Annotated in this window: 58 protein-coding genes (1 of these 58 running past the window's edge); 36 read left to right on the top strand and 22 right to left on the bottom strand. The window is 35.3% G+C overall.

Annotated elements, in window-relative coordinates; genetic code table 11:
* Together U860_RS0111980 and U860_RS0111975 are read left to right on the top strand one after the other, a co-directional pair.
* Positions 1–561, top strand: the 3' portion of a protein-coding gene (locus U860_RS0111980) for a DMT family transporter (protein WP_002174710.1). 390 nt of this gene lie to the left of the window's left edge; the window shows 561 of its 951 coding nt (coding positions 391–951); the start codon falls outside the window, past its left edge; it ends in the stop codon at positions 559–561.
* 124 nt (positions 562–685) lie between these two features.
* Entirely contained in the window at positions 686–1,366 is a 681-nt protein-coding gene (locus U860_RS0111975) for a lysoplasmalogenase (protein ID WP_025148713.1), read from the top strand.
* 56 nt (positions 1,367–1,422) lie between these two features.
* Here U860_RS0111975 and U860_RS0111970 read toward each other — a convergent pair whose 3' ends face one another.
* Positions 1,423–1,707, bottom strand: a complete 285-nt coding sequence (locus tag U860_RS0111970) for a hypothetical protein (RefSeq protein WP_025148712.1) — start codon at positions 1,705–1,707, stop codon at positions 1,423–1,425.
* A 198-nt stretch (positions 1,708–1,905) separates the two neighbouring features.
* Between U860_RS0111970 and lepB the strand changes: the two genes are divergently transcribed.
* Positions 1,906–2,442: a signal peptidase I gene (gene lepB / locus U860_RS0111965; protein WP_025148711.1), complete on the top strand. Its 537-nt coding sequence runs from the start codon at positions 1,906–1,908 to the stop codon at positions 2,440–2,442.
* Between the two features lie 60 nt (positions 2,443–2,502).
* On the opposite strand, the gene U860_RS0111960 is transcribed toward lepB, so the two are convergent.
* Entirely contained in the window at positions 2,503–5,271 is a 2,769-nt protein-coding gene (locus U860_RS0111960) for a GTP-binding protein (RefSeq protein WP_025148710.1), read from the bottom strand.
* 487 nt (positions 5,272–5,758) lie between these two features.
* Between U860_RS0111960 and U860_RS0111955 the strand changes: the two genes are divergently transcribed.
* Positions 5,759–6,352 carry a DedA family protein gene (locus U860_RS0111955; protein WP_025148709.1) on the top strand — a complete coding sequence of 198 codons (594 nt, stop codon included), beginning with the start codon at positions 5,759–5,761 and terminating at the stop codon, positions 6,350–6,352.
* Positions 6,353–6,365: 13 nt separating this feature from the next.
* Here the strand turns inward: U860_RS0111955 and U860_RS0111950 are convergent, their stop codons facing one another.
* The 3 genes from U860_RS0111950 to U860_RS0111940 all read right to left on the bottom strand — a co-directional run bounded on the left by U860_RS0111950 (position 6,366) and on the right by U860_RS0111940 (position 7,710).
* A complete protein-coding gene (locus U860_RS0111950; RefSeq protein ID WP_002115869.1) occupies positions 6,366–6,794 on the bottom strand; it encodes an EamA family transporter in 429 nt (142 codons plus the stop codon).
* Between the two features lie 108 nt (positions 6,795–6,902).
* On the bottom strand, positions 6,903–7,049 hold the full coding sequence (locus tag U860_RS0111945) for a BH0509 family protein (protein ID WP_000817786.1): 147 nt from the start codon (positions 7,047–7,049) through the stop codon (positions 6,903–6,905).
* 244 nt (positions 7,050–7,293) lie between these two features.
* A complete protein-coding gene (locus tag U860_RS0111940; RefSeq protein ID WP_002174716.1) occupies positions 7,294–7,710 on the bottom strand; it encodes a pyridoxamine 5'-phosphate oxidase family protein in 417 nt (138 codons plus the stop codon).
* 178 nt (positions 7,711–7,888) lie between these two features.
* Here U860_RS0111940 and cax point away from each other — a divergent pair, with 178 nt between their 5' ends.
* Both cax and U860_RS0111930 read left to right on the top strand, forming a co-directional pair.
* A complete protein-coding gene (gene cax, locus U860_RS0111935; protein ID WP_025148708.1) occupies positions 7,889–8,944 on the top strand; it encodes a calcium/proton exchanger in 1,056 nt (351 codons plus the stop codon).
* A gap of 81 nt (positions 8,945–9,025) precedes the next feature.
* On the top strand, positions 9,026–9,823 hold the full coding sequence (locus U860_RS0111930; protein WP_025148707.1) for a YfkD famly protein: 798 nt from the start codon (positions 9,026–9,028) through the stop codon (positions 9,821–9,823).
* Positions 9,824–9,860: 37 nt separating this feature from the next.
* Here the strand turns inward: U860_RS0111930 and yfkAB are convergent, their stop codons facing one another.
* Positions 9,861–10,988, bottom strand: coding sequence for a radical SAM/CxCxxxxC motif protein YfkAB (gene yfkAB / locus U860_RS0111925; RefSeq protein ID WP_002174719.1), 1,128 nt, complete (start codon positions 10,986–10,988; stop codon positions 9,861–9,863).
* Between the two features lie 213 nt (positions 10,989–11,201).
* Between yfkAB and U860_RS0111920 the strand changes: the two genes are divergently transcribed.
* From U860_RS0111920 to truA, 6 genes are all read left to right on the top strand, one after another.
* A complete protein-coding gene (locus U860_RS0111920) occupies positions 11,202–11,384 on the top strand; it encodes an SE1561 family protein (protein WP_002174720.1) in 183 nt (60 codons plus the stop codon).
* A gap of 219 nt (positions 11,385–11,603) precedes the next feature.
* On the top strand, positions 11,604–13,127 hold the full coding sequence (gene fumA / locus U860_RS0111915; RefSeq protein WP_081806695.1) for a class I fumarate hydratase: 1,524 nt from the start codon (positions 11,604–11,606) through the stop codon (positions 13,125–13,127).
* A gap of 125 nt (positions 13,128–13,252) precedes the next feature.
* Complete coding sequence (gene pdaA / locus U860_RS0111910) at positions 13,253–14,035, top strand: delta-lactam-biosynthetic de-N-acetylase (RefSeq protein ID WP_002174722.1); 783 nt, start codon at positions 13,253–13,255, stop codon at positions 14,033–14,035.
* A 59-nt stretch (positions 14,036–14,094) separates the two neighbouring features.
* Complete coding sequence (locus tag U860_RS0111905) at positions 14,095–14,958, top strand: DNA-3-methyladenine glycosylase (RefSeq protein WP_025148705.1); 864 nt, start codon at positions 14,095–14,097, stop codon at positions 14,956–14,958.
* A gap of 10 nt (positions 14,959–14,968) precedes the next feature.
* Positions 14,969–16,348 carry a 23S rRNA (uracil(1939)-C(5))-methyltransferase RlmD gene (rlmD, locus tag U860_RS0111900; protein ID WP_025148704.1) on the top strand — a complete coding sequence of 460 codons (1,380 nt, stop codon included), beginning with the start codon at positions 14,969–14,971 and terminating at the stop codon, positions 16,346–16,348.
* A 106-nt stretch (positions 16,349–16,454) separates the two neighbouring features.
* Positions 16,455–17,192 carry a tRNA pseudouridine(38-40) synthase TruA gene (gene truA / locus U860_RS0111895; protein WP_025148703.1) on the top strand — a complete coding sequence of 246 codons (738 nt, stop codon included), beginning with the start codon at positions 16,455–16,457 and terminating at the stop codon, positions 17,190–17,192.
* Between the two features lie 52 nt (positions 17,193–17,244).
* Here truA and U860_RS0111890 read toward each other — a convergent pair whose 3' ends face one another.
* Both U860_RS0111890 and U860_RS0111885 read right to left on the bottom strand, forming a co-directional pair.
* Positions 17,245–17,448, bottom strand: coding sequence for a hypothetical protein (locus U860_RS0111890; protein ID WP_025148702.1), 204 nt, complete (start codon positions 17,446–17,448; stop codon positions 17,245–17,247).
* Positions 17,449–17,532: 84 nt separating this feature from the next.
* Complete coding sequence (locus tag U860_RS0111885; RefSeq protein ID WP_025148701.1) at positions 17,533–18,936, bottom strand: sigma 54-interacting transcriptional regulator; 1,404 nt, start codon at positions 18,934–18,936, stop codon at positions 17,533–17,535.
* A 292-nt stretch (positions 18,937–19,228) separates the two neighbouring features.
* Here U860_RS0111885 and U860_RS0111880 point away from each other — a divergent pair, with 292 nt between their 5' ends.
* From U860_RS0111880 to U860_RS0111870, 3 genes are all read left to right on the top strand, one after another.
* On the top strand, positions 19,229–19,483 hold the full coding sequence (locus tag U860_RS0111880; protein WP_000859494.1) for a biotin/lipoyl-containing protein: 255 nt from the start codon (positions 19,229–19,231) through the stop codon (positions 19,481–19,483).
* Between the two features lie 105 nt (positions 19,484–19,588).
* On the top strand, positions 19,589–21,010 hold the full coding sequence (locus U860_RS0111875; protein WP_025148700.1) for an amino acid permease: 1,422 nt from the start codon (positions 19,589–19,591) through the stop codon (positions 21,008–21,010).
* Positions 21,011–21,105: 95 nt separating this feature from the next.
* Positions 21,106–22,380, top strand: a complete 1,275-nt coding sequence (locus tag U860_RS0111870) for an acetylornithine deacetylase (RefSeq protein ID WP_025148699.1) — start codon at positions 21,106–21,108, stop codon at positions 22,378–22,380.
* Between the two features lie 113 nt (positions 22,381–22,493).
* Here the strand turns inward: U860_RS0111870 and U860_RS0111865 are convergent, their stop codons facing one another.
* Positions 22,494–23,147 carry a helix-turn-helix domain-containing protein gene (locus U860_RS0111865; protein WP_025148698.1) on the bottom strand — a complete coding sequence of 218 codons (654 nt, stop codon included), beginning with the start codon at positions 23,145–23,147 and terminating at the stop codon, positions 22,494–22,496.
* Between the two features lie 137 nt (positions 23,148–23,284).
* On the opposite strand from U860_RS0111865, the gene ytaF reads away from it, so the two are divergent.
* The gene (gene ytaF, locus U860_RS0111860) at positions 23,285–23,896 is read left to right on the top strand and encodes a sporulation membrane protein YtaF (RefSeq protein WP_025148697.1); all 612 of its coding nucleotides are present in this window, start codon (positions 23,285–23,287) and stop codon (positions 23,894–23,896) included.
* Between the two features lie 115 nt (positions 23,897–24,011).
* The gene (locus U860_RS35855) at positions 24,012–24,167 is read left to right on the top strand and encodes a hypothetical protein (protein WP_081806694.1); all 156 of its coding nucleotides are present in this window, start codon (positions 24,012–24,014) and stop codon (positions 24,165–24,167) included.
* Between the two features lie 21 nt (positions 24,168–24,188).
* On the opposite strand, the gene U860_RS0111850 is transcribed toward U860_RS35855, so the two are convergent.
* Positions 24,189–24,530 carry a DUF3969 family protein gene (locus U860_RS0111850; RefSeq protein ID WP_002174732.1) on the bottom strand — a complete coding sequence of 114 codons (342 nt, stop codon included), beginning with the start codon at positions 24,528–24,530 and terminating at the stop codon, positions 24,189–24,191.
* A gap of 176 nt (positions 24,531–24,706) precedes the next feature.
* Positions 24,707–25,636 carry a glutaminase A gene (gene glsA, locus U860_RS0111845; RefSeq protein ID WP_025148696.1) on the bottom strand — a complete coding sequence of 310 codons (930 nt, stop codon included), beginning with the start codon at positions 25,634–25,636 and terminating at the stop codon, positions 24,707–24,709.
* Between the two features lie 323 nt (positions 25,637–25,959).
* Here glsA and nagE point away from each other — a divergent pair, with 323 nt between their 5' ends.
* The 5 genes from nagE to U860_RS0111820 all read left to right on the top strand — a co-directional run bounded on the left by nagE (position 25,960) and on the right by U860_RS0111820 (position 34,071).
* Positions 25,960–27,453: an N-acetylglucosamine-specific PTS transporter subunit IIBC gene (nagE, locus tag U860_RS0111840; protein ID WP_025148695.1), complete on the top strand. Its 1,494-nt coding sequence runs from the start codon at positions 25,960–25,962 to the stop codon at positions 27,451–27,453.
* A gap of 263 nt (positions 27,454–27,716) precedes the next feature.
* Complete coding sequence (locus U860_RS0111835) at positions 27,717–28,967, top strand: serine hydrolase domain-containing protein (protein ID WP_025148694.1); 1,251 nt, start codon at positions 27,717–27,719, stop codon at positions 28,965–28,967.
* A 475-nt stretch (positions 28,968–29,442) separates the two neighbouring features.
* On the top strand, positions 29,443–31,692 hold the full coding sequence (pflB, locus tag U860_RS0111830; protein WP_025148693.1) for a formate C-acetyltransferase: 2,250 nt from the start codon (positions 29,443–29,445) through the stop codon (positions 31,690–31,692).
* 69 nt (positions 31,693–31,761) lie between these two features.
* On the top strand, positions 31,762–32,493 hold the full coding sequence (pflA, locus tag U860_RS0111825; protein WP_002174737.1) for a pyruvate formate-lyase-activating protein: 732 nt from the start codon (positions 31,762–31,764) through the stop codon (positions 32,491–32,493).
* A 411-nt stretch (positions 32,494–32,904) separates the two neighbouring features.
* Positions 32,905–34,071 (top strand): diglucosyl diacylglycerol synthase, encoded by a 1,167-nt coding sequence (locus U860_RS0111820; RefSeq protein WP_025148692.1) that lies wholly within the window; start codon positions 32,905–32,907, stop codon positions 34,069–34,071.
* A gap of 379 nt (positions 34,072–34,450) precedes the next feature.
* On the opposite strand, the gene U860_RS31435 is transcribed toward U860_RS0111820, so the two are convergent.
* The 4 genes from U860_RS31435 to U860_RS0111800 all read right to left on the bottom strand — a co-directional run bounded on the left by U860_RS31435 (position 34,451) and on the right by U860_RS0111800 (position 37,801).
* Positions 34,451–34,570: a YfhE family protein gene (locus U860_RS31435; RefSeq protein ID WP_002174739.1), complete on the bottom strand. Its 120-nt coding sequence runs from the start codon at positions 34,568–34,570 to the stop codon at positions 34,451–34,453.
* Positions 34,571–34,680: 110 nt separating this feature from the next.
* On the bottom strand, positions 34,681–35,238 hold the full coding sequence (locus U860_RS0111810) for a GNAT family N-acetyltransferase (protein ID WP_025148691.1): 558 nt from the start codon (positions 35,236–35,238) through the stop codon (positions 34,681–34,683).
* A 241-nt stretch (positions 35,239–35,479) separates the two neighbouring features.
* Positions 35,480–36,610: an amidohydrolase gene (locus tag U860_RS0111805; protein ID WP_002174740.1), complete on the bottom strand. Its 1,131-nt coding sequence runs from the start codon at positions 36,608–36,610 to the stop codon at positions 35,480–35,482.
* Positions 36,611–36,895: 285 nt separating this feature from the next.
* Positions 36,896–37,801, bottom strand: a complete 906-nt coding sequence (locus U860_RS0111800; protein WP_025148690.1) for a TIGR01777 family oxidoreductase — start codon at positions 37,799–37,801, stop codon at positions 36,896–36,898.
* An 81-nt stretch (positions 37,802–37,882) separates the two neighbouring features.
* Between U860_RS0111800 and recX the strand changes: the two genes are divergently transcribed.
* Together recX and U860_RS0111790 are read left to right on the top strand one after the other, a co-directional pair.
* Complete coding sequence (gene recX / locus U860_RS0111795; RefSeq protein WP_025148689.1) at positions 37,883–38,695, top strand: recombination regulator RecX; 813 nt, start codon at positions 37,883–37,885, stop codon at positions 38,693–38,695.
* A gap of 9 nt (positions 38,696–38,704) precedes the next feature.
* Entirely contained in the window at positions 38,705–39,022 is a 318-nt protein-coding gene (locus U860_RS0111790; RefSeq protein WP_002174743.1) for a YfhH family protein, read from the top strand.
* 64 nt (positions 39,023–39,086) lie between these two features.
* Here U860_RS0111790 and U860_RS31430 read toward each other — a convergent pair whose 3' ends face one another.
* Complete coding sequence (locus U860_RS31430) at positions 39,087–39,239, bottom strand: YpzG family protein (RefSeq protein WP_033795415.1); 153 nt, start codon at positions 39,237–39,239, stop codon at positions 39,087–39,089.
* Positions 39,240–39,281: 42 nt separating this feature from the next.
* On the bottom strand, positions 39,282–39,440 hold the full coding sequence (locus tag U860_RS0111780) for a small, acid-soluble spore protein K (RefSeq protein WP_002113845.1): 159 nt from the start codon (positions 39,438–39,440) through the stop codon (positions 39,282–39,284).
* Positions 39,441–39,562: 122 nt separating this feature from the next.
* On the opposite strand from U860_RS0111780, the gene U860_RS0111775 reads away from it, so the two are divergent.
* The gene (locus U860_RS0111775) at positions 39,563–39,829 is read left to right on the top strand and encodes a YfhJ family protein (protein ID WP_002174745.1); all 267 of its coding nucleotides are present in this window, start codon (positions 39,563–39,565) and stop codon (positions 39,827–39,829) included.
* A 24-nt stretch (positions 39,830–39,853) separates the two neighbouring features.
* On the opposite strand, the gene U860_RS0111770 is transcribed toward U860_RS0111775, so the two are convergent.
* Positions 39,854–40,834, bottom strand: a complete 981-nt coding sequence (locus tag U860_RS0111770) for a metal-dependent hydrolase (protein ID WP_002174746.1) — start codon at positions 40,832–40,834, stop codon at positions 39,854–39,856.
* 150 nt (positions 40,835–40,984) lie between these two features.
* On the opposite strand from U860_RS0111770, the gene mutY reads away from it, so the two are divergent.
* Positions 40,985–42,082, top strand: a complete 1,098-nt coding sequence (mutY, locus tag U860_RS0111765) for an A/G-specific adenine glycosylase (protein WP_025148688.1) — start codon at positions 40,985–40,987, stop codon at positions 42,080–42,082.
* A gap of 83 nt (positions 42,083–42,165) precedes the next feature.
* Here the strand turns inward: mutY and U860_RS35850 are convergent, their stop codons facing one another.
* Complete coding sequence (locus U860_RS35850; protein WP_002174748.1) at positions 42,166–42,342, bottom strand: hypothetical protein; 177 nt, start codon at positions 42,340–42,342, stop codon at positions 42,166–42,168.
* Between the two features lie 124 nt (positions 42,343–42,466).
* On the opposite strand from U860_RS35850, the gene U860_RS0111755 reads away from it, so the two are divergent.
* The 4 genes from U860_RS0111755 to U860_RS0111740 all read left to right on the top strand — a co-directional run bounded on the left by U860_RS0111755 (position 42,467) and on the right by U860_RS0111740 (position 45,856).
* Positions 42,467–42,748, top strand: a complete 282-nt coding sequence (locus U860_RS0111755; protein WP_025148687.1) for a gamma-type small acid-soluble spore protein — start codon at positions 42,467–42,469, stop codon at positions 42,746–42,748.
* Positions 42,749–42,935: 187 nt separating this feature from the next.
* The gene (locus U860_RS0111750) at positions 42,936–43,190 is read left to right on the top strand and encodes a YgaB family protein (RefSeq protein ID WP_002174752.1); all 255 of its coding nucleotides are present in this window, start codon (positions 42,936–42,938) and stop codon (positions 43,188–43,190) included.
* Between the two features lie 320 nt (positions 43,191–43,510).
* The gene (locus U860_RS0111745) at positions 43,511–44,041 is read left to right on the top strand and encodes a DUF402 domain-containing protein (RefSeq protein ID WP_000506627.1); all 531 of its coding nucleotides are present in this window, start codon (positions 43,511–43,513) and stop codon (positions 44,039–44,041) included.
* A 54-nt stretch (positions 44,042–44,095) separates the two neighbouring features.
* Positions 44,096–45,856 (top strand): ABC transporter ATP-binding protein, encoded by a 1,761-nt coding sequence (locus tag U860_RS0111740; protein WP_025148686.1) that lies wholly within the window; start codon positions 44,096–44,098, stop codon positions 45,854–45,856.
* 13 nt (positions 45,857–45,869) lie between these two features.
* Here U860_RS0111740 and U860_RS0111735 read toward each other — a convergent pair whose 3' ends face one another.
* The 3 genes from U860_RS0111735 to hemL form a co-directional block, all read right to left on the bottom strand.
* Positions 45,870–46,958: an aromatic acid exporter family protein gene (locus U860_RS0111735; RefSeq protein ID WP_002174754.1), complete on the bottom strand. Its 1,089-nt coding sequence runs from the start codon at positions 46,956–46,958 to the stop codon at positions 45,870–45,872.
* Positions 46,959–47,295: 337 nt separating this feature from the next.
* Complete coding sequence (locus tag U860_RS0111730) at positions 47,296–51,732, bottom strand: glutamate synthase-related protein (RefSeq protein ID WP_025148685.1); 4,437 nt, start codon at positions 51,730–51,732, stop codon at positions 47,296–47,298.
* A gap of 201 nt (positions 51,733–51,933) precedes the next feature.
* Positions 51,934–53,232: a glutamate-1-semialdehyde-2,1-aminomutase gene (gene hemL, locus U860_RS0111725; protein ID WP_025148684.1), complete on the bottom strand. Its 1,299-nt coding sequence runs from the start codon at positions 53,230–53,232 to the stop codon at positions 51,934–51,936.
* Between the two features lie 127 nt (positions 53,233–53,359).
* Between hemL and U860_RS0111720 the strand changes: the two genes are divergently transcribed.
* From U860_RS0111720 to perR, 6 genes are all read left to right on the top strand, one after another.
* A complete protein-coding gene (locus U860_RS0111720) occupies positions 53,360–54,373 on the top strand; it encodes an ATP-binding cassette domain-containing protein (RefSeq protein ID WP_025148683.1) in 1,014 nt (337 codons plus the stop codon).
* Complete coding sequence (locus U860_RS0111715) at positions 54,366–55,157, top strand: ABC-2 family transporter protein (RefSeq protein ID WP_002174758.1); 792 nt, start codon at positions 54,366–54,368, stop codon at positions 55,155–55,157. Before U860_RS0111720 ends, U860_RS0111715 begins: the two co-directional genes overlap by 8 nt.
* A 4-nt stretch (positions 55,158–55,161) precedes the next feature.
* Positions 55,162–55,947 (top strand): ABC-2 family transporter protein, encoded by a 786-nt coding sequence (locus tag U860_RS0111710; protein ID WP_002174759.1) that lies wholly within the window; start codon positions 55,162–55,164, stop codon positions 55,945–55,947.
* 72 nt (positions 55,948–56,019) lie between these two features.
* Positions 56,020–56,424 carry a potassium channel family protein gene (locus U860_RS0111705; protein ID WP_002174760.1) on the top strand — a complete coding sequence of 135 codons (405 nt, stop codon included), beginning with the start codon at positions 56,020–56,022 and terminating at the stop codon, positions 56,422–56,424.
* A 44-nt stretch (positions 56,425–56,468) separates the two neighbouring features.
* Entirely contained in the window at positions 56,469–56,924 is a 456-nt protein-coding gene (gene bcp / locus U860_RS0111700; protein WP_002174762.1) for a thioredoxin-dependent thiol peroxidase, read from the top strand.
* A gap of 298 nt (positions 56,925–57,222) precedes the next feature.
* Positions 57,223–57,651: a peroxide-responsive transcriptional repressor PerR gene (gene perR / locus U860_RS0111695; protein ID WP_000237829.1), complete on the top strand. Its 429-nt coding sequence runs from the start codon at positions 57,223–57,225 to the stop codon at positions 57,649–57,651.
* Positions 57,652–57,671: the final 20 nt, after the last annotated feature.

Below are 57,671 nucleotides of genomic sequence, written 5' to 3'. Positions count from 1 at the left end.
AAAGATGATGCTCTAAATATGAGAAAAGTAATTGGAGTATCTATCGGTTTTTGTGGTGTGATTTTAGTGAATGTACCGAGTGATGGAAGTTTGTCATTCCATTTTGGAATCGGTAGTTTATTACTTCTTGGCGCAGCAATGATGTATTCATATGGAAATATATTAGCGAAAGAAGGTAGTAAAACGTTAGATATTGGGTATATGACAGCATACCAAATGATTTTTGGATCAATTGGGTTACTATGTATAGGTGCATTTCAAGTTGGAGTGATGCCATTTACATTTAACCTACATGCAATACTTATGCTTATATATTTATCTTTCTTATCGGCAGCGGGTTTCTGTATATGGAATACAATTATGAAGTATAACAAAGTAGGCAAAGTATCGATGTATATGTTCTTCATACCAGTGTTCGGCGTATTATTATCAAGTATGATTTTAGGAGAAGCCATTCATTCATTTGTACTATTTGGTTTAGCATGTGTCGCAGCGGGAATTATTGTGGTAAATCGTACTCCGGCTAAACAGAAAATTGAGCAAGAAAAACAGGTAGCATAGAGAACAGAAAATCTATTAAAATGGAAGAACAGTACTGTTCTTCTTTTTTTACGTAGAAAAAGGAGAACTGACTATATATAACGAAAAAAGATACAAATAAAGCATTTATTGAGGAGAAAATGTTATGAATGTACTTTACATTGTGTTAATCGGGCAAATAATTATTTTTTTAACAGGAGCAATTTATGCAATAGGACAGACAAAAAGAACAAGAGAAAATATGCCGTTACCTTTAGCAGTGCGTCTAATTCTTAGTTTTTCTTTAACAGGTAGTGCAATTTGGATATGGTTACAAGATCCATCGGTAGAGTACAGTACGTGGGTTGCACTCGGTATGACTTTATCCACTGTTGGGGATTTATTTATGGCAGGATTGATTCCGATTGGCCATCGATTAATTGGAGGAATGGTTACTTTCGCTCTTGCACATTGTTTCTATGTGAAAGCATTTTTGCAAACAGGTATTTCATGGAGTGGTTTTTGGATTGGCCTACTTGTATACGGACTCTTTCTAATTATAGGATGGTTTTTCTTTATTAGAAATGAAAAGCAAGACAAACTCTTTACAATAGGGGCTCTAATTTATGGTTTGTGGGTTGGAGGAATGGCATGTTTTGCATTCGCCTTATATTACGAGAATACAGGAATATGGTGGGTACCAGCATTTGGTGGTTTATTGTTTGTGATTTCTGATTTTATAATCGGTGTTACAGATATCGGAGGGCGCAAATTGAAGTATGAACCACTTTGGATTTGGTTTACATATGTCGCTGCGCAGATGTGTATTGTATATGTAGGATTATAAAAAAGATACTCTCAAAAATAGTTGATGGACTATTTTGAGAGTATCTTTTTTCATTTCTATGCTACGATATTTTTTTGTTGCAGAGCAGAAAGGCTATATTCATCAGCTGCTTTATAACCTTGAGCTAATAAATCATTGATGTAGAGCTTGTTGTAAATAAAGCAGAATACTAGGTTAGAGAACCCGAATGTAAACATGCTAGCGAGTAAGATAATTAAAAACCATTTCCAATCTCCGCGGAATATAGCAGGGAAAAAACCAAAGAAAAATACAGTCCAACTAAAACCGATTTTTGCTTGTTTAATTTGACCTGTATTATCATTTTTTAACATGACTTTCATAAAAAAGAAATCCTCCTAATGAATATGAATATTTGTATAAATAAAGACAAATATAGTATATCAAAATAATGTATATACGGATATTATTTTTTGTGCATATGTAATATTTTTTATTTTTTGTTTCTATATTCGGAATTTTATAGAAAAACCATCTGGGAAGTATTTATAATAAATGTAAAAAGAAAATGAGATGGTGGGATAATGCAAAAGAAAAGCCGGTTGCGTGAGTTCTTTGAAGTATTTGCGATTACATGTTTAATAGTTTTTTTTGCGAAAATTTTCGTATTTTTTCCTACAACTGTAAAAGGGGCATCCATGAGGCCGACGTTACAAGATGGAGATAAAGTAATCATTAATAAACTTGCAAAAAGATTTGAAAGTTATGAGAGATCGGACATTATTGTCGTGAAGACGGATAACTTCTATGTGAAGAGAATTATTGGATTACCAGGAGATGTAATTGAGATGAAAAATGATCAATTATATGTTAATCATCAAGTGAAAAATGAAGAGTATTTAAATAATAATAAAAAACAGGCAGAAAAATTACTTATCAATTTAACTGAAGACTTTGGACCGATTACAATTCCTAAAAATAAAATTTTTGTGATGGGAGATAATCGTTTAGTAAGCAGGGATAGTAGGAATGGATTAGGCCTTATTGACAGAACAGAAGTATTAGGAAAACTAACGGCAGTGTATTATCCATTTGAACATGTGAAAATTGTAAATTAGAGATAAGAAAAACCAAGCAAATTAAGTTGCTTGGTTTTTCTTGTTTAAACAGTTGGTGTTTTACTTTATTACTTCTTGTGAAGCAATGTTTTCATTGTTGCGGTCAATATTTAACATGAACTTTCGTTGCAACAATTGCAATTTAAACAGTGTTAAAGGATCATGATAAGTTTCTGGATTTGTTCTTAGCTTTGTTAATGTTTGCTCGTCTTCTTGTATTTCAAGTTGGGACGCTTCTACATTTTGCTTTAATATGCTAAGAGGGTCTTTAAAGAACATCATGATATCACGTTCTAGCGCACCTTCAAATACTTCAAATTGAAGGAAGAATTGCTTCGAAATTGCATGAGCAACTTCTGTATAATCTTCTGTTTCAATATATTGTTTATATTTATTTGATAGCATAGATTGATTCTTTTGCATATTACCGAATAATTTCCCTGCACTTTTCAAGAAAAATTGTGTTGGTGTAAAGCGTAATAAAATATTGATGTTAGCCACTGTAATTCTATTTGTCATTCTTACAACATCTCTATTCCAGTCATCTAGTAATTTGAAATCACAAGGAAGTTTAATACGCTCTTCTTCATAGAGTTTATTAAAGGCATCGCCCATTTCATCTAAATAAGCTTGCGCTTGAATGAATTCATTATGTGCAGTTTCAATCCATTCTTGAATGGATTGAGTAAACTTAGGAAGAAGCACTTGCTGTACATGTTTTTGAATTCTTTCATTCATTGCTACATTTAGTTCTTCATGGACTAATTTGAAATCACTATCCTCTTGAACGAGATCTGAGCAACTCTGTAACAATTCAGGAATTTGAGAATGTATATCCTGTGTAATTTCTTCTTTCGTTAAGAGATAAGACTCTGTAATAGAACGAACTTTATCTTTTTGAATGGCTGTAAGATTATTAATAAAACCATCAAGTTTAACTAAAATATGTTTGTTCCAACGGACTGATTTTACTAATGTATTTTCTAACTCCACACGTTCATTTAAAAGGTAGGCAATCGTCTTTTGGATAAACCATAACAATTTTTCAATACGTTCTTTTTCCATGTTGCGCTGAGCAAGGTTAGAGATAATAGAGTCTGTTACGTTGCCTAGTTGCTCACTACTCTCTTGTGAAGGAGAGTAAGGGGAAAAGTGTGCATTTGGGAAATGTACAAGTATTTTCTTTTTAATATTGTTCGTGATGTTTTCACTAGTATTTGTATCAATTGTTTGTAAGACGAATTGAATTTGTAAATTTGGTACTTGCTCACGAATATATAATAATGTATCAAGCTCTTCATCATGTAATGGCGAAGCTGAATTTAGTACATAGATAAGACTATCTGCTGCCTGTAAGTATTCGAAATGAGAGCAGTTTTTGTTAAGTTGTCCATACACAGTAGGTGTGACAAGGAATGAAAACTTATTTTTTCTTAAAAATCTACTCGGTAATTTAATTTCAATACATTTTTTCTCTAGTTCTGACTGAGAAGGTACAGCTAGTATGTTATGAAGTTCAGCAAAGTTTGGTATATTTCGTATATCTAACTCTGTAAACTCAGTTATTTCCGTTTGACTATTATCTTTAAATGTAATAGAAGTTGTTAGAGTTTCAGTTAATATATTTTCTCCTAATATAGAGTTGATAAAGGCTGATTTATCATAATCACTAGTTCCTGCTACTAGAAGTTGTGTAACAGTTAAATCGTATAGCTCACGGACGAGTAGTGTGAATTGATGACCTAAATCTACATCATTCTTCTCAGCCCATACAGCAATCGTTTCAAATAATGCTGATACATCTGCCATATCAACATTTGCATAAGCTGATGAATTTGAAAGTAAGGCACCTGCGCTTTTTACGAGTAATGATTCTAGAGTTGTAGGTGAAACCTCGTTCCATGCTAATACTGCTGCAGAGACAAGTAAAGAATCTTCCGCTTTCGTTAAACTAAACCAATTCGTTAATAAATCTGGAACAAGTCCTTGTAATTCATGCATGAAATGTTGCCCAGTAATTAATTCAAAATACGTCTCTTGATAGCGGGCAGAAATTTCATTCCAATCGTCATTAGCGTCTACTTCAATATGTAAGAATAAGTGATTTATTGTTTGAATCCAAGGTAGATGTAATGATTCATTTTCATAGCTGTTCCAAAGTGAAATAACAAGCTCTTTAAATTGAACTTGATCAATTGTATATAAGGCTTTTAAAGATTCATAGAAATACTCAGGTTTAATTTTATTAGTAAAGCCTCTGTTCACATAATTTATTAACGTATCGAACCAATGTAATGATTTTGTTCGAATTCCTTCTTGAACCGCTAGTTCAATAGCATTATTCCAATCTTCTTGTTTTTCATAAAAGGATCGAGCGATTGCAGTAATATTCGGATAGTCTGGTTGGAATGAAACAGCTTCACTAATTGTTTTAAAAGCAAGACCTAAGCGGTTTTGATCGATGTAAAGAGAAAGAAGTTGTAGGGAAACTTCCATAGTAAGAGTCGCATCTTCTGATTGAATAGATTTATAAATTTCCTCTGCTTTTGGCAAGAAACCTAATTCGAAGTAAGCATCTGCAATATTCTTCATGGCCCAGAGAGCAAGTTCATTATTTACTTTCTCCCATTTAAATATAGCTGCTTCAAAGTCTTTGTTTTGAAAGTAAACTTCACCTTGTGCGAAGCGAATATTAGATATATTGGAGAATTCATTTTTTGATTCATTTATATATGCTTCACCGAGTACTTCCGTTACCGGAATGGAAGTATCTTCTGTTAAAAATGTTTTATAGTAAACCTTTTGGATAAATTGTTTTTCAATGGTCATGTTCGTTCCCCCTGTATAATTTAGAAAAATGATGTTGTATGTAAAAGGGTACCTGTTACTCTAATAGGTAGAAGTTGCATTATATAGACCAAACTATGTTTTTGCTAGATATATCATTTTTCCTGAGAGTTAAACCGTTGCGAAAAGTAACTTTCCTTTATTGTAACAAAAAAACAAGCCTATGAATTTTTATTTTTTAATCCCGCTATTTGCGGGCAGTAAGACTCCCACCTCAAAATTCGGCGAATGCAAGCAAGTTAGGTGGGAGTCGGGCTGTCCGTAAAAGCCCGATTGGTGTGGGCTAATAATCAGTGGGGATGGACAAAACCCCCACTGATTAAAGTTTCACTTTATCTCTGTTAAAGGGATGAATAGAAGTAGAGTTCAATATAAAAACAATGTATATTGAATATGTATACCATGTTTGTCTTAAAGATAGAACGGGCACAATATGGAATAACGATCGTGCATAGGATGTGTCTTCCGAATGGAACAACATATTGGCGAGCTAATCTCACATTATGGGTATTTTGGAATTATTATAGCTTTAGCTGGTGGGATAGTCGGATTACCGATACCAGATGAGTTTTTATTGACTTTTATTGGTTATAATATTTCAAAAGGAGTTATGTCAGGAGCAGCTGCTTTTTTAAGTGGAATGGCAGGTGCGATGATTGGCATTACGTTAAGTTATATATTAGGTTTAAAACTTGGACTCCCTGTTTTAAAAAAATATGGTCCGAAAATTAGAATTAAAGAACATCATATTGAAAAAACACATATTTTATTTGAAAAATACGGCCCGTTTCTTTTAATGATTGGCTACTTTATACCAGGAGTACGTCACTTAACAGCATATTTTGCTGGGGTTTCGAATTTAACATGGTGGCGTTTTTGTCTGTATGCTTACGGTGGTGCGCTAATTTGGATAAGTGTTTTTATTGGCCTAGGTTGGAAACTAGGAGAGAAGTGGCGCTTTGTTGAGTATAGTTTACATCATTATGGAATATGGATTTTATTTATTTCGGCAATTGTAACATTGATTGTGTGGATTTACATAAGGAAAAGAAAAAACCGCTAATAATAGCGGTTTTTTAGCTGAAAGCAATAAATAATACACCAGCTGTAATAAAGACTACACCAATACCAGTCATAAAGTTTAACTTTTCACCCAATATAATCATCGCGAGAATAATGGAAAATACTACACTTAATTTATCGATAGGTGCTACTTGTGAGACCTTTCCTGTTTTTAGTGCAAGAAAATAAAATAGCCATGACGAAGCACCAGCGATTCCACTTAATGTGATAAATAGCAGTGCTTTTTTATTTAGGAGGACATCACCGATATTTTGAAATTTACCTTGAATAATAATAACTCCTACCATAAATAATGCCATAATAATAGAGCGAATAGTTGTTGCAACGTTGGCATCGATTCCATCTAAGCCAATCTTTCCAAAAATAGATACGAGGGCGGCAGCAATTGCTGATAATAGTGCGAATAATAACCATGAACTCATAGTGAAATTCCTCCAATCTTACATTATTATACATGAAAATCATTCTCATGTATAAATAACGAAATAAACCCCCACCTTATATTTTTAATAAGGTGGGGGTTTATTATGCTACTCTGCGATTTCTTCATATAAAAAGTACGTTACATTATAAATATGTTCTACTTCATCGTCTGTCATAAATAATAATTCGTCACGTTCAATCCCTTTTTTCTTTTCAATAAACTCAATCATGTTTTTTCGTTCTTCTCTTTTCATCAATTTTATTTCTCCCCTCATCTGTTTTAATACAGTTTACTTAAGTTACTGCTATTATATAACAGAATCTTTAGAAAGTTCCACCTATTTTATTGTTTTTTTCAAAAGAACTTTTCGACAAAACAAGCCCACTTAAAAGGCTTGTTTTCACTTTGTTCCGCTATTTATGGGAGTCGGAGTGCTCGTAAAAGCCCGATTGATGTGGACTAATAATTAGTAGGAGAACACTGATTAAAGTTTCACTTTAAAGTCGTAAAAACTCGGGATTGGTCGTACCGGCACTATCGATGTAATAAATTGTGTCGGGATTGATTTTAATTAGTACATAATTAGGATCTTCCGCACCAAGTAACCAGCGTTTTAAGCTATTAGTCCAAAATTTATTTTTTAGCGTTTGATCTTCTTCGATGGAAGCTATACCTTCAACTTCAATGTAAGCTTCATCTAATTTCTTTCCTTCTCGCCCAAGTAGTACATGTACATTTGGATTCTTTTCGATATCTGTTATCTTTTTTGAATTTCGATCTGTTGCAACATATAGTACAAAATCTTCGTGGAAAAACATCATAAAGGCGCCATGTGGCTTATCGTTACGTACAGTAGATAATACACCTGTTCGTTGACCTTGAATAATAGTTGCGATTTTTTCTTTTAAGTGCATGCTTTTAACCTCTTTTCAAATTTTTAATTCTTTCTGTCTAAACAAGACAATTTAAATATCTTTCATACTGTTTTCCTCAATCCGATTTTTTAAACGTAATTGTGATGAAATCGGACAAGTTAGGAGAAGAATAATAATAATATTGAGGAGAAATACATACGATGGAAGGGTGGAAAGCATGTTTAATAAAATATTTCTTATAGTAGCGCTTATAGGTGTACCACTTTCTGTACTCGGAAAAACACTTCATTGGCCTCAAACAATTATGTTTGCTGTATATTGCATTACTATTATCGCATTAGCGGGTTTTATGGGGAGAGCAACAGAAAGTTTAGCAATCGTTTCTGGGCCCCGGATAGGTGGCTTATTGAATGCAACTTTTGGTAATGCTGTTGAACTTATCATTTCAATTTTCGCACTTCAGGCAGGGTTAATTGAAGTAGTGTTAGCATCTTTAACTGGTTCTGTACTTGGAAACTTACTATTAGTAGGAGGGCTATCCTTCTTTATAGGAGGCCTTAAATATAAAAGACAAAGCTTTAATGTTTACGATGCAAGGCATAATTCAGCCTTATTAATATTTGCTGTTGTCGTAGCCTTTGTTATTCCAGAGATTTTTTCAATGAGTATGGATGCTGGAAAGACGTATCAATTAAGTATTGGTGTTTCTATTATCATGATCATTATGTACCTTGCTGCATTGCTATTTAAGTTAGTTACGCACCGCGGTGTATATCAACATAAAAGTGATGAAGTGGCGCACGAGGAAGAGCCTGAGTGGTCAAAAGGTAAAGCGCTACTCATTTTAGCGATAGCAACAATTGCGGTAGCTTATGTTTCAGAGGCACTCGTACATACTTTTGAAACGGTCGCAAAGTCATTTGGCTGGTCAGAGCTATTTATAGGGGTTATCATCGTTGCGATTGTTGGTAATGCAGCAGAACATGCATCTGCAATTATTATGGCGTATAAAAATAAAGTGAATATCGCAGTTGAAATTGCAGTAGGTTCTACATTACAAATTGCGATGTTTGTTGCTCCTGTATTAGTACTTCTTTCAGTATTTTTTGCTCAAAAGATGCCGTTAGTATTTACGATACCAGAACTTGTTTCCATGATTACAGCTGTTTTCTTAACTATTGCTATTTCAAATGATGGGGATACAAACTGGTTTGAAGGAGGCACTTTACTAGCGGCATACGTCATTATGGGAATTGGTTTTTATTTATTATGAAAAATAGGGATAACAATGAGTTTGAGGGAAAACAATAAATACAGTAATTTATATACCTTTACGTAGGAAGGAGCCAGACAGGTGAAACGAGTGTACAGCATATGTCTTTCAACTATGGTCTCGTTTATTTTATTATTTCCTAACAGTAGTTTTGCAAAGACGACAGTAGAAGTAAAAATGCCTTCATCTGTTTTAAATATTTCAAAAGACAATACATTTCCAAATGATGCACAAGATTTACCACGTTTACAACCGAGTAAGTTTGCTCAAGAATTATTGAAAACAGCAAATATCAGAATTGAAAACCCAGATTTAATTCGTATGTTTAATGAAACGACGATTTCGAATGCACCACTTGCAGTAGGGTACCGTGCGAAAATTTATTTGGGGCAATGGGCATTAAATTATGAATCAATAGATACATCAATTAATTGGGAATATAAGCAAGTAAATCGAAATATATACGATAATCGCGGAGGGGATCGATTATATCCACTTCGCTACAAGCAAGAAACTCAAAAGACAATCGAAGGCGATTTAACCGCAGATATGAAAGATGCCTCAGATGTGAAAAAAATGATGCTTTTAAAAGCGCTTGAAAAAGTGCAATTGCCACTTTCATTTAAAACAACTATTGGTTATGGTACTGGGCATGAGCGCGTGTATAATATTAGTCCAAGTCAACTTGGATATTTATATGCGTATACACCGGCGGTAAATGAAAAAGGAAAAGTGACATTTGGAGAAGTATACCTCGTGTTAAAAGGAAATCAAAAAAGGCTTGTTGTGAAAAATATTACATCTCAAGGGATTGGAGCAGCTATTCCAATTCATGATCATTTATTTTTTAAATTTGTTTCTTCATCGCATTCACAATGAAATAAAAAACGTCAGCGCACAGGCTGACGTTTTTTATTTATAACATAATGTTTGATGTTTTTGATAAGAAATCTTCTTTCGGATAGTAGCTATTTTTTACAAGAACATTTGGTCCAAGACATTTCACAGCAGGACAATGACAACTTAATGATTTTGCTGTTTTTGAGTCACACCATTTGTCGTAAGCTTCTTGTAGTGTATTTGTTTGTACATTACCTAGAAGAGGAACGTCACCGAAATCGGTCACGATAATATTTCCATCGAAAATATTTACGTTTAAACGGGAACGACCGTCTGGATCGTTACGGACAGTTACATTTTTACTCTCATGTAATTTCTTTAGTGTAACTAAATCGCGTTCATCATCACTGCATGCATAGAAAGGTAATGTACCGAATAACATCCAGACATTTTCATCACGAATTTCCAGTAAATGTTCAATCGCATTTCGAATTTCGTCTTTTGTTAAAATTTCAAGTGTGCTAGCGAAGTCACTCGGATACATTGGATGCACTTCATGACGTTTACAGCCCATTTCTTCAACGATTTGACGATGAATATGTTCAATGTGTGGTAGGGTTCGTTTGTTCAGCATAGTTTCGGCTGATACGAGTACACCTGCATCTGATAGAGCTTTACTATTTGTAATCATTCTTTCGAATAATTTAGCGCGTTGTTCATAAGTAGGTTTACGCTCCATCATTGCAAATCCGCCTTCAACGAAGTCATCAATTGTTCCCCAGTTATGTGAAATATGCAATACATCTAAGTAGGGAATAATTTGTTCGTAACGTGCTAAATCTATAGTTAAGTTTGAGTTGATTTGAGTGCGAACGCCGCGTTCATGGGCATATTTTAAGAGTGGTGTTACATAGTTGTCGACGGATTTTTTTGAAAGCATAGGTTCTCCGCCTGTAATACTTAAAGAACGCAAATAAGGAATCTCATCTAATCGTTTTAATAAAAGCTCCATCGGAAGCGGATTTGGATCTTTCGGCTGTAATGTGTAACCAACAGCGCAATGCTCGCAACGCATATTGCATAACGTCGTCGTTGTAAACTCAACGTTTGTTAATAGTAGTTTGCCGTACTCTTCAAGGTCCATATACGCTTCCCATGGATCGTAAGAAGGAGTAATCGGCTTCATTATTTGTGATATCGTCATATGAAATACTCCTTTGACTATTGAAATAACAATTTGTCCATTCTCTATAATAGAAGAATATGTGCTTTTTATAAAGTGAAACTTTTTTGTAAAAAAAGAGAGAAGGCTTACATTATAATAAATTACTGTGACAAGATTGATGAAATTTCATGCCCATAGCAATCATTTTTGCGGTATAATAAAAGCAACTCGAATTAAAAGGAGAGTGCCTTCATGGGAAAAGCAATTCAAGATAAAGATTCACAATTAGTATATTTGAAAGAACGTTTAAATATGTTCATTGAAGTAATTGATACGATTGAACCCGAAGAGGTAGAATTAGAAGATGTAGATCGTCTTCTTGCAATGTTAGATGAACTAGAATTGAAATGTGAGCAATTTAAAAAAGACGAATAATATATTGAAACGGTTGCCAATGTAGAGTTGGCAGCCGTTTTTTTGTAAGGAACTTGTTTGATTAAATAGAAGGAATATAGAAAAAAAGGTATAATCAAGTTGTGAAAAATTTCATTAAACCTTTAATGGCGTGAAATAAATAAAAAGCTGAAGAGTATAACAATGGAATTTTCATTTCATAACGTTTTGGTAGCGTTCACAATTGAGGGGGAAGTAACAATGGAAAAGCTTCAAGAAAGCATGTATCAACTAATTGTTGAAACGTCAACGAACTTACCGAAAGATGTTCGTCGCGCAATTCAACAGGCGAAAGAACGAGAAAATGCAGGAACTCGCTCTGCAATGGCACTTGGCACAATTACAAATAACATCAAAATGGCAGATGATAATATCTCGCCAATTTGCCAAGATACAGGGATGCCAACGTTTAAAATTTATACACCGGTTGGTGTGAATCAATTAAAGCTGAAGGAAGCTATCTATAGTGCGCTTGAGCAGGCAACAAAAGATGGTAAACTTCGTCCGAACTCTGTTGATTCTCTTTTTGGAGACAATAGTGGAAACAATTTAGGACCAGGTACACCTGTTATTAAGTTTGAGCAATGGGAAAAAGATTACATTGATGCGCGCTTAATTTTAAAAGGTGGCGGCTGTGAGAATAAAAATATTCAATATAGCTTGCCTTGCGAAATAGAAGGACTTGGACGAGCTGGACGTGATTTAGAAGGAATTCGTAAATGCCTTCTTCATGCGGTATATCAAGCGCAAGGCCAAGGGTGTAGCGCAGGGGTAATCGGCGTCGGTATCGGGGGAGACCGCACATCAGGTTACGAATTAGCAAAAAATCAACTATTCCGTACATTAGATGATGTAAATCCAGTTCCAGAATTACAAAAGCTTGAAGAGTACGTATTGGAGAATGCGAATAAGCTTGGTATTGGTACAATGGGATTTGGCGGAGAAACAACTTTACTAGGTTGTAAAATCGGAGTATATAATCGCTTGCCAGCTAGCTTCTACGTATCTGTTGCGTATAATTGTTGGGCATATCGTCGTCTTGGCGTAACAATTCATCCTGAGACAGGTGAAATTATGGATTGGTTATACCAAGAAGGTGAAGATACACTTCAGCAAGACGCTGCGCAAGAACAAACAGAGCAACGTGAAATCGTATTACAAGCTCCAATTACAGAAGAGCAAATTCGTGAACTTCGTGTTGGGGATGTTGTTACAATTAACGGTATGATGTATACAGGACGTGACGCAATTCATAAACACTTGATGGATAATGATTGCCCAGTAGATTTAAATGGACAAATTATTTACCACTGTGGTCCAGTTGTAGTGAAAGATGAAAACGACAATTGGAAAATTAAAGCGGCAGGTCCAACGACAAGTATTCGTGAAGAGCCATATCAAGGTGATATTATGAAAAAGTTCGGTATCCGTGCTGTAATTGGTAAAGGCGGTATGGGTGCGAAAACATTAGCGGCATTAGAAGAACACGGTGGTGTGTACTTAAATGCAATTGGTGGTGCGGCACAATATTATGCTGAATGTATTAAAGAAGTGAAAGATGTTGATTTCTTACAATTCGGTATCCCAGAGGCAATGTGGCATTTACGTATCGATGGTTTTAAAGCAGTTGTAACGATGGATTCTCACGGTAACAGTCTACATGCTGATGTTGATAAAACATCACTTGAAAAATTAGCGAGCTTTAAAGAACCTGTATTCAAGTAAGTAGAAATGCATCTCGAATTATTCGAGGTGCATTTTTTGGTATATATAGAAAAACATGTTCAGCATGAAAGAAAGAGCAATAACAGAAACTACAGGTACGATTATATATGGAAAGGAGACTATTTATGAAATATAAATGGTTATATATAGGTCTCATTTTTTCAATTATGATGGCACTTGTTCCAGTTTCAGCATTTGCTTATACGAATACACCACATAACTGGGGAATCCCACGCCCTAAAAATGAAACGGTGCCAGATGCAGGGAAATTATATACAGAATTACTACAAAAAAATGGCGGTTTTTACTTAGGAGATACGAAGAAAAAAGACATATATTTAACGTTTGATAATGGGTATGAAAATGGATATACAGGAAAGATTTTAGATGTACTGAAAGAGAAAAAAGTACCAGCAACTTTCTTTGTGACGGGACATTATATAAAAACACAAAAAGATTTACTATTAAGAATGAAAAATGAAGGACATATTATTGGTAATCATTCTTGGAGTCATCCTGATTTTACAGCTGTAAATGATGCAAAACTTCGTGAAGAATTGACTAGTGTAACGGAAGAAATAAAAAAAGTAACAGGACAAAAAGAAGTGAAATATGTACGTCCTCCGCGAGGCGTGTTTAGTGAAAGAACGCTAGCTCTTACGAAAGAAATGGGATATTATAACGTGTTTTGGTCGCTTGCATTTCTTGATTGGAAAGTAGATCAGCAAAGAGGATGGCAATATGCTCATAATAATGTAATGACTATGATTCATCCAGGGTCTGTTTTGTTACTTCATGCGATATCGAAAGATAATGCAGAGGCACTAGCGAAAATCATTGATGATTTGCGCGAGAAAGGGTATCATTTTAAAAGCCTAGATGATTTAGTAAAAAGCAATCAACCGTAAGCATGTATGCTTGCGGTTTTCTCATGCTATAATGATGTGTAAAAAGGATGGGGAAACGTATGTGGAGCGAACATGTTACGTTAGAATATCCGTACCACTTTGAAGAAGTGCTAAAGCGTTTATCTTTCGACCCGTTAAACGTCATTCAGTTAGACGAGAAAGTAATTTATATTCCGCTTTCTATGGACGAAGAACAGATTGTTGTTCGGTTGCAAGGGATTGGTACTGTTCAAAATCCACAGTTTTGGATCTCTAGTCAGACAGGAGATCAAAAGAAAGTAATGAAACGAATGAGGTCCATTTTTCACTGGAATGACCCGTTTCAAAATATACAAAATCATTTTTTAAACACATCATTACGTCCACTATTTGAAACATATGCTTATACTCCAATTATTTTAGAATTTGATTATTTCGCTTGTCTTCTTCGTTGTATTATTCATCAACAAATAAATTTGAAATTTGCTACTGTGCTAACAGAGCAATTTGTAAAACGATATGGGACAGAAAAAAACGGCGTTTTATTTTTCCCAACACCAGAAAGAGTAGCGAATATTCCAATAGAGGAATTGAGAGAGCAGAAGTTTAGTCAGCGAAAAGCTGAATATATGGTAGGATTAGCAAAGCATATTGTCGACGGTAAATTAGATTTAGCAAGGATAGAAAACGAAACAGAAGAAGAAGTATCGGCACAATTGTTACCAATAAGGGGTATTGGAGCATGGACAGTACAAAACTTTTTAATGTTTGGGCTTGGACGGAAAAATATGTTTCCGAAAGCAGACATAGGGATTCAGCGTGCACTTCAAGGTGTATTCCAATTAGAGAATAAGCCTGATGATGCATTTTTAGAAAAAGTGAAACAAGAGTGTGAACCATATTGCAGTTATGCAGCGTTATATTTATGGGAAAGTATAGAGTAGAGGTGTAATAATGATACAAAAGCAACAAGAGAGTAAGTTGGAAGTTGGTCAAACGTTTCCTGTGACAATTAAACGTCTTGGGATTAACGGAGAAGGCGTTGGTTATTTTAAGAGACAAGTTGTTTTCATTCCAGGGGCATTACCAGGAGAAGAAGTTGTTGCTGAAGCAACGAAAATTCAGCGTGGCTTCGCTGAAGCGAAAGTGAAAAAAGTTCGTAAATCATCACCACATCGTGTGAAAGCACCATGTTCAGTATATGAGGAGTGTGGTGGCTGTCAGCTACAACATTTAGATTATAAAGAACAATTAAATCAAAAGCGTGATATCGTTGTACAAGCATTCGAGAAGTACATGAAGAATAGTATGGAAGAGAAAATTCGTCCGACACTTGGTATGGAAAATCCATGGCATTATCGTAATAAGAGTCAATTACAAGTGGGACGTAAAGATGAAAAGGTTATTACAGGATTATATAAACAAAACTCACATCAGTTAATTGATATTTCTCATTGTATGATTCAACATAAAGCAACGAATGAAGCGACAAAAGTTGTAAGACGCATATTAGAAAAATTAAATGTCTCTATTTACAATGAGAAGAAGCAAAAAGGTTTAGTACGTACAATTGTGACACGTACTGCAGTTCAAACAGGGGAAGTACAAGTCACACTTATTACAACAAAAGAAGAATTACCGAATAAAGAGCAATTTATCGCAGAAGTACAAAAACAGATGCCAACTGTTAAATCAATTATGCAAAACGTAAACTGGCGTAAAACATCTGTTATTTTCGGTGATAAAACATTTAAATTAGCAGGAAAAGAAGTAATTCAAGAAACACTTGGCGATTTATCATTTGAACTATCAGCTCGTGCTTTCTTCCAACTAAATCCAGAACAAACAGTTGTTTTATACGATGAAGCGAAAAAAGCAGCCGCTTTAACTGGAAGCGAGAAGATTGTGGATGCATATTGTGGTGTTGGTACAATCGGCCTTTGGCTTGCAAATGATGCAGCGGAAGTGCGCGGTATGGATGTAATTCCAGAAGCGATTGAAGATGCAAAGAAAAATGCAAAACGCCATGGATTCACAAATACAAAGTATGAAGCTGGTAAAGCGGAACAATGGTTACCGAAATGGGTGAAAGAAGGCTGGCGCCCAGATGTAATTGTTGTTGATCCACCGCGTACAGGTTGCGATGATAAATTACTTGAAACGATTTTAAAAGTAAGACCGAAACAAGTTGTTTACGTATCTTGTAACCCGTCATCGTTAGCACGTGATGTGAATACATTAATGAAGAGCTATGAAGTGGAATATGTACAACCTGTTGATATGTTCCCGCATACAGCTCATGTGGAGAATGTGGTTAGATTAACGTTGAAATAGAAGAATTAAAAATGTTGATGAAGTAACAATATGTTATAGTTCCCTCATATGGCAAAGCTATATGAGGGATTATATTTTTGGGCCTATTAAAGGCAAGGAGAATACGATGAACAATTATAAATTAACGATTCAGTATGACGGTGCGCGGTATAAAGGGTGGCAACGTCTTGGTAATAACGATAATACGATTCAAGGGAAAATCGAAAGTGTAATATCTGAAATGGTCGGAAAAGAAATTGAGATTATCGGCTGTAGTAGAACGGATGCTGGTGTACATGCTTTAAATCAAGTAGCTAACTTTAAGAGTGATGAGAAGTTAGTGGAACATAAAGTGAAAAAGTATTTAAATCAATATTTACCAAACGATATTAGTATTACGAATGTAGAAGAAGTGTCAGATCGTTTCCATGCTCGTTACAATTCTAAAGCAAAAACATATCTTTATAAAATTTGGAATGAAGAGCATACGAACCCATTTATGCGTAAATACAGCATGCACGTTAATAAAAAATTAAATGTGAAAAGCATGAAAGAAGCTGCCAAACATTTAGTTGGTTCATATGACTTTACTGCCTTTTCAAATGCGAAATCAAAGAAAAAGTCTATGGTTCGAGAAGTATATACGCTTGAGGTTTCCGAAGAGGCAGGATTTGTACAAATTAGAATAAGTGGTAACGGATTCCTTCATAACATGGTACGAAAAATTGTTGGGGCATTAATTGAAGTTGGATTAGGACAATTAGATGCAGAAGCAATTCCACACATTCTAGAGGCGAAACAGCGTAATCAAATTAATTGTCTTGCTGAGGCGAGTGGTTTGTATTTGGAGAATGTTGAATTTTAATAATAAGTAAAAAATCGAGCTGATAAGGCTCGATTTTTTTTGTACTTTGGAATTAAGAAGATTTCTCTCTCTTCATACGCAACTTCAAATTCCAAAAAGCAGCAAGCATAATAGCTGCAAACGAGCCGCTAATTGTTCCTAATAGCTTTGCATAAGGAAAGCTGCTCATATCATTATTAATGAATAACATCATACATAGAACGGCAGGGAGAAGGTATAAGTAGTGTAATAACTTTAACTTTTTATCATTACTCATATATATCGCCTCTTTCTAGCATGTTATATGTTTATTATAACATATTTTACCAAATGTTAGCTTGCACTTGGAGAAAGGTTCATTTCATATGTGTAAATGCAGTTTTTTAATTCGATATTGTAAATTTTGTCTACTCAATCCTAAAAATTTTGCGGCTTGTGAGATATTACCATTATTCTCTTTAAGAATTTGATTGATGTAGTTCTTTTCCATTTCTTCTATTGTGTGCTTTAAAGTTTTAGGTGCATCAGTATTGTGACTAGTTAGGGAAGGTTGCATATTGAATTCTTTTTTTATTAGTTCGCGAAAGCGAGTTGGTATATGAAAAGCTGTAATGATATGTTCATCTTCTATTAAGTTCATTGAACCTTCAATTATATGTTCCAATTCTCGTACGTTTCCGGGCCAATCGTATGCATAAAAAAATTCTTTTACAGTTACATCTACATCCGTTACGCCGAGCCCAAATTGAATGTTATACTTTTCGATAAAGTGCTGAACAAGAGCTAAAATATCTTCTTTTCGTTCCCGTAAAGGTGGAAGGCATAAAGTAACGACGCTTAAGCGGTAATATAAGTCTTCCCTTAATCGATTGTGTGTAATAGCTTCAAGAGGGTCTTCATTAATAGTTGCTATAATACGAACGTCGATTTCTTTTTCTTGTGTGCCTCCGATTCTTCGTATTGTTTTCTCTTGTATAGCACGCAATAATTTAGCTTGAAGTGCTGGGCTTAATGAGTTGATTTCATCTAATAACAAAGTTCCTCCATTTGCTTCTTCAAATAAACCAGCTTTATCTATAGCTCCTGTAAATGCACCCCGGTTCGTACCGAATAATAAGCTTTCCATTAAGGTATCAGGTATAGCTGCACAGTTTTGTGAAATAAACGGTTTGGTTGAACGTTGACTTTCATTATGGATGCTTTGTGCAAATAGCTCTTTGCCAGTCCCTGTTTCTCCTACGAGAAGTATGGATGAGGGAGTACGAATTACTCTCTTTGCTTCTGCAATGACCGATTGAATAGCTCTAGAATCACCGATTATGTGATTAAAGGTAAACTTAGTATTTTTTTTTCGAGAAAGGTTTGTTTTCATTGTTTGTTTTAAGTGACTAATCTCTTTTGAGATTTCAATAGCGCCTTTAATTTTTCCGTTTTCTATTATAGGGAAAGTATTGTTAATCGTCGTAATTTCTTGTCCTTTATTATTAAAGTATGTTTGTTTTATATTTTTGTTTGTTTTTCCGAATTTTAATGCCTCTATAAGAGTACTATTTTTATTTTCTTCAAATGCAAATACTTCTAAAGGATTTTTATATAGCACATCTGAGCGGTCCATTGATTCAATTTCCATCATTTTGCGGTTATAAATAATCGTTTTACTTTCCTCATTAATAATATGAATCCCGATATCGAGTTCATTGAGTAAAGTTTCATATAGCATATTCATTTCAATAATTTGTTTAAAATTAATTTCTTCTGTATGCATGTATCATCTTCTCCTCGTTTCACCCTATGAAGACTGACTTTTTATAATTTTATTAAAATTCTCATAAAATCGCAAAAATTTTTTGCTATTTTTCTCTTAAAACTTTTCAAACGATAGAAAAATTTTGCGGTTAGGCAGATTTTTTTGAGCCAAACTCTCATTTTATATACGAATTGGAGGTTGGTACGTATTTTGCATAAATAATAGTCGAAATCTCTAGAGGAGGGAATATGAATCTTTATAGGATATGCAACGTTCCAGTGCCAATTAATAAGAAGGAGGAGTTTATAAAGTGAAGACGGTTATAGAAGGCGTGTATAGTCCTTGTTACGGGAAAGTAGAGAAGTTATTTGTTACTGAAAGTTCTTACGTATACGAGTGGGAGAAATTAGCGTTAATTGAAACAATAGATAAACAGAAAGTAGAAATTAAGGTAGGAATCAGTGGTTATATCGAATCATTAGAAGTAGTAGAAGGACAAGCTATCGCTGATCAAAAATTATTAATAACAGTCAGGGATGACCTTTTAATAACAGGTAGTGATTAATATAAGTGATATGTGTTTTTGCTCTTTTAAATATTTTTTTTCCTATTAAGGATTTTAAAAGCGCTTACATTAAATGGGTTTGCAAAGTGAAAAGGGGGGATTTATATGATGGATCAAAACCAAGGATTAAAAAAAGAATTAAAAAGTCGGCACATATTTATGATTGCACTCGGAGGAGTTATTGGTACCGGACTATTTTTAGGATCCGGTTATACAATTCATGAAGCTGGGCCTGGAGGAGCAATTGTAGCGTATCTTGTTGGTGGATTTGTTATGTATTTAACGATGCTTTGTCTTGGGGAGTTAGCAGTTGCGATGCCCGATGCAGGATCTTATCAAACGTATGCTACAAAACACATTTCTCCCGCAGCGGGTTTTGTAGTGGGATGGATGTCTTGGTTAAACTGGTCTGCTACGATAGCCATTGAATTAATTGCAGTTAGTATTTTAATGAAACGTTGGTTTCCAGATGTACCTTCGTGGATTTGGTGCGTAGTGTTTGCAGTGCTGCTCTTTGCTATTAATGCGCTATCTTCAAGAAGTTTTGCGGAAGTGGAATTTTGGTTTGCAAGCATTAAAGTAATTACAATTATAGCATTTATTATTTTGGGCGGGGCAGCGATGTTTGGGTTTTTAGATATGAAAGGAAATGAACCAGCACCGATGCTTTCTAGTTTTACTGATTATGGTGGATTGTTTCCAAATGGATTAACAGCTATTTTAGTTACGATGATTGCGGTTAACTTCTCCTTCCAAGGAACAGAGCTAGTTGGTATTGCAGCGGGAGAGAGTGAAAATCCAGAGAAAACTATCCCGAAGGCAATTAATAATACAGTTTGGCGCATACTTGTTTTCTTTGTACTATCTATTTTTATCCTTGCGGGATTATTTCCGTGGCAGCAAGCGGGAGTGATAGAAAGTCCATTCGTAGTTGTATTTGATAAAATTGGTATTCCTTATGCGGCAGATATTATAAATTTTGTTATTATTACAGCGGTGCTATCAGTTGCGAATTCAGGGCTATATGCAACTTCCCGTATGCTATGGTCTATGTCTAATCAAGGAATGATTAGCCCGATTTTTAGTAAGTTATCTAAAAATGGTGTTCCTATTTATGCATTGATTGTAAGTACAATTGTAAGTTGTCTCTCATTACTATCAGGTATTTATGCGGAAGATACAGTTTATTTATGGCTTCTTTCTATTGCTGGGTTTGGAGCGATATTAGTTTGGGCATCTATTGCTCTATCTAACTTATTAGCTAGAAGGTCATACATTAAGCAAGGTGGAGATGTTAAGGACTTGAAATTTAAAACACCATTGTATCCATTTGTACCACTTCTTGCATTAACATTAAATTTAACAGTAATAGTTGCTATGGCTTTTATCCCAGAACAAAGAATGGCATTATATTGTGGCATTCCATTTATGATAGTTTGTTTACTGTTTTACCGTGCTACAAGAAGTAAGAAAGTTAAAATAGAACGTATTGAAAAGACGAATACAACAGAATTAGAAAGTTTGTAGTGATGAATTATGTAGAGACTGTAAAATTGTAAACAGTCTCTTTTTTTGTGAAAATAAAGCTGGAAACATACTACGTATGCAAAGGGGAATTAGCGATGAATCAAGAAGTTTCACAGCTGCTAAAACAGATAGATTTAAGAAAAGAAGAGTTAATAGAACTTACAAAAACATTAATACGTTTTGAGACACCAGCACCACCAGCAAGAAATACAAATGAGGCGCAAGAATTTGTTGCGGAGTTTCTAAGAAAACGAAATTTTAGTATTGATAAATGGGATGTATATCCGAATGATCCGAATGTTGTTGGAGTCAAAAAAGGAGTAGAAAGTGAGTCGAACAAAAGTTTAATTATTAATGGGCATATGGATGTAGCTGAAATATCGACAGATGAGGTGTGGGAAACAAATCCTTTTGATCCATTTATTAAAGACGGTTGGTTAGTTGGACGGGGTGCGGCAGATATGAAAGGTGGACTAGCTGGAGCTTTATTTGCTATTCAGCTTTTACAAGAAGCTGGCATTGAACTACCAGGAGATTTGATCTTTCAATCAGTAATTGGAGAAGAGGTTGGAGAAGCAGGGACACTTCAATGTTGCAAAAGAGGTTACGATGCTGATTTTGCAGTCGTAGTGGATACGAGCGATTTACATATGCAAGGACAGGGCGGCGTAATTACTGGATGGATTACTGTGAAAAGTCCGCAAACGTTTCATGATGCAACACGTAGACAAATGATCCATGCTGGAGGACGTCTATTTGGAGCGAGTGCGATTGAAAAAATGATGAAAATTGTGCAAAGTTTACAGGAGCTAGAACGTCATTGGGCGGTAATGAAAACATATGAAGGGTATCCATCAGGAACGACGACAATTAACCCAGCGGTTATTGAAGGTGGGCGTCATGCAGCATTTATTGCGGATGAGTGTCGATTATGGATTACAGTTCACTTTTATCCAAATGAAACGCATGAACAAATAATTGAAGAAATAGAAGAGTATATAGGAAAAGTGGCAGCAGCAGATCCATGGTTGAGTGAGAACCCACCACAATTTAAGTGGGGCGGAGAATCCATGATTGTTGATCGAGGTGAGATTTTTCCTTCTTTAGAAGTAGATAGTAATCATCCAGCCATTCAGAAGCTAAGTTCTGCGCATGAAGCTATATTGAATAAAGGCGCAACTTTAGATATGTCTGCCACAGTAACTGATGGGGGATGGTTTAGTGAGTTTAACATTCCAGCTGTTATTTATGGACCAGGTACATTAGAAGAAGCTCATTCTATAAATGAGAAAGTTGAAGTTGAGCAGTTAGTTGAATTTACGAAAGTAATCACTGCCTTCATATATGAATGGTGTCATACGAAAAAATAAGAGAATAATACATTTTTTTGAAATCGTGCGAGTAATTACTTTCGTACGATTTTTTGATTGAACTATTCCAGAGGTAGAGGTACACAACATCTGAAATAGTTCTTTACGCTTTCCTATGTTTTTCGTTGGACTTTAGCCAATTTTTCTTTAGCTAATTCAACAGCAATCGCATCATCTAAGTAGCCAATTGGAAAAAGATAATCGGGGATAATGTCTGTTGATAAAATGAAATATAGTAAGGCGCCGCCAAGAATTGCCCGTTCTTCTTCTGAGATGTTTTCCTTGCAAAACTGTTGATACATATCTGTTAATTGTTCAATGAAAGGACCAGCGCTATCAATTTGTTCTAGTTTACTTGCGAAACTTTCATGAATACGTTTTTCACCTTCGGTTGTTTTTGCGTAGCGTTCGTAATTTTCAAGTTCTTGCTTTACGCGAGTCGTTGTGTAATCGAAGTCAAATAAGTTAGAGGACTGTAATGTTTGTTGAATTGTATCAAGAGATGTGTACATATCTGTTTTTTCTTTGTTTATGTGCGGAGAATCAGGATACATTTCATCAAATAACAATTGGGATGGAACTTGCAGGCATTCTGCAAATTTCTGTAGGTGTTTCTGTTTCGGTTGTTGTTTTCCATTAATAATTCTTGAAATTGTCGCAGGGTCAATATTTGTAAGTGTTCCTAATTGTCTCATTGATAAGGCGCGTTCTTTTAATAATTTTTTTATTAATGTACCAAGTCGATCGTTTGGATTTTCATTAGACATAGTATAGGCACTCCTTTTTCGAATTTTATTGTTGAAAAAATGTTGAGTGTTTATTACAAGTATATGAAACGGACAGGCACAGTTGCTCAACATTTTCATAATATGCATGGAAAAGTGAGAAAAGGGGTGACTGTGCCATGAGTACAGCAGGTTTATTATCAATTTTATTAATCGGAATTGCTTCTAATTTAGATAATGCAGGTGTAGGGATTGCTTACGGTATTCGTAAAATCCGGATTTCATGGTTTAATAACTTTGTCATTGCATTTTTGGGATTTTTATTTACTTTATTAGCTGGATTTTTTGGGAATTGGATTTCATTATTTATTTCAGATTTTACGGCAAATCTGATCGGGGCAGCTGTGCTAGGAATAATTGGTGTGTTTATTTTATGTCAGCCATTTTTCAGTAAAAAAGAAACAGTAGAAAATAAAGATGATGGTGTACTTATGGGAATTTTACGTAATCCAGAAAAAGCGGATTTTGATGGTTCTAAAACAATTAGTTTTTCAGAGGCACTTGTATTAGGAGTTGCATTGTCAATTAATAATATTGCAGGTGGATTTGATGCAGGGGTAACAAATTTAAATCTTTGGCTTACAGCAATTATTTCTGGGATATTTAGTTTCATTTGCATTAGTGGGTTTGCGTATGTTGGGAAAAGATTTTTAGCGGAATATTTAGGGAAATGGGCAACAGTTATTGCAGGGGTGTTATTAATTCTTATTGGAATAGATCAACTATTATAAGAAAAGTAAAAAGCAATATTCGAGTATTTCCTTGGAAATACATCAAAGGGCTGCATATATCGACAGTAGTTTTTGCATACTAATTATTGAACGCTTTAATGAAAGGGGAATCTATATGGGACGTGGAAAAGCATTTGATCATAAGAAAAAAGGTGATCATAAGCCTCCTAAAGGTGCTTTCATTCATAAAGATGTAAATGAACATACTTTAGAAGAAGAAGAGCTACCTGTTAATATTGAAACGTATAAAAATAGTTTGAAAAAGCATTAAAAGCACCTACATAGGTGCTTTTTAGCGTATATCTTCAATTAGTTGTTCAGATTCTTCGTGCATGCTGTATTCACTTAAAACTTGAATACAAAGCCATTTTAGCTCTTCAATACTATGCTCAAGTTCTTCAGGAAGCACATGGTGAATGTCTTCAAGTCCCATTCCGAAATGAATAAGTTCTAATACTTGATCATCGATGTTCCGATCCATTAATAGTTCAAGCACTTCTAAATTGAATATGTATCGGTGTGCTTCATCGAGTGAAACAACTTTTAGCTTCAAACTTTCTACAATACTCAATATAAAAAGAAGAATTGTTTTTTCAAGAACAGGTTGTTTCGCCATTTGAAATATAAGTTTCATCTTTTACACCTCCACATATAGCGCTAGGTTGTACTATATTATTCAGGAGAGGGGAGCAAATATGCATAATAAAGAGAAACTTTCCTTAATGTTTTTGGGCAGCATATTAATACCTAGTGGAACTAAAATTTTCATGAAATAAAAAATCCTGCTAGTATAGCAGGATAACTTACGAATTAAAATATGCTCCAACTTTCTTGAGCAGAAAGGAGTTCAAGAATTTTAAAACCAGCGATACTATTTCCGTTTGCATCTAAAGCTGGTCCGAAGATTCCGATTCCCATTTCACCTTTTACGCAACCGAAAATACCACCGGCTACACCACTTTTCGCAGGGATTCCAACACGTATTGCAAATTCACCAGATTCGTTATACATTCCGCAAGTAACCATAAATGTTTTACAAATCTTTGTAATATGTTCTGGAATAATTTGTTTCTTCTTATATGGATCATATCCGTCCATTGCAAAAATTAAACCAATACGTGCTAAATCGATACAGTTAACCTCAATTGCACATTGACGTGTATATAAATCCATAAGTTCTTCAATATCGCTATCAATAATACCATTTTGTTTCATATAGTAACAAAGTGAACGGTTTAAGTAAGCTGTCTCTAATTCAGAAGTGGCAACTTTAGAAGAATAATTAATAGTAGGATTATCTGTTATATCACGTACAAATCGAAGAATACGTTCCATCTTTTCTTCGTTATTATTACCAGCAAGCATACTTGTAATAGCTAATGCACCTGCATTAATCATTGGATTAAGAGGTTTGGAAGGGCTTGTTGTTTCGAGTTTAATAATAGAATTAAATGGATCACCAGTTGGTTCCATTCCGACTTTAGAAAATACATATTCTTCACCACAATCTAAAAGGGCAAGGGCAAGTGTAATTACTTTGGAAATACTTTGAAGGGTAAATAATGTTTGTGAGTTACCAGCATGAATATATTCTGTCTCTTTATGGAAAATGGCAATACCTAAATCATCTGGATTTGCATTTCCTAGTTCGGGGATATAAGTAGCAAGTTTTCCTTTTTTCGTATATGGTTTTACTTGTTCTAACAACTGTTGTAAGTTGTTTGTTTCAATGCACTGCATAGTACCAACGCTCCTATTTCGAATTAACTAAGTTTACTATTCCCGATATGCTCGGAAATAAATAATAACATGAAAAAGTGGAATGATAAAACGAAAGTTACCTGTGCTATAATAAGTTTTTTTGCCTGTACATTTTGTAGTTAATAAGGAGAATTTTCCTTTTGTATAACAGTTTGGAAATAGAAAACTTATCCATAAAAAGTTCGGAAATAAAAACTACACATCTATACAACTATATGTTATTATGGTTATGTAATAGAAAGCGTTTTCTAAAGCGTCATTATAATGATAACGATTTCATAAATTTGATAGGGGGAATTAAAATGTTGCAGTTTTTACAACGTATTGGTAAAGCGTTAATGCTTCCAATCGCCGTACTACCAGCAGCAGGATTATTGCTTCGTTTAGGACAAGAAGATGTATTTAATATTCCTGTTATGGCACAGGCCGGTGCAGCAATTTTTGATAATTTAGCACTTATTTTTGCAATTGGTGTTGCAATCGGTTTGTCTGTTGATGGTAGTGGAGCAGCTGGACTTGCTGGGGCAATCGGATATCTTGTTTTACAAAATACAACGAATGCTCTAAGTAAGGCATATTCAGCAGCAGAGCTGAATGATAAATTAAAAAGTGTTCAGGATTTAGTTGGTTCAGTAGATCCAACTAAATTAGCAGATACAATGACAAAGGTTTCAAAAGCAGCGGCGTTAACGCCGAAAATAAATATGGCCATACTTGGTGGTATTATTGCGGGGGTTGTTGCTGGATTACTATACAACAAATTCTATAAGATTAAATTACCAGAATGGTTAGGATTCTTTGCTGGAAAACGTTTCGTACCAATTATTACTTCGATTGTAATGCTTCTTTTAGGATTAGTATTCGGTCAAGTTTGGCCAACAATTCAAAGTGGTATTGATGCAGTAGCACACGGTATCGTGAACTTAGGTTCAGTTGGTGCTGGTTTATTCGGATTATTAAACCGTTTATTAATTCCAATCGGTTTACACCATGTAATGAATACATACTTCTGGTTTGTACTTGGTGACTTTACAAATGCAGCTGGAGATATCGTTCATGGTGATATTGCACGCTTCTTTGCAAAAGATCCATCAGCAGGTATGTTTATGACTGGTTTCTTCCCAATCATGATGTTTGGTTTACCAGCAGCATGTTTCGCAATGATTGCAGCTGCTAAACCAGAAAAGCGTAAAATGGTTACAGGTATGTTAGCTGGTCTAGCATTAACTTCATTCTTAACTGGTATTACAGAACCAATCGAATTCTCATTCATGTTCTTATCACCAGTATTATATGGTATTCATGCAGTATTAACAGGTCTTTCTTTATTCATTACAACAACACTTGGCATTCACGATGGTTTCTCATTTAGTGCCGGGGCAATCGATTACGTTTTAAACTTCGGTATTGCAACAAAACCAGTGTTACTAGCGGGAATCGGTTTAATTTACGCAGCAATTTACTTCGTAGTATTCTACTTCTTAATTAAGAAGTTCGACTTAAAAACTCCTGGTCGTGAAGATGACGATGAGTTAGTTGAAGATGGTGATGCGCCAGTTGCTGGTTCAATTGGTGAAACTTATGTAGCTGCTTTAGGTGGAAAAGACAATTTAACAGTTATTGATAACTGTGCAACGCGTCTACGCCTACAAGTGAAAGATGCAGGTTTAGTAAATGAACCAGCATTAAAACGCGCAGGTGCAAAAGGTGTTATGAAATTAAGTAACACAAGTGTACAAGTTATCGTAGGTACAAACGTTGAGTCTGTTGCTGATGATATGAAAAAGCACGTATAAATAATTAGATAAGAGGATATCCCGAAAGATTGATAATAACGGTCTTTTAGAGGATATCCTCTTTTTTATGTTAAAAAAATAACGTGAATCTTACTTTTGTAAATTTTCTTTTTCTTTTTTGTACATATAGGTTGGTAATATGTTCGGTGCGTGATAAAGTAGGGATGACATAGAATGGAGTGTCTTTAATCTACAGAAATGATGTGGAAAAAGTCTTGTGTAGATGAATTAAATTATCGGTAAATAAGGGGAAAAAGGTAATCATGGATCAGGAAAAAAATACTGTTAATGGGAAAGCAAATCGGTCGATTGTATACATAAAAAGAACAATTATTCTAGCCCTACTATTTTCACTTGTATATTTCATGTATACAAAAATTGTTGCGCATAATAAAAAAGAGGAAACTTTAAAAGCAGCAGCAGAAATGAAGAAACAAGAAGAGATAAAAAAGAAAGAAGAAATGAAGAAGCAAGAGGCTCAAAAACAAAAAGAACTGAAAGAACAGGAAGAATTAGCAAAGCAAGCACAAGTAATTGAGAAGCAGGCAGAAGGACCACCTCAAGAAATTAATGAAAACGCTCAATTGGATCAATATTTGCAGGGCACAGGTTTTAGTGGGACAGCCGTTATTGTGAAGAATGGGAAAGTCCTTTTGAATAAAGGATACGGTATGGCGAACAAAGAGAAGCAAGTACCGAATAATTCAGAAACAACTTTTTATATTGGCTCTATTTCGAAGGCGTTTGTAGCGACTGCTATTATGCAATTGAAAGATCAAAATAAATTACAAGTAGAGGATACAGTTGCAAAGTATATTCCGGATTTTCCTCAAGGTAATGGTATTCAGCTAAAACATTTATTAACACATACATCAGGAATTCCTGAATATGAGCAGGGAAAAGATGATATTTCTCATGAGGAATTGATAAGGCGAATAGGAAACCAAAAGCGTATTGGGGCTCCAGGAGAGAAATGGAAGTATTCAGATTCGAATTACTCCATACTTGCCTACATTGTTGAAAAAGTAAGTGGGCAACCATTAGAAGAATATATTAAACAGCACATCTTTGCTACTGCTGGTATGAAGCATTCTGGTTTTGGTAGAGCGTTAGAACAAACAAGATTCCCATCAACTGGTTATAAAATAGTAAATAATAATATGACAACACCTAATATTCCGAGTATGTCACAACTATATGGTTGCGGTGATATATATACAAGCGCGCATGATTTATATTTATTTAATGAAGCGCTATTCTCTGGAAAATTAATTTCAAAAGAGAGTTACAATCAAATGTTTACGGCTGTGAAAAAGGATTATGGATTTGGATGGTATGTAGATCCAGGAAGTTATTCGAATCACGGTGTAATGCCAGGATGGAATTGTTTAAATGGATTTAGTAAAAACGGAAGTGTGTATGTTGTTTTATTATCTAACATTCAAAATAACATTAAATCCTTTGGTAAAGTGAATAATGACATTTATACGATGTTACGAAATATAGAAGTGTAAAAGACTGTCCTTTTTGGATAGTCTTTTTTTTTCAAAGAAGCGCTTGGAAATAGAAATAGAGGAGTTATATAGCGGTTCTGGAGGAGTGCTGGACTTAAAAGCCCACACTGATCAAAGCTTCACTTTATCTTATTGTGAAAAGAAGTGTACCTAATAGGTACACTTCTTTTCAGTCTGCTATAAAAAAACTATAACAGATTAGGAGATAAGAGTATTACAGTTCTACAATGGGTATCGTTCTTATATTACAAAATAGGACTCGTATATAAGGGTACAAAAAAATACCTTTAAAGAAAGGGTTAATTACAAAGGATTTAAAATGAAGTTTACACTATGCATATAGTAGTTTGCTCAATATTTCACAAACATGTCACAACTATTTCGTCCACTTCCGAAAAAAAGTAGTATTCTAAGTGTGTAAGCTGTTATATAAAAAATCTTAGTCCTGTACTAATCAAAAATGGAGGAGATTAGGATGACTCAAGTATTAGAAAATGTAAAAAACGCGTGGGAAAACTTTAAAGGTAAAAAATGGAAAGCAGAGATTGATGTTCGCGATTTCATTTTAAATAATGTAAACGTTTACGAAGGAGAAGACTCTTTCTTAGCGGGAGCAACTGAGGCAACGAAAAAACTTTGGGATCAAGTAATGGATTTAACAACAAAGGAACGTGAAAACGGTGGCGTTCTTGATATGGATACAAAAATTGTTTCTTCTATTACATCACATGAACCAGGATATTTAAATAAAGATATTGAAAAGGTAGTCGGTTTCCAAACTGATAAACCATTTAAACGTTCTTTACAACCATATGGTGGTATTCGTATGGCAGAACAAGCTTGTGAAGCTTATGGATATGAAATGGACAAAGAACTTAGTAGTATTTTCAGAGACTGGCGCAAAACTCATAACCAAGGTGTATTTGATGCATATACACCAGAAATGAAAGCAGCTCGTAAATCAGGTGTTATTACTGGTCTTCCAGATGCATATGGACGTGGACGTATTATCGGTGATTATCGCCGCGTAGCGTTATATGGTATAGACCATTTAATTGAAGCGAAAAAAGCTGATTTTAATTTAACTGGTGGTGTAATGAGCGAAGAGACAATGCGTTTACGCGAAGAATTATCTGAGCAAATGCGTGCACTTCAAGAATTAAAACAAATGGCTGCTTCTCATGGCTTCGATATTTCTAAGCCAGCAACAAATGCACAAGAAGCATTCCAATGGTTATACTTCGCTTATCTTGCAGCAATTAAAGAACAAAACGGGGCAGCAATGAGCCTTGGACGTACTTCTACATTCTTAGATATTTATATTGAAAGAGATTTAGCAAATGGTACTTTAACAGAAGAAGCAGCACAAGAAATTGTTGACCATTTCATTATGAAATTACGTCTTGTGAAATTTGCAAGAACATCTGATTATAATGAACTATTCTCTGGAGATCCAACTTGGGTAACTGAATCTATCGGTGGTATTGCACTAGACGGTCGTCCATTAGTAACAAAGAACTCATTCCGTTTCTTGCATACATTAGATAATTTAGGGCCAGCACCAGAACCAAACTTAACAGTTCTTTGGTCTAAACAATTACCACAAAACTTTAAAAACTACTGTGCGAAAATGTCTATTAAAACATCAGCAATTCAATACGAAAATGATGACATTATGCGTCCAGAATATGGTGATGACTACGGTATTGCTTGTTGTGTATCTGCAATGAGAATTGGTAAACAAATGCAGTTCTTCGGAGCACGTGCAAACTTAGCAAAAGCATTATTATATGCGATTAACGGCGGTAAAGATGAAAAATCAAAAGCTCAAGTTGGTCCTGAGTACGCACCAATTACTTCTGAAGTATTAGATTATGAAGAAGTTATGCATAAGTTTGATATGACAATGGAATGGTTAGCGGGTCTATATTTAAACACATTAAATGTTATCCACTACATGCACGATAAATATAGCTATGAACGTATTGAAATGGCACTTCATGATACAAACGTTCTTCGTACGATGGCAACAGGTATCGCGGGTCTATCTGTAGTAGCAGACTCTTTAAGTGCAATTAAATATGCAAAAGTAAAACCAATTCGTGATGAAAATGGTATTGCAGTTGATTTCGAAATCGAGGGAGATTTCCCTAAATACGGTAACAATGATGATCGTGTAGATCAAATCGCAGTAAATCTTGTGAAAACATTTATGAATAAGCTTCGCAAACATAAAACATATCGCAATTCTGTTCATACAATGTCAATCTTAACAATCACATCTAACGTTGTATACGGTAAGAAAACTGGTAACACTCCAGATGGACGTCGTACTGGAGAACCATTTGCACCAGGTGCAAACCCAATGCATGGCCGTGATACAAAAGGTGCATTAGCGTCATTATTATCTGTAGCTAAATTACCATATGAAGATGCACAAGATGGTATTTCTAATACATTCTCTATTATTCCAAAAGCGCTTGGTAAAGAAGATGATGTACAAGTACGTAACTTAGTATCTATGCTTGATGGATACGCAATAAAAGAAGGACATCACTTAAATATTAACGTATTTAATCGTGAAACATTAATGGATGCAATGGAGCATCCTGAAAAATATCCACAATTAACAATTCGTGTATCTGGTTACGCTGTTAACTTTATTAAATTAACTCGTGAACAGCAAATTGATGTAATTAACCGTACAATGCATGAAAGCATGTAAGTGAAAAAAGTGCCCCTCTGCTTTTAATATATGGTGGAGGGGGGCTGTTTCAATAAAGGAGGAAGTAACATGGTAAAAGGAAGAATACATTCTGTAGAGTCTTGTGGTACTGTTGATGGCCCAGGGATTCGTTATGTCATATTTACACAAGGGTGTTTATTACGTTGTCAATATTGTCATAATGCTGATACGTGGGAGATTGGTAAGGGAAAAGAAATAACAGTTGAAGAAGTGATGCAGGATGTGACATGTTACCTTCCATTTATTGAAGCTTCTGGAGGCGGTATAACGGTTAGCGGTGGAGAGCCACTACTACAGTTAGACTTCTTAATTGAGTTGTTTAAAAAGTGCAAAGAAGCTGGTATCCATACAACAATCGATTCTTCTGGCGGTTGTTATTCTGAAGAACCAGAATTCCAAAGCAAGCTAAATATTTTAATGGATTATACAGATTTAGTTTTATTGGATTTGAAGCATATTGATTCAAAGAAACATCGTAAATTAACAGGGAAACCCAATGAACATATTTTACAATTTGCTCGTTATTTATCAGACAGAAAGAAACCAATTTGGGTAAGACATGTATTGGTTCCTGGTGTTACTGATGGTGAAGAAGATCTGCAAAAATTATCAAGCTTTATTCAAAGCTTATCTAATGTTAAGAAAGTGGAAGTGTTGCCATATCATAAGCTCGGTGTCTATAAATGGGAGGCACTTGGACATAAGTATCCACTTGCGGATGTGAATCCACCGACAGAAGAAAATGTTGAACATGCGAAACATATTTTAAAAGCAGTCTAATCCATATATTGGATTAGGCTTTTTGTTTCTTCATAAGAAAATATAGAGTATATATTTAGAAAGGAGTATACTGAAAATAGAATATCCATATTTTTGTAAAGAATAAGCGGAGAAATTTACATAATTGTAAAGGGAAATCAAAATAGTAAAAAGAATTAAGAAGTAAAAGAATGAGTATCATGGAATATAGAACGTTTGTAAGTTATTGCGAAAGCTCTTATAGGAAAGTATAATGTAAAGATATGAGCACAGATAGGATTAAGGGGTCAATCTTATATGCTTTGCATATCCACGACAGGTACATAGCTAACAGGAGAGTATTGGAATCCGAGTATGTAATTTTTAAGGAAAATGTTTTTCCTATTGTCGTATATGCAATATGGAGAAACAAAAAGCTAGGAGTGGATTTGTTTGATAAAAAACCCCAAGGTTTTAATATTAACTGCACATTACGGTAACGGTCATGTGCAAGTAGCAAAAACATTAGAACAAACATTTCGCCAAAAAGGAATCAAAGATGTAATCGTGTGCGACTTGTTTGGAGAATCACATCCAGTTATAACCGATATTACAAAATATTTGTATTTAAAAAGTTATACGATAGGAAAAGAATTATATCGTTTGTTTTATTACGGTGTAGAAAAAATTTATGATAAGAAAATAGCATCTTGGTATGCGAATTTTGGGAGAAAACGTTTGAAGTCGCTCTTACAGGCGGAGAAACCGGATATTGTTATCAATACCTTTCCAATCATCGCTGTACCAGAATTGAAAAAACAAATAGGTATTTCTATTCCTGTTTATAACGTATTAACGGATTTTTGCGTGCATAAAATATGGATTCATCGAGAAGTAGATCGTTATTTTGTAGCAACTGATCATGTGAAAAAAGTGATGGTTGATATTGGTGTGCCTTCAGAGCAAATTGTTGAAACAGGGATTCCGATTCGTAGTAGTTTTGAGCTAAAGATAAATCCAGAAATTATATATAATAAATATCAGTTATGTAAGGATAAAAAGATTTTACTAATTGTAGCAGGTGCTCATGGTGTGCTTGGGAGTGTAAAAGAACTATGCCAGTCATTTATGTCACTACCAAATTTACAAGTAGTTGTCGTTTGTGGGAAAAACGAAGCTTTAAAGCAGGATTTATTGGGACTACAGGAGAAAAGTTCTGATGCTTTAAAAGTATTTGGTTATGTTGAAAATATTGATGAGTTATTCCGTGTTACTTCTTGTATGATTACGAAGCCAGGTGGTATTACATTAAGCGAAGCAGCAGCATTACAAGTACCTGTCATTTTATATAAGCCTGTCCCAGGACAAGAAAATGAAAATGCGTTGTATTTTGAAAGAAAAGGGGCTGCAGTTGTAATCCGTGATGACAGTGAGGTTTTTGCAAAAACAGAGGCGTTATTACAAGATGATATGAAGCTTCTCCAAATGAAAGAAGCCATGAAGAGTATTTATCGTCCTGAACCGGCAGGTCATATCGTGGATACAATTTTGGCAGAAAATCATGCAGAGCCGAATCATATACCTATTAAATCACCAGCTCTTGCCGAATCTTTTACTTAATATGAAACCCCTCTTTTAAACTTTTAAAGAGGGTTTTTTATTATTTTAACAAAAATAAACGTGCATTATTAACTTATCCACAAAGGATTGCGTTTTCATTAGACAGTAAAGTCGGAATATTAACAACTATATCCACATAGTCCACAATTTTTAGAAAAATATTCACAATTCTTACATTTGGTATTCGTTTAAATAAATGAATTTGTAAAATGTTTTTTGAATTTATGCACAATTGCACGGGTGTTGTGGATAAAGTTGTCCACAGAAAAAGGTTCCTTATAAATAAGGAACCTTTTTCAATTCTATCCTATCACTTGGAAAAACTTATGTAATGAAAATGAATAATTAGGGGGAAAGCTTCTAATTATTCATTTTCACTTTAAATACCTTTTGAGCGATAACCCGCTGCACGATCTGCTTTTCGGAATTCTCGTTGATAGAGAACTTCTTGTGTACTAGATAATGTGTTTTTTGCTTTATCACGTTTCTTTTTATCCATTACAAATCACCTCGTGTCCTAAAGTCACTATCTATCGTTTCCAAAGACATGGGGTGGTATACATATATGTTAAACTAGTATTGATTAATTATCATTTCTGAAATTTTAGATTATGCTTCTTTTAATTGGTGTGCTTCTTGGAAGGTTGTATCTCGCATTGTTGCAAGTGTATATTGATCTTTTGGAATTTCATATAAGTTATATACTTCTTCATGCGTGTTAATTTCATCATAAACGGCTTTTCTTGTTTCGTTTGCTAGATTTACATATTGTAGTTTTTCGGCAGCTTTAATAGAACGGATATTTATTTTACGAATACGCATAAAGATCGTTTCAATATCTAATTCATAGAAAAGTTCGCTAAAAAATGAATCTTTTGCCAATTTATTATATCCTTTACCATGATATGGTTTGCCAAGCCATGTCCCGAGGAATCCGGCTTTTTCTTGCACATCAAATAAAGTAATCGTGCCGATGGGGTTACCCCATTCATCTAAAATTGTGCGTGAGATCAATTCTCCACGCTCTTCGGCTTCAATTGTTTGTTTCGTTAAAAATAAATATTCTTCATAAGAATAAGCCTTTTGACGCACAAAAGGGAAGACAGCTGGATCCACCATTAACTCGTATAGAACGTGGCTGTCGTGTAAGTCGCGTTTTTTCAACATACTAACTCCTCCTCACACGAGGGTAGCATGACGAAAAAACACCCCACCCTCGAAATTTTTATATCAATCTTTAAAAAATTTCGGGGTGGGAATCGAACCCACTAGAACCAGTTTATAACGCTGGTGGCGCACCATTTGCCTTCCCCATTCATCAATTTGAAAATGATAATCACGACACAAATTGATTATGGTTTCATTCAGTTTATAATCGTATAATACTTTATCTAGTCAAAAAAATAAACTAGTTTTTTTTATTTTTTTTGTAAATTATTTTTCCGTCAATCATCGTGAGTACAGGCTTGGCTAAATAATGGAAAGGATGGTGAGTCCACAACACGAGATCAGCATCTTTTCCAACTTCAATGCTTCCAATTCTATCCTCTAAACGTAAATTTCGAGCTGGAAAAATAGTGATTCCTTCCAACGCTGTTTTTTCATCTAATCCTTCTCTTACTGCAATGGCAGCGCAAACATTTAAATATTGAATAGGTGTATAAGGGTGATCTGTTGTAATAGAGACTTCTATTCCACTTTTCGATAATATATGGTAAGTATCCCATGTTTTGTTTTTAAGTTCGATTTTTGAACGTCGTGTAAGAGTAGGGCCAACTGAAATCTTTAAATTGTGTTTCGAAAGTTCCTCAACAATAAAGTGTCCTTCAGTACAATGTTCAATACGTAAATCAAGATTGAATTCTGTCGCAAAGCGTAAAGCAGAATTAATATCATCTGCACGGTGAGCGTGGATACGTACCGGTATTTCCCGGCGGAGTGCTTTTAAAATAGGAAGCATTCGAAAATCAGCTTCATGTCCGTAGTGTTGTGCTTCGTAGAAGGATTCTCGAAGCAAGCCCATAATTCCCATACGTGTAATTGATTCTTTTGTTCCGTTGCTATGGACCTTTTTAGGGTTTTCTCCAAAGGCAATTTTTAAACCAGCAGGTTCTTGAATAATCATATGATCAATACAAGTTCCAGCGGTTTTTATGACACAAGTAGTACCCCCTATAATGTTTTGGCTTCCAGGCATAACGTGAACAGTTGTAATTCCATTTTGTACAGCATCTTGAAATGCAATATCAAAAGGATGGATTCCGTCTAAAGAACGGATATGTGGTGTTGAAACTTCAGATGTTTCATTCGCATCATTGCCAGCCCAACCGGTACCTTCATCGTAGAGGCCAAGGTGAGTATGGACATCAATAAATCCAGGTAGGAGATGAAGAGCTCGTGCATCTATAACGGTCATATCTTGAGTAGGATCAATATAAGGTTTAACCGCGGTGATTCGTTCTCCTGTAACGAGTACATCTCCTTGAAACTTTTGGGATGTAATAGGATATACAATGGCTTGTTTGAGCAGTATTTTCATAGATACCTCATTTCCGTCACCTTGTAATGTGTGTACTATAAGTTTAGACAAAGCAACTGAAAGGTTTTTCGTGTAGTAATGCTCCGGAGTCTAGAAAATGAAAGTTTTGGAGGGGATAAAGTAAAGGGGATTCATCCCCCACTGATTATTAGCCCTCACAATCGGGCTTTTACGGGCAGCCGGTCCCCGCCAAACTTCTTTGCTTTACAGTTGAATTTTGAGGTGAGAGTCTTATCGTCTGCAAATAGCGGGATAAGTTCCCTTTAAAACTGTATTTTAGAAGTACTACATTGTATGCAAGAGTATATTTTGTAATGCATGGTTTATTGTTGGAAATGTGTATTGATATCCATATTCAATAGCTTTATTAGGTAATACATGTTGTCCTTCTAATACGAGTATACTCATCTCACCGAGTAAAGCGCGAAGTACAAATGGAGGAACAGGTAACCAATGAGGTCGTTCGGTTATAGTGGCAATGGTTTTACCGAATTCTTTCATCCTTATCGGTGTTGGCGCTGTAATATTAAGAGGCCCGGCAATGTCTTTTTTGTGTATGATGAAATCAATCATGCGAACGACATCATCTAAATGAATCCATGATAACCATTGGTTTCCAGATCCAATTGTACCTCCGATATATAATTGATAGGGGAGTAACATTTTTGGAAAAGCGCCTCCATCTGCCCCTAATACGACTCCAAATCTTGCATAGATAGTTCTTATTCCAAGGGAGCGGGCTTTAGATGCTTCTTGCTCCCATAAATATACTGTATTTGCTAAAAAGTCATTCCCAGGAGTCTCTTGTTGTTCTGTAAAAGATTCGGTTTCAGATGTTCCATAGTATCCAATAGCACTTGCGTTAATAAATGTGTGTGGTTTTGTTTTGAGTGCTTGCAATTGTTTAATGAGCCCTGTTGTTGTTTGAATCCTACTATTTAAAATTGTTTCCTTTTGTTTCTTTGTCCATCTACTATTAATAGACTCCCCCGCTAGATTAATAATTACATCGATAGAAGAGAGGGGAAAAGTGTGTAAGTCAGGTGTCCATTGTACGTATTGAAGGTTAGGATTTGAAGTTTCATCTACCTTTTTTCGAGTAAGAATATAGACGGTATATCCCTTTTGAATAAAAAAACTAGAAAGGTATTTGCCTATAAAGCCAGAGCCACCAGAAATTGCGATTTTCACAAGAATTTCCTCCTCATTATATATATTCTTGAAAAGCAAAAATGTTTCTTGACTATGTTAAAATAATAGAGAGGTGAGAGTATGGCTGTCATTACAAAAATAGAAGTACAAAAACGATCGAAAGAACGATTTAATATTTATATTGATAAAGGTCAAGGTGAAGAGTACGGATTTAGTGTAAATCAAGTAATCTTAATGAAACATGGATTACAAAAAGGTTTAGAAATTGATGAAGTAGAGTTAGGAAATATTTTGTACAATGAAGAGGTACAAAAAGCATATTTACAAGCCATTTCCTATTTATCATATCAGATGAGAACAAAACAAGAAGTAGAAGATTTTTTACAAAAAAAAGAAGTGGGGCAGGCCATCATCTCTGAAGTCATTTCGAAATTATTACATGATCGATATATTAATGATAAAGAGTACGCCACTTTGTATGTACGAACGCAAAGTAATGTAAATCAAAAAGGCCCAACTGTTATTAGAAGAGCGCTGATAAGTAAAGGTGTTCAGGACCTAATCATTACACATAGTTTACAAGAGTATCCAAAGGAGAAGCAAATTGAAAATGCTTTAGTTCTTATAGAAAAGAAGAAAAAATCTTATCAAAAGCATTCATTTTTACAAATGAAACAAAAGTTAGAAGAAATGCTTGTTCGTAAAGGCTATTCTAGAGATGTGATTCAAATTTGTCTTGAAGAATTGAAAGACGAAAAAGATGACGAAAAGCAGCAAGAAGCGTTACACTATCATGGGAATAAATATTATGAGAAATATAAGAAGTATGATGGATGGACATTCGAAAATAAGATGAAACAAGCGTTATATCGAAAAGGATTCTCTATTGATGAGATAGAGATATTTTTGCAAATGAAACGAGAAGAAGGATGAGGGAATAAGATGAATATACCAAAACGCTACAGTGAAATGACACCACATGAGCTTCGAGAAGAAATTGGGGTTTTGAAGGAGCAAGCAGTAAAGGCTGAGCAACTTGGAATTGTAAATGAATTCGATGTATTAATGAGAAAGATGGCTATGGCTCGTGCTTATATGACTGATATAAACAAATTCCATATTGGTGAGACATATGAATTAGTAGAAGAACCTGGTATATTATTTAAAATTACGTATTTCAATGGGGTATTTGCTTGGGGATATAAGCAAAATGATAATGAAGAGATTGGAATACCAATTTCCTTGCTGCAGGAAAAATAAAAACCAGAGAGTGAATATCTCTCTGGTTTTCATCTTTGGTAGGCGTTAAAGGAGATAGGAGATTCTAAAATTGGCGTTTTTTAGATTCATTTGCCAATATAATGAGAGACTGGGTTTGTTGCGTCTGTCCGTTAACTTGCGCTTTCGCATGTTTCGGACGAGTCCACGTATGGTTAAATAATTCAGAACGACTATCTAAATGGTCACGGTAGCTCATCTTTATCACCTCGTGTAGGAAGTTAATTTAGTTTAGTTTGTACTACTCTTCCTGCTGATTTGCAGCACGCATACGTTCTTGTGGGTGCGTGTTAATTGTGCCGTTAGGTCTTTTCGAAGCGAAGCGTGATTTCGCCTTCGGCTGACCTTCGATTTTGCTGTTATTTTTTGATTCAGACCAAAATTCGGCTTGTCTACCCATTAAGAACGCCCCCTCATTATCAGTTGATACCTCTTTAAGAAGTATCAATTATAGAATGTGCAAAATAGAAAAAACTATCCTTTAGAAATTAAGGGAATAAATAGGTAAAAGGAGAATAGAACATGAATGATATTTATGAAACATTAACGAAAGAATTATTAGATAAGAATGACAACCTTTCTTACGCACAAGCTCGTGCATGGGTTGAATTACTGTGGGAAGATTTTCAAACAACTTATGCTAAATCAGGCCGTTACCAAGGTGATGAAATGACTGAGCAAGTGGTACGAACATGGATTAATAATCATGGAGGGCGCCTTCATGAAATGCGTACAAATAATCCGAAGTATAGCCATTTGATCAATCAAGAAGATCATTTGAAACATTAAAAAAAGCGACTTAGGTCGCTTTTTTTAATGTGGGAGCAATTCCAGTTTCTTTCGAAGTTTTTCTTCGCTGAAAATCCACCCTGTATATGAACTAATAATATTTAAATTTTGATCGAGCTGAACGATTGCAACGAATGGATAATAATCTTTACTTCGATACCGTAAATCAATGAACCGAACTTCAGAATAGTTATCATAATCGAAAATATCCCAGCGGTATACAGGCGAGAAAGATAAGAAAGCAGAGATATTTTCATCCCGCACAGCAGCTTGCATAATGGCAGTATTCGGGAATGGTACACGATCAAATTTATCGTATACAAGAATGTTACCGCGGTGCCATCTTGCGACGTAGTAATGTTCAGTTGTAACGACGGCTAAGTGATAATGATAAAATTTGTAAGAGGGAGAAATAATTACTTTCTCTACATTTTTGAAACGTTTGTATACTACACTTTTGATATTTCGATGCATCATAATGCGGCCGATGTAGTAAACAAACATTAATATATACGCTGCTAAAGCAGTGTATCCTTTATGTGCTCCGACAAGCATACAGGCGATAGCGAGTATGTGGATAAAGAAAATGACAGTATCGAACGTATTAATTATGCCGAGTGCTACCCATTTTCTTGTGAAGGGCCGTAATGCCTGTGTACCATAGGCATTGAAAATATCCACAAAGACATGAAGAAAGACGGCAATAAATGACCAAAGTAATAGATGCAGATATGGAGCGTCTGAAAAGAAGGCGAAAGAGATGCCACTTATAAGGAATGACCAAAGAATCACTGCAGGAATGGAATGAGTAATTCCACGATGATTTCTTATATATTTAGCGTTATTACGCAATTTTAAAACTGTATCGATGTCAGGAATATTGGAACCAGCAATTGTTGCAAGCATCACTGCTTGTGGCCCAATATCACTTTGTGCTATGACTGGATCTAACGTTGCCAAACTGCCTAGAGTAACGCCCATAACAAGGTGAGTGGCTGTATCCATAGAAATCCACCTCCGTTTTTTTATTAATGTAACTCTTTTTATTCGATACCTCAAGTCCTTTGCCTTCTATTTCCTATGTCATCTTACTTAAATTTTTTCCTAAAATCTTTATAATAGTACTTATATGCAAAAAAATGAGGGGGATCAAGTTTGACACTTGAAGTATTAAATAAGTTTAACATAGAGCAGTTTCAAAATGATTTAATTGGTTGGTTTGAAAAAGAACAACGCGATTTACCGTGGCGAAAAAATAAAGATCCATACCGTGTTTGGGTTTCTGAAATTATGTTACAGCAAACACGGGTAGAAGCTGTAAAACCATATTACGCAAATTTTATGGGGAAGTTTCCTACGCTGGAGGCGCTAGCAAATGCCGATGATGAAGAAGTATTAAAAGCATGGGAAGGCTTAGGTTATTATTCTAGAGCACGAAATTTACATGCCGCAGTAAAAGAGGTAAAAGAAGTATATAACGGGGAAGTACCGAGCGATGTAAAGAAAATAGAAAAATTAAAAGGAGTGGGACCATATACAAAAGGTGCCATTTTAAGCATTGCATTCGGTATACCAGAGCCAGCAGTTGATGGAAACGTTATGCGCGTATTATCTCGTATTTTATCAGTGTGGGATGATATTGCAAAACCAAAGACTAGAAAAGTTTTTGAAGATATTGTGCGTGAAATTATCTCAACAGAAAATCCATCTTATTTTAATCAAGGTTTGATGGAATTAGGGGCATTAATTTGTATACCGAAAAACCCATCTTGCTTACTTTGTCCTGTGTGTGAACATTGCCGAGGGTATGCTGAGGGTGTTCAAAAAGAACTACCAGTGAAAAGTAAAGCGAAAGCACCTACAATGGTACCGCTCGTTGCAGGAGTGCTTCAAACTGAAGATGGTCGTTACGTAATTAATAAACGCCCAAGTGCGGGACTATTGGCTAATATGTGGGAGTTCCCGAATATTGAACTCGGTGAAGGTATTCGAAATCAGAAACAACAGCTTACGGATTATATGAAGGAAAGCTTCGGACTCTCTGTTTCAATTGATGAATACGCGATGAATGTACAACATACTTTTACACACCGTACTTGGGATATATTCGTGTTTTACGGAAAGATAACAGGCGATATTACCGACACAGATACATTAAAGTTTGTATCGAAAGAAGCATTTGAACAGTTACCTTTCTCGAAATCACATCGTACTATTTACGAAAATTGTGTTGAGAAAATTACAATGCAATAAATGAAAAAAACGTGTTCTAGAATTTTGGAACACGTTTTTTTATTGAAAATAATTTTGTACTCTGAGTTTAAAGAATCGCGCTTTTATAATCCACCCCGTGACTCAATTTCTTTCACAATTTCTTTATAAATCGTTTGCCCCTCTACGTTTAGATAAGGCATAATTTGCTGAAATGAATGATGAAAATAAGCTAATTCATCTTCTTTCCATTCATTTTTTGAAATCATAGTTAGTTCAGTCATATCGCGTCCAGCGTACATATATCCACCTCCGTCATATGTAGTTTGAATGAGTGATAAGAGATATATGCGGAAATTATAAAAAGAAAATTACGGATAGATTCTAGATAGATTGGTTACATTATTTGTTGTGGAGGTGAGAAAGATGAGTAAAAAACAACAAGGTTATAATAAGGCAACTTCTGGTGCTAGCATTCAAAGTACAAATGCTAGCTATGGTACAGAATTTGCAACTGAAACAAATGTACAATCAGTAAAACAAGCAAACGCACAATCAGAAGCAAAGAAAGCACAAGCTTCTGGTGCTCAAAGTGCAAATGCTAGCTATGGTACAGAGTTTGCAACTGAAACAGATGTGCATGCAGTGAAACAAGCAAACGCACAATCAGCTGCAAAAAAATCACAATCTTCTAGCTCAAATCAGTAATGAAGGAAAAACACTTCTCTAACTCAAGAGAAGTGTTTTCTTTAGGTGAAGGTCATTGTAATGAAAATGTAGTGACCGACATAACTTCTAATAAGTCAACAAATGTAGTCAAAGGAGAAAGAAGTTAGCGATTAGAAATATGTAATAAGAATTACAATTGGTGAATGAATTAAAAAGGGGGCAAGTGATGAACGATTTTGATAAGTTGGTAGGAGAGCAATTGGAAACGATGGATGAGCTGTTAAAGTTACAAGCACATTTAGAAAAATATCAGCAAATTGAAATGAGTGAAAGAGATACGTGTGATAAAAAAGAATTACATTTTATCCGTCAAGAAATATATAGAACAGAATTAGCATTAAAGCTTTTGCATGAAAGATTTGAACAACAAACGAATAACGTGATTCAATCTTTTGAAACCGAAAAAATAATTTCAAATTAAGGATGAGACATATTGTTAATTGTAGGTGAAAAGCCCTTCCTTAAATGGAGATGAGAAAGGGCTTTTCTTTTGTTATATCCTCGTTTAATCTTCGGAAAATACGTTCTACTAATCCAATGGGAATTTTCCTTTGTTAAAAGGATTGAAGATGTTCAATCCAATAATAAAACTTCATTAAATTCATCGTGAAAACTAGAGGCTTATCGCTTTAGTTTTAAAATTTTGACAAAAAAGTTATAATAGAAAAAAAGTGAATGCAGTTCAAGGGGTAGTTGAGGCAACTTAAGAAGGGCATTTGCAGCTGAAAGAAGGGAGCATATATGGGATTTCCCAAAGAAGGAGAAAAGGTACAAATACATAGTTATAAACATAATGGCTCCATTCATAGAATGTGGGAAGAGACAACAATTTTAAAAGGGACGCAGAGTCTTGTGATCGGAGCGAATGATCGTACAGTAGTTACAGAATCAGATGGCCGGACATGGATTACTCGTGAACCTGCGATTTGTTACTTTCATGCCAATTATTGGTTTAATGTGATTGGAATGCTAAGGGAAGAAGGAGTATATTATTATTGTAATTTAAGTTCTCCTTTTGCATATGACTCTGAAGCATTAAAGTATATTGATTACGATTTAGATATTAAAGTGTATCCAGATATGACATATACACTTTTAGATGAAGATGAGTATGAAAAGCATAGTCAAATCATGCAGTATCCACCTGTTATTGATACAATTTTAAAACGAAATGTAGCACATTTAACACAGTGGATTCATCAAAGAAAAGGTCCATTCGCACCGGATTTCGTAGATATGTGGTACGAAAGATATTTAATGTACAGAAATTAAAACAAACCTGCAGGGGATTCCCCGGCAGGTTTGTCCTATTAGAGGGGGGATTATGTGCAAGGTATAAAAAGATATTTACAATTTGTTAAACCATATCGATGGCTCATTGCTATTACAATTATTATTGGTCTTGTTAAGTTCGGTATTCCGCTTATTATGCCATGGTTATTAAAGTATATTATTGATGATGTTATTCAAGGTGGGGGTTCGCTTCAAGAAAAAACGTCCCAATTAATAACCGCAATTGGGATTGCTTTTTTTATTTTTGCAGTATTAAGACCGCCTATAGAATATTATCGTCAATATTTCGCGCAGCGTATTGCCAATACAATACTATACGATTTAAGAAAGCATATTTTTGGACACTTGCAAAAGTTAAGCTTACGCTATTATTCGAACACAAAAACAGGAGAGATTATTTCACGTGTAATCCATGATGTAGAACAAACGAAGGACTTTGTAATTACCGGTCTTATGAATGTCTGGTTAGATACTGCAACAATTGTTATTGCCATTTTCGTTATGTTTTCTATGAATATAAAATTAACCTTTGTTGCTTTATTAATCTTACCTATTTATGTAGTTGCAGTGAAATATTTTTTCGGGCGCCTTCGAAAATTGACGAAAGAGCGCTCACAAGCGTTAGCCACTATGCAAGGATATTTACATGAACGTATTCAAGGTATGCAAGTGACACGAAGTTTTGCATTAGAAGAGTATGAAAGAGGACAGTTTGAAAAGAGAAATAATGAATTTTTAACGAAAGCACTAACTCATACGAGTTGGACGGCGAGAACGTTTTCAGCAGTGAATACGTTAACGGATTTAGGGCCGTTACTTGTTATTGGTTTTGCAGCGTATGAAGTAATTCAAGGTTCGTTAACACTTGGGACTATGGTGGCCTTTGTTGGATATATGGATAGTTTATATAGTCCGCTTCGTCGCCTCGTCAATTCATCTACAACATTAACGCAGTCTTTCGCGTCGATGGATCGAGTGTTTGAATTGTTAGATGAAAAATACGATATTGTTAATGTGCCAAATGCAGTGCAAGCTAAAAGATTAGATGGAGAAGTTATATTTGATAATGTTTCTTTTCGTTACAATGAGGATGAAAAAGAGATATTGCATAATCTGTCATTAACTATGCGGCCGGGAGAGAAGGTAGCGCTTGTAGGAGCGAGTGGGGGAGGAAAGTCATCTCTCGCCAGTTTAATTCCACGTTTTTATGATGTTTCTGACGGTGCAGTTTATGTAGATGGGATAGATGTAAGACGGTATGATATGAGAAGTTTGCGCAGTTGTATTGGAATTGTACTGCAAGATAATTTATTGTTTAGTGATACGATTGGGGCTAACATTTTATATGGCAATCCGAAAGCTGCAAAGGCGGAAGTAATTTCAGCTGCCAAAGCTGCACAAATTCATGATTTTATTACAGAATTGCCAGATGGTTATGATACTGTCGTTGGGGAGCGCGGTGTGAAATTATCTGGTGGACAAAGACAACGGGTTGCAATCGCACGGGTTTTTCTAAAGAATCCGTCTTTGCTTATATTGGATGAAGCAACTTCAGCTTTAGATTTAGAAAATGAACGATATATTCAAGAGGCACTTCAAACGTTAGCTGCAGATCGAACAACAATTATTATTGCACATCGATTAGCGACAATTACGCATGTTGATACAATTATTTATGTTGAAGAGGGTGAAATAAAGGAAAAAGGATCTCATGAAGAATTAATGAAAAAAAGGGGGTTTTATTACAATTTATATCAGCTTCAACATATAACAGAAACAGCTCCTTTAGCGTAAAAGGAGCTGTTTTTTATTCGTCTTCTTTTTTATCGTCGATTTGGAGTTCACTTTCTGGTTTATGGTATGTGTAGAAGCTATCCACAAGTAAATCTAAATGCTCTACTTCTTCACTATAATTAATAATTGAAGAAATAAGAGGGAAGAGATGTAACCATATTTTATATGCTTCCTCATCGTCCTTGTTTTGATAATCCATAAAGATATCAATCAATTCTTGTTTACCTGTTTCAACTTCATCAAGCATCTCAACAGATTGTTGCTTCTTTGCTTTCCCAATAAACTTTAACAAAACTTGTTCGTGATAATGCGTTAACGAATCGAGTTCGTTTTGAATAGACTCCTGAAATTCTTCTGGCATATAGCGCAGTTCATTTTCAGTACGGTGTAATGACTTTAATGTACTTAAAGCACGACTTGTTGTCGCCAACATTTGTCTAAACAAAACGAGTTTGCGAATTTTTGCGAATTGTATTTTCTTCGTGTAACTTCTCTCTTCTTTATAAAGTAAATAATAATGATTTAGTTTAATCATTTTTTCTTTCATGCGATCAATATCGGTTTTTAGAGTTGTAAAATCAGAAGCTTGCCTACTATTCATACGAATCCATTTGACAATTTCCTCTGTATTATCAACGATGCGATGGTAAAGTTTTGTTTCATATTTTGGCGGCATAAATACTAAATTTACAAGCGAAGCCGCAATAATTCCAATCATAATTGTCGCAAATCGAAGTAAGGCAAAACTAAAGAAATCTTCGCCTTGATATTCCATAATGGCGATAACCGTTACTAAAGCGATTGATATTGTGTTTTCTAAGCGTAATTGTAATGTAAGAGCAATTACTAATATACATGTTAATCCAATAATAAAAGGATTATGTCCAAAAGCAGTAGCAAATACGATAGCGAATACCGCACCAATTACGTTTGCTTGGATTTGCTCAAGAGCAGTTAAATACGAGCGGTATACGGACGGCTGAACAGCAAAGATAGCTGAGATTCCTGCAAATACTGGACTCGGTAATTGAAGTAAAATACAAGCAAATAAAGCTAATGTAATGGCAATACCCGTTTTTAAAATGCGAGCACCAAGTTTCATACCCTTATTAATATCCTTTCTCTTGTCATAATGAATGTACAACATGATACTATACATTCATTACAATATGTTAGCAAGTGATATTTTAGTGACGTTAAAAAGTTTAATAAAGAAATTAAGATTAATTTATCTCGATTGGTGTGGACTAATAATTAGTGGGGGATGAACCCCCCATACTGATTAAAGTTTCACTTTATAATTTATCCAAATTCTCTTTAAACATCTATTCTCTAATGAAAAAACCTGCTGAATTCCAGCAGGTTTCAAATTGTTACTATAGATTACTATGCGATGCTCACTTCGTCAATTTTTTTATAAAAAATACATGTTGTACATATTATTCAGTTGAAATAGATGGATCCGTCTGTTCTTTTTTCGGGATAATTTCATAAAAGTGAAGCTGAATATCATCTAATAGTGGTGTTAATAAAGCGACTTCTTCATATTGTTCATGCTCATTTAATACACGAATGTAGTCTAATAATAATTCATTCACATTTTGCACACCATTTTTACTAATTGGTTGTAATGTTACATTTGCTCCCTTAGCGATTCTTCTTTTTAAGGCCAGCTCTGTTAAACCTAAATTTGGTTCGTGACGTAGATAAACAACACCACCAGTCATACCAGCACAAATCCACGGACCAGGATCTCCTAAAACAAGAGCACGACCATTTGTCATATATTCAAAAGCAAATCCTTTTATATTGGAATATGCTCCTATATTTCCTTGTTCCTTTTCACGGAGTGGTTTTGTAATTCTACCCCCAATAATCATGTCTGCTCCAGAGAGGCGAATGCCAGCACGAGCATCGGCGTTACCTTGCACGTATAATGCCCCTTTTTGAGCGCCGTATCCAAATCCTTTTCCGACAGAACCGTTATAATATGTTCCGTCTTTTCCTTTTGCTTTCGTTATATAAATACCACCGCCAAATGAAGTTTTTCCAATTCCGTCTTGCGCACCACCATTTACGTGTATAAATAAGTTTTCGCTATTGTAAGCACCTAATCCGTTTCCAGGAACAGAACCGTTTGTATACTTTAATGTAAGTGGTTCAAGATGAGTGTTTTCATATAATTTACTACGAACACGATAACAGGATTCTAGACCACCCATTACGCGTTGCTCTACGCCGACGCTTACTAATTCTTTGGACTGGAGAGAATTCGTTGTTTTAAATTGTTTTTCTTGTTCAGCTTCCGTTATTTTCACGGATGAATCTTCTATCGCTTGTATTAAATTACGTAAGTCTAATAAGTCCTTGCCTCGAGTTTGCTCTAATAAATCCGATCGCCCGACGATATCTTGTAGGTTTGTGTAACCAAGCTGGCTTGTTAAACGTTTCAGTTCTACACCGAAAGTAGTGAATAGGCTTAATAGCCCGGCAACTGCGCTTTCTAATTCACGTGGAACGAAGCGGCGCAGTCCATGTTCTTTCGCTTGAGCTTCAGATTCAATTTGTGTTGCAATTCCGACGTGGCACGTATCGAGATGACAACCACGGCAAGTTGTACAGCCAATTGCAATCATTGATAATGTTCCAAAACCAATTCTGTTTGCTCCAAGGAGCATGATTTTCAAAGCGTCATTTACGCTACGGATACCACCATCTGCCCAAATTTCCACTTTATGTCTCATATGCGCTTCTAATAGAGCGTTATGAGCAGCTTTAACACCTACTTCTACAGGAAGACCTACATGTTGCAATGCGTGAATACGTGCAGCACCTGTTCCACCATCAAACCCGCTAATGTTAATAAAATCAGCACCAGCTTTTGCAATACCTACAGCAATTGTTCCAATATTAGGAACGACAGGGACTTTAACAGCTACTTTTGCGAGGTGGTTAGCTGTTTTAATTTCTGTAATCATTTGAGCTAAGTCTTCAATTGAATAAATATCATGGTTGTTAGAAGGTGAAATTAAATCTGAACCAATTGTAGCATTACGTGCTTCAGCAATTTTGGCAGTTACTTTTGAACCTGGTAAATGTCCACCTTCACCAGGCTTTGCACCTTGACCGATTTTTATTTCAATTAAATTTGATGAATTTAGTAGTTCGGCGTTTACTCCAAATCGGCCAGATGCAACTTGTTGTCCACGTGTATGTGGATATTTACCAATCATATCTTTAATTTCGCCGCCTTCACCATTCAAACTAATCATATTTAGTTGATCGGCAGCTTCTGCATACGCACGAAAGGCAATCTCGTTTTGAGAACCGAATGACATGGAACTAATAATAAATGGTAAATCATGATTGTGAATACCGATGGAAACTTTTTCAGTCGGAACTACATGCTTTGCTTGCTTTGTTTGAACAAGATGCCGAATTGCGATTGGGTTATTTTCTTCTAATTCACTTAACTTATCGCGGTAATCATCATAAGAGTTTCCTTTTGCAACATCACCAATTGCTTTCCAAATCCGCGGGAATATATGAAATGATTTTCTCATTCTAACTTTTGGATTGTTATAATCAATCGCTCTCATTTTCGCGTCTGCAGCAAGTGCTTCAAGTGAAAAAGCTAAAGCATTTGAACCAAAGAAATTTGTAATTTGTAATGTATTTGCGATTTCCTCATGCAATCCGATAGAGGAAAAGAGACGACCGTAACCGCGTAATTCATGAATCCCAATTGTTGAAATTACTTTTTCTAGTCCTTTATTAAGTGCAGTATATAAATTAGTAATTGGTGCTATTGTTCCATCATTTACAGTTGCGAACAATAAATATGGATTAATACCATCTGCTCCTAATCCATACAGCGTTACGATATCGTGTAAGGAGCGTAGGGCACCGGAACGTATAACGAGAGAGCAGTTTCGACGTAATTTATTTTCAGTTAATGCTTGATGTACTTTAGCAGTAACTAAATGTGGATCAATCCATAACTGTTCATTTTGATGTGCTTTGTCGTCATCTAATAATAGTAGGGAAGCACCATTTGTAACGGCAGCTATCGCTTCAGAACTAATTCGATTTAATGCGCATTGTAAAGTTTCTGATGGACTGAACGTAACAGAAATTGTAGAGACAGAGCTATGAGTAATGAATAGCTGTATAAGTTGTTCATACGTAATCGTGTTTAATTCTTCTGCGATAGATTGGGCTAAACTTCCTTCTAAAATAATTGGTGAAAGCATCTCGACTACAAATGGCTGTTTAGAGTTGTTTAATAAACTTGGACGCTCTCCGAGTACAGTACGTGTGGAGAAGTGTTCGACTTCTCGATCACGATCGATTGCTGGATTTGTAACAACGGCTACACTCTCCTTAATGAAATCAGCAATATTTCGTCTATCTGTATCAAGTGCGGCAAGTGGTGAGTCATGCCCAAGTGAACGAATTGGTTCGACGCCTTTTGTTGCCATCTGTTCAAGAAGCTGAATATGTTCTCGATCCCAGCCAAAAGCAACGTATTGCTTCGTTTCAACTTGAACAGAATCACATAATCCTCCAATTTCTTTCGTTTCAGGGATAGATAAATTTAAATGATAATTGGTAACATCGATTCGTTTCTTAAAACGGTTATAAACTTCCGTTTGGTATTTGTCGTATTCATAGAGAACAAGTTCATTTTGTTCATTCCATTTTAATCCGACTTTTTCTCCGGGAGCGAGTGGTTTTGGTTCTGCTACATATTCAGTTGGTGATACAACCCCAGGTTCAGAAGAGAAAATATAAGAGCTTTCTGTCTCTACTTTCCACACTGGGCGTAAGCCGAGGGAATCAACACTGAAAACAGCTTCATCCTTATAACGTGAAATGATGCCAGCTGGACCTTGTGCGAAGTGCCCCCAGGCCTCACGTATATAAGTGTATAAGTTTTGTAAGTTTGTTTCGTAAAGTTTTATTTCATTAATAATTGGCGGAAATAATATATCCATCGCTTCAAATAAGCTGTAGTTATACTGAACGAGAAGGGTTTCTAAGGTGCGGTTTAAATCTTGGGAATCACTGCCCCCGGCAGTGAGTGATACAGCAATCATTTCAGCTTGATTGCGTAATTTTGCAATCGTGTTAATTTCACCATTATGTCCGAGAATGCTAAATGGTTGTACACGAAAAAAATTAGTTAACGTGTTAGTAGAATAGCGATTATGTCCCAGTGTCATAGTTGAAGCAATAAGTGGGTGTTGTAAATCATTGTAATAGGCAACGAGTGTATCGCCAGCACCGAGAACTTTATATACAACATGGTCATGACTTAATGAGGCAACATGAATTGCTTCATTTTCTTCTATTTTTATTGTTACAGAAAATAATGTTTGTTCAATATTTTCAACTTCACTTTCGGCGATAAGGGCAACTTGCCAAAATAAAGGTTCTTCTTGTTTACCAAGAGGACCGAGTGCATCGGAGTTTATTACATCATCATTTTCGAGAAGAATTGTAAGTTTTTCATTGTGTAGTTGCGTACGAATGTAATTTTTTAAATCAGCAATGTTTTCTTTTTTATTTAGAAAAAAATGTCCAACGATAAAGTGGGGATGATCCACAATCGTTGGATTATATCCGCTACTTTTCAGTTTTTCATTCCAAAGTTCTTTTGGTACATCAATGTGAATTCCGATACCATCTCCTTCGCCATTAATGAAACCAGCTCTATGATTCATTTTGACTAGTGATTGTATACAAAGGTCGATATTTTCTTTTGTAGGAATTCTTCGTTTTTCCATAACGGAAACGATTCCACACGCATCATGTTCTGCATTTTTATAATTTCGAAATAAAGACGGTGTCCATTTATTTGTTTTATTGAGCATCCGTCAATCCCCCCTCTGGAAATTGAATTTTGAATAATCTTACTATTTAAGGCGTAATCAGCCTTGTATACAGGGATAGTAAGGATATAAAAGAATATAAAACAGATAATTATGAATAATTATACTATTAATGAGGGATTTATGAAATAGAAAAAAGGAAAAAAGAAAGGTGAGCTTTCTTTTTTCCTTTTAATGACGGGATTATTTATTGTCTGCTAAAGCAGCAAATGCTCTGCCGACAGCTTCGATTGTATATTCAATATCTTCTTTTGTATGTTCTGTCGTTAAGAACCATGCTTCATATTTAGATGGTGCTAAGTTAATACCTTCTTGAAGCATAAGTTTGAAGAATCTACCGAACATTTCACCATCTGTATTTTGGGCTGCATCGTAATCTTCAATTGTATTTGTTGTGAAGTATACAGTTAATGCACCTTTTAGACGGTTTACTGTAATATCGATGTTATGTTTTGTAGCTTGTTCTAGAATACCTTTTTCAAGCATTGCTCCAAGTTCATCTAATTTCTCGTATACGCCCTCTTGTTGAAGTACTTCTAAGCACGCGATACCTGATGCCATAGAAGCTGGGTTCCCTGCCATTGTACCAGCTTGGTATGCAGGGCCGAGCGGAGCAACTTGTTCCATAATTTCTTTCTTACCGCCGTAAGCGCCAATTGGAAGTCCGCCGCCAATAACTTTACCAAGTGCTGTTAAATCTGGTGTTACGCCAAGTAAATCTTGAGCGCCGCCGTACATAAAGCGGAAAGCAGTAATAACTTCATCGTAAATTACTAGTGCACCAGCTTCGTGAACAAGTTCATTCACTTTTTCAAGGAAGCCTGGTTTAGGTTCTACAATACCGAAGTTTCCAACGATCGGTTCTACAAGGATAGCTGCTACTTCGTGTCCCCATTTATCTAATGCCTCTTTTAAAGTTTCTACATTATTAAATGGAACGGTAATAACTTCTTGTGCGATACTTTGTGGCACACCAGCTGAATCAGGAGTTCCAAGAGTAGAAGGACCAGAGCCAGCTGCTACAAGTACTAAATCGGAATGACCGTGGTAACAACCAGCGAATTTCATGATTTTTGTGCGGCCAGTGTAAGCACGAGCGACACGAATGGTTGTCATAACGGATTCTGTACCAGAGTTTACGAAGCGGACTTTATCTAAAGCAGGCATTGCTTCTTTTAACATTTTTGCAAATTTTACTTCTAGTGCTGTTGGAGTACCGTATAGTACACCATTTTCAGCTGCTGTTTTAATTGCTTCTGTTACGTGTGGATGAGCATGTCCAGTAATAATAGGGCCATATGCTGCTAAATAGTCGATATATTTATTTCCATCTACATCCCAGAAATAAGCACCTTTTCCACGTTCCATTGCAACAGGAGAACCACCCCCAACTGCTTTGTAAGAACGAGAAGGACTATTAACACCACCAACGATATGTTCTAAAGCTTCTTTATGTAATGCTTCTGATTTCGTGAAATTCACTACAATTCATCTCCTTACAAAAATCTATGTATTATTCTAACATGTTTTTCGAAAAGACGTATTGTTTGTGATAGAGAGAGCAGTTGGGTAAACTATTCGTTGTGACATTTAGGAAGGGGGTCCGATTATGAAATCGGTAATTGAGGTACAAGGGTTACGTAAAGAGTTTACAGCCTATTCAAGTCGTCCAGGATTAAAGGGTGCATTTCGCGATTTATTAAATCGTAATTATAAAATAGTACCAGCAGTAAATGATGTTTCTTTTACTGTAAAGCAAGGTGAAATGGTTGGTTATATTGGTGAAAATGGCGCTGGTAAATCAACGACGATTAAAATGCTTACAGGAATTTTGACTCCGACATCAGGACAAATTACAGTGAACGGCATGAATCCACATAAACAGAGAGAAGAATTTGTAAGAACAATCGGTGTTGTGTTTGGTCAACGTTCTCAGCTTTGGTGGGATATCGCTGTACAAGAATCATTTCGTTTATTGAAGAAAGTGTACGGTGTATCGGACGCTCAGTATAAGGAACATATGGAACATGTTATTGAAACGTTAGATATCGGTCCTTTATTAGATAAACCGGTACGAAAATTATCTCTTGGTCAAAGAATGCGTTGTGAATTGGCAGCGGCGTTAATTCATAATCCGCCGTTATTATTTTTAGATGAGCCAACAATTGGGCTAGATGTTCTTGTGAAATTAAAAATACGAGAATTTTTAAAAGAGATGAATGAACGTTATAAAACAACAATTCTGTTAACGACTCATGATATTACTGATATTGAAGCTTTATGTGAACGCGTCATCATGCTTGATGAAGGAAACATTATGTATGACGGGTCTTTAGATAACCTTCGCACGCAGTGGGGAGCGGAGAAGGAAATACATTTTCAGTTTGTTGCCCCAGTTTCATACCAGGCGTTATCAATGGTTATGCCTGATAATCATGTTGTTTGGTCAAAAGCAAAAGAGGAAAATGCGTGGGTTGCAAAAATACCAAATGAAGAAGTTATCATTTCTATGCTGATTTCTAAAGTAGTACAAGCCTTTCAAATTAAAGATTTAAAAATTAATGAAGTGTCTACAGAGGAAATTATTCGTAACATTTATGAAGAAGGTATTAGGCATGGGTAAGTATATTGAAATGATTCGGATTCGCTTTTTAATGATGCTTGCCTATCGTACAAATTATTACAGTGGGATTTTAATTTATACAATTAATATAGGTGCGTATTATTTTTTATGGCAAGCGATTTATAGCGGGAAAGAGAATATTGAAAGTTTATCTATTTCGCAAATGACTACGTATATTGCGATCGCATGGATGGCACGTGCTTTTTATTTCAATAATATAGATAGAGAAATTGCGATGGAAATTCAAGAAGGACGTGTGGCGGTAGAGTTAATTCGTCCGTATAATTATTTAGGCATGAAGGTTATGCAAGGTCTTGGAGAAGGGATGTTTCGTTTCGCTTTCTTTTCAATTCCGGGTATGGTTATTGTTACGTTATTATTTTCATTACAAATTACAACGAATTTTCAAACGTGGTTATATTTCTTCTTATCTTTAATATTTAGTTTTATCATTAATACACAAATAAATTTAATGACAGGAATGCTTACATTCTTTTTATTTAATAATAGTGGAATTATGTATGCGAAACGTGTTGTAATCGATTTGTTTTCTGGTTTATTATTACCGATTAGTTTTTATCCGTTATGGGCCCAAAAAGCAATGGTGTTTTTACCGTTTCAAGCAATTAGTTATATTCCGAGTATGATTTTCTCTGAAGGTATACAAGGAAGTAAGTTATATGAAGCTTTATTATTTCAAATGATTTGGGCAATTATACTTATTATTCCAATTGTGCTGATGTGGAAAACGGCGAGAAAACGTCTAATTGTACAAGGGGGATGATGAGATGCTATATATAAAGTTGTTTTTGCAATATGCAAGCCAATATATAAAAACAAAATTGGAGTATCGAGGCGATTTTATCGTTGGATTACTTTCAGATTTATTGCTACAAGCTGTTAATTTAATCTTCATTCTCGTTGTGTTTGGGCATACCCAAGAGCTAAAAGGGTGGAGCCGAGAAGAAGTAATCTTTATTTATGGTTTCTTTTTAGTACCGTTTGCTATTTTTTCAGCTTTCTTTAATATATGGGACTTCAATGATCGGTACATTATTAAAGGAGAAATGGATCGTGTATTAACGAGACCGATTCATAGTTTATTTCAAATTATATTAGAAAGAATGGAACTTGAATCTCTAATTGGGGCCATTACAGGGATTATTGTAATGGGCTATGCGGCATTGGAGCTGCAATTATCTTTTTATTGGTATGATTTCTTCTTATTCCTACTTATGGTAGGAGGAGGTGCACTTGTATACGGCGGGATATTTGTTACGCTTGCGAGTCTTGGCTTTTGGTCAGATGCGAAAAGTTCTATTATGCCGCTTATGTATAACATAGGTAATTATGGGCGCTATCCTGTTAATATTTATAACCGTGTTATTCGCTTTATTTTAACGTTTGTCTTACCATTTGCGTTTGTTGGGGTATATCCAGCAGCATACTTTTTAAGAAAAACAGAGTGGAATAGCTATGCATTCGCAACACCAATTGTTGGTATTATCTGTTTTACTATTGCAATTACCCTCTGGAATCAAGGGGTTAAACGATATCGTGGTGCAGGAAATTAATTATAGAAGCTTGTTCGTTTCTAAGGGATAAATTAGCTGTAGTCCTCATACATATAAAATGAGGTGGAGGACATGTTATGGGGATTTATTCTATTAATTGCAGCAATCGCTATTTTGAGAAGTGTCCAATTATTATGGAGTTCATATTCAGATTCCAAGCGTTTCTTTTCGCTGTATAATTTAGCCACATTGTTTTTAATTTATACAACGGTATTGATTGCGTTTGGATTAAGTTATGTTGTATTAGAGGAAATGGATTTTACAGTTTTGAAAGAAGATGGGGATAGGCTCGATGCTCATTCCTTTCAACTTGTTGAAATATGTTTATATTTTAGCGCAGTTACTTTATTGTCCGTTGGATATGGTGATATAGCTCCGATTGGAATCGGAAGATGGATTGCAATTGGAGAAGCGCTAATTGGATATACATTACCGTTTGCTTTTGTAGTAAGGACTGTAATGGACAATGAAAAATAAGGTAGCATTTGTTATAGTAATAGAAAAGAGAAGGAGTGATAACAATGATCACAGTAGGAGAAATGGCACCGGAATTCACATTAGAGGGAAGTGGCGGAGAACAAGTTCGCTTAGCTGACTTCCGCGGGGAAAATGTAGTTCTATATTTTTATCCGAAAGATATGACTCCAGGGTGTACAACCGAAGCATGTGATTTTCGCGATGCGTATGGATTATTCCAAGAGAAGGATACGGTCATCCTTGGTGTAAGTCCGGATTCGGTGAACAGACATATGAAATTCATTGAGAAGCATGAGCTCCCATTTATACTTTTAGTAGATGAAGATCATAAAGTAGCAGAATTGTACGATGTTTGGAAGTTGAAAAAGAACTTTGGAAAAGAGTACATGGGAATCGAGCGTTCTACATTCCTTATTAATAAAGACGGTGAACTTGTAAAAGAATGGCGTAAAGTGAAAGTGAAAGGACATATTGAGGACGTCCTTTCTTATATAAAATAAGCTATAGTGGGAAGAAAAAAATACATATGTAAGGCATGTGTCTATACATATTTTCCCACGATACATAAAGTGAAAGTGTAGGGCATACCTCCTCAGATGATAATATTCTAAGTGCGATTATGTCGCACTTTTTTCTATGTAAATGTATAGAAAATGGGGGAAGATACATAAGAATAAGGCTATATATAAAAATAAACCACATACTTATAGTAGAAATATTGACGATTTATAAGAAAAGGGGTACACTCTTTATAAGAATTATAAAATAATAATCCGTATAGAATCGGGGTGCATGACGGTGGTCAAAGAAGAATTAAAAGAAGCGCTAGAAATGCTGAAAAATACGGGTGTACGCATTACTCCACAGCGTCATGCTATTTTAGAGTACCTTGTGGAATCTATGACGCACCCAACAGCGGATGACATTTATAAAGCATTAGAAGGTAAGTTTCCGAATATGAGTGTTGCAACTGTCTATAATAACTTACGTGTGTTTAAAGAAGTTGGACTTGTAAAGGAATTAACTTATGGAGACGCTTCAAGTAGATTTGATTATGTTACAAGTCAACATTATCATGTGATTTGCGAAAAATGTGGTAAGATTGTTGATTTTCCTTATGGAGGTTTGGAAAAACTTGAAGAGGAAGCTGCGAAAACGACAGGCTTCGTTATTAATAGTCATCGCTTAGAAATTTATGGCGTTTGTCCAGAGTGTCATAAGGCGTAATATATAATAAAGAAAGAGGG

Source organism: Bacillus sp. H1a (genome assembly GCF_000633475.1).
Classification (GTDB): Bacteria; Bacillota; Bacilli; order Bacillales; family Bacillaceae_G; genus Bacillus_A; species Bacillus_A paramycoides.
This window is presented reverse-complemented; position numbering and strand designations above follow the sequence as displayed.

Excerpts from the sequence above, each read along its gene's own strand:
- rlmD (WP_025148704.1), top strand. The coding sequence starts at position 14,969 with ATGATACAAAAGCAACAAGAGAGTAAGTTGGAAGTTGGTCAAACGTTT.
- U860_RS0111750 (WP_002174752.1), top strand. The coding sequence starts at position 42,936 with ATGAACGATTTTGATAAGTTGGTAGGAGAGCAATTGGAAACGATGGAT.
- U860_RS35850 (WP_002174748.1), bottom strand. The coding sequence starts at position 42,342 with ATGTACGCTGGACGCGATATGACTGAACTAACTATGATTTCAAAAAAT.
- U860_RS0111775 (WP_002174745.1), top strand. The coding sequence starts at position 39,563 with ATGAATGATATTTATGAAACATTAACGAAAGAATTATTAGATAAGAAT.
- U860_RS31435 (WP_002174739.1), bottom strand. The coding sequence starts at position 34,570 with ATGGATAAAAAGAAACGTGATAAAGCAAAAAACACATTATCTAGTACA.
- U860_RS0111805 (WP_002174740.1), bottom strand. The coding sequence starts at position 36,610 with ATGAAAATACTGCTCAAACAAGCCATTGTATATCCTATTACATCCCAA.
- bcp (WP_002174762.1), top strand. The coding sequence starts at position 56,469 with ATGATCACAGTAGGAGAAATGGCACCGGAATTCACATTAGAGGGAAGT.
- U860_RS31430 (WP_033795415.1), bottom strand. The coding sequence starts at position 39,239 with ATGAGCTACCGTGACCATTTAGATAGTCGTTCTGAATTATTTAACCAT.
- U860_RS0111920 (WP_002174720.1), top strand. The coding sequence starts at position 11,202 with ATGGGAAAAGCAATTCAAGATAAAGATTCACAATTAGTATATTTGAAA.
- U860_RS0111960 (WP_025148710.1), bottom strand. The coding sequence starts at position 5,271 with ATGACCATTGAAAAACAATTTATCCAAAAGGTTTACTATAAAACATTT.
- U860_RS0111705 (WP_002174760.1), top strand. The coding sequence starts at position 56,020 with ATGTTATGGGGATTTATTCTATTAATTGCAGCAATCGCTATTTTGAGA.
- U860_RS35855 (WP_081806694.1), top strand. The coding sequence starts at position 24,012 with ATGGGACGTGGAAAAGCATTTGATCATAAGAAAAAAGGTGATCATAAG.
- U860_RS0111745 (WP_000506627.1), top strand. The coding sequence starts at position 43,511 with ATGGGATTTCCCAAAGAAGGAGAAAAGGTACAAATACATAGTTATAAA.
- U860_RS0111940 (WP_002174716.1), bottom strand. The coding sequence starts at position 7,710 with ATGCACTTAAAAGAAAAAATCGCAACTATTATTCAAGGTCAACGAACA.
- U860_RS0111735 (WP_002174754.1), bottom strand. The coding sequence starts at position 46,958 with ATGAAACTTGGTGCTCGCATTTTAAAAACGGGTATTGCCATTACATTA.
- U860_RS0111730 (WP_025148685.1), bottom strand. The coding sequence starts at position 51,732 with ATGCTCAATAAAACAAATAAATGGACACCGTCTTTATTTCGAAATTAT.
- U860_RS0111710 (WP_002174759.1), top strand. The coding sequence starts at position 55,162 with ATGCTATATATAAAGTTGTTTTTGCAATATGCAAGCCAATATATAAAA.
- U860_RS0111850 (WP_002174732.1), bottom strand. The coding sequence starts at position 24,530 with ATGAAACTTATATTTCAAATGGCGAAACAACCTGTTCTTGAAAAAACA.
- U860_RS0111875 (WP_025148700.1), top strand. The coding sequence starts at position 19,589 with ATGATGGATCAAAACCAAGGATTAAAAAAAGAATTAAAAAGTCGGCAC.
- U860_RS0111865 (WP_025148698.1), bottom strand. The coding sequence starts at position 23,147 with ATGTCTAATGAAAATCCAAACGATCGACTTGGTACATTAATAAAAAAA.
- U860_RS0111755 (WP_025148687.1), top strand. The coding sequence starts at position 42,467 with ATGAGTAAAAAACAACAAGGTTATAATAAGGCAACTTCTGGTGCTAGC.
- U860_RS0111905 (WP_025148705.1), top strand. The coding sequence starts at position 14,095 with ATGTGGAGCGAACATGTTACGTTAGAATATCCGTACCACTTTGAAGAA.
- U860_RS0111890 (WP_025148702.1), bottom strand. The coding sequence starts at position 17,448 with ATGAGTAATGATAAAAAGTTAAAGTTATTACACTACTTATACCTTCTC.
- U860_RS0111870 (WP_025148699.1), top strand. The coding sequence starts at position 21,106 with ATGAATCAAGAAGTTTCACAGCTGCTAAAACAGATAGATTTAAGAAAA.
- fumA (WP_081806695.1), top strand. The coding sequence starts at position 11,604 with ATGGAAAAGCTTCAAGAAAGCATGTATCAACTAATTGTTGAAACGTCA.
- ytaF (WP_025148697.1), top strand. The coding sequence starts at position 23,285 with ATGAGTACAGCAGGTTTATTATCAATTTTATTAATCGGAATTGCTTCT.
- U860_RS0111790 (WP_002174743.1), top strand. The coding sequence starts at position 38,705 with ATGAATATACCAAAACGCTACAGTGAAATGACACCACATGAGCTTCGA.
- U860_RS0111975 (WP_025148713.1), top strand. The coding sequence starts at position 686 with ATGAATGTACTTTACATTGTGTTAATCGGGCAAATAATTATTTTTTTA.
- recX (WP_025148689.1), top strand. The coding sequence starts at position 37,883 with ATGGCTGTCATTACAAAAATAGAAGTACAAAAACGATCGAAAGAACGA.
- U860_RS0111945 (WP_000817786.1), bottom strand. The coding sequence starts at position 7,049 with ATGAAAAGAGAAGAACGAAAAAACATGATTGAGTTTATTGAAAAGAAA.
- U860_RS0111720 (WP_025148683.1), top strand. The coding sequence starts at position 53,360 with ATGAAATCGGTAATTGAGGTACAAGGGTTACGTAAAGAGTTTACAGCC.
- cax (WP_025148708.1), top strand. The coding sequence starts at position 7,889 with ATGTTTAATAAAATATTTCTTATAGTAGCGCTTATAGGTGTACCACTT.
- U860_RS0111885 (WP_025148701.1), bottom strand. The coding sequence starts at position 18,936 with ATGCATACAGAAGAAATTAATTTTAAACAAATTATTGAAATGAATATG.
- U860_RS0111970 (WP_025148712.1), bottom strand. The coding sequence starts at position 1,707 with ATGAAAGTCATGTTAAAAAATGATAATACAGGTCAAATTAAACAAGCA.
- yfkAB (WP_002174719.1), bottom strand. The coding sequence starts at position 10,988 with ATGACGATATCACAAATAATGAAGCCGATTACTCCTTCTTACGATCCA.
- pflA (WP_002174737.1), top strand. The coding sequence starts at position 31,762 with ATGGTAAAAGGAAGAATACATTCTGTAGAGTCTTGTGGTACTGTTGAT.
- glsA (WP_025148696.1), bottom strand. The coding sequence starts at position 25,636 with ATGCAGTGCATTGAAACAAACAACTTACAACAGTTGTTAGAACAAGTA.
- U860_RS0111715 (WP_002174758.1), top strand. The coding sequence starts at position 54,366 with ATGGGTAAGTATATTGAAATGATTCGGATTCGCTTTTTAATGATGCTT.
- U860_RS0111950 (WP_002115869.1), bottom strand. The coding sequence starts at position 6,794 with ATGAGTTCATGGTTATTATTCGCACTATTATCAGCAATTGCTGCCGCC.
- U860_RS0111780 (WP_002113845.1), bottom strand. The coding sequence starts at position 39,440 with ATGGGTAGACAAGCCGAATTTTGGTCTGAATCAAAAAATAACAGCAAA.
- truA (WP_025148703.1), top strand. The coding sequence starts at position 16,455 with ATGAACAATTATAAATTAACGATTCAGTATGACGGTGCGCGGTATAAA.
- nagE (WP_025148695.1), top strand. The coding sequence starts at position 25,960 with ATGTTGCAGTTTTTACAACGTATTGGTAAAGCGTTAATGCTTCCAATC.
- U860_RS0111770 (WP_002174746.1), bottom strand. The coding sequence starts at position 40,834 with ATGGATACAGCCACTCACCTTGTTATGGGCGTTACTCTAGGCAGTTTG.
- pflB (WP_025148693.1), top strand. The coding sequence starts at position 29,443 with ATGACTCAAGTATTAGAAAATGTAAAAAACGCGTGGGAAAACTTTAAA.
- U860_RS0111810 (WP_025148691.1), bottom strand. The coding sequence starts at position 35,238 with ATGTTGAAAAAACGCGACTTACACGACAGCCACGTTCTATACGAGTTA.
- U860_RS0111835 (WP_025148694.1), top strand. The coding sequence starts at position 27,717 with ATGGATCAGGAAAAAAATACTGTTAATGGGAAAGCAAATCGGTCGATT.
- U860_RS0111955 (WP_025148709.1), top strand. The coding sequence starts at position 5,759 with ATGGAACAACATATTGGCGAGCTAATCTCACATTATGGGTATTTTGGA.
- pdaA (WP_002174722.1), top strand. The coding sequence starts at position 13,253 with ATGAAATATAAATGGTTATATATAGGTCTCATTTTTTCAATTATGATG.